Annotated in this window: 54 protein-coding genes (2 of these 54 only partly in view); 26 read left to right on the top strand and 28 right to left on the bottom strand. The window is 59.4% G+C overall.

Annotated features, from left to right (window positions below):
- From AC1DIH_RS16710 to AC1DIH_RS16740, 7 genes are all read right to left on the bottom strand, one after another.
- Positions 1-616 carry the 5' portion of an ABC transporter permease subunit gene (locus AC1DIH_RS16710; RefSeq protein ID WP_019691855.1) on the bottom strand. The gene continues 296 nt to the left of window position 1, outside the view, so only the first 616 of its 912 coding nucleotides appear in the window; its start codon is at positions 614-616; the stop codon falls past the left edge of the window.
- Positions 617-626: 10 nt separating this feature from the next.
- Positions 627-1,637: an ABC transporter permease subunit gene (locus AC1DIH_RS16715; RefSeq protein ID WP_103315790.1), complete on the bottom strand. Its 1,011-nt coding sequence runs from the start codon at positions 1,635-1,637 to the stop codon at positions 627-629.
- 74 nt (positions 1,638-1,711) lie between these two features.
- A complete protein-coding gene (locus AC1DIH_RS16720; protein ID WP_477772513.1) occupies positions 1,712-3,307 on the bottom strand; it encodes an ABC transporter substrate-binding protein in 1,596 nt (531 codons plus the stop codon).
- A gap of 78 nt (positions 3,308-3,385) precedes the next feature.
- Entirely contained in the window at positions 3,386-4,798 is a 1,413-nt protein-coding gene (locus tag AC1DIH_RS16725) for an OprD family porin (protein ID WP_477772514.1), read from the bottom strand.
- Positions 4,799-4,968: 170 nt separating this feature from the next.
- Positions 4,969-6,570: an ABC transporter substrate-binding protein gene (locus AC1DIH_RS16730; protein WP_477772515.1), complete on the bottom strand. Its 1,602-nt coding sequence runs from the start codon at positions 6,568-6,570 to the stop codon at positions 4,969-4,971.
- 302 nt (positions 6,571-6,872) lie between these two features.
- Positions 6,873-8,498: an ABC transporter substrate-binding protein gene (locus tag AC1DIH_RS16735; protein ID WP_477772516.1), complete on the bottom strand. Its 1,626-nt coding sequence runs from the start codon at positions 8,496-8,498 to the stop codon at positions 6,873-6,875.
- 258 nt (positions 8,499-8,756) lie between these two features.
- Positions 8,757-10,361 (bottom strand): ABC transporter substrate-binding protein, encoded by a 1,605-nt coding sequence (locus AC1DIH_RS16740; protein ID WP_477772517.1) that lies wholly within the window; start codon positions 10,359-10,361, stop codon positions 8,757-8,759.
- A 513-nt stretch (positions 10,362-10,874) separates the two neighbouring features.
- On the opposite strand from AC1DIH_RS16740, the gene AC1DIH_RS16745 reads away from it, so the two are divergent.
- Positions 10,875-11,261, top strand: a complete 387-nt coding sequence (locus AC1DIH_RS16745) for a DUF6124 family protein (RefSeq protein ID WP_477772518.1) — start codon at positions 10,875-10,877, stop codon at positions 11,259-11,261.
- Positions 11,262-11,307: 46 nt separating this feature from the next.
- On the opposite strand, the gene AC1DIH_RS16750 is transcribed toward AC1DIH_RS16745, so the two are convergent.
- Entirely contained in the window at positions 11,308-12,024 is a 717-nt protein-coding gene (locus tag AC1DIH_RS16750; RefSeq protein WP_477772519.1) for an SIMPL domain-containing protein, read from the bottom strand.
- A 274-nt stretch (positions 12,025-12,298) separates the two neighbouring features.
- Here AC1DIH_RS16750 and AC1DIH_RS16755 point away from each other — a divergent pair, with 274 nt between their 5' ends.
- The 4 genes from AC1DIH_RS16755 to AC1DIH_RS16770 all read left to right on the top strand — a co-directional run bounded on the left by AC1DIH_RS16755 (position 12,299) and on the right by AC1DIH_RS16770 (position 16,875).
- Positions 12,299-13,561 (top strand): ATP-binding protein, encoded by a 1,263-nt coding sequence (locus AC1DIH_RS16755; RefSeq protein WP_477772520.1) that lies wholly within the window; start codon positions 12,299-12,301, stop codon positions 13,559-13,561.
- Complete coding sequence (locus AC1DIH_RS16760; protein WP_019691866.1) at positions 13,554-14,114, top strand: response regulator transcription factor; 561 nt, start codon at positions 13,554-13,556, stop codon at positions 14,112-14,114. Before AC1DIH_RS16755 ends, AC1DIH_RS16760 begins: the two co-directional genes overlap by 8 nt.
- Positions 14,115-14,210: 96 nt before the next feature.
- A complete protein-coding gene (locus AC1DIH_RS16765; RefSeq protein WP_477772521.1) occupies positions 14,211-15,938 on the top strand; it encodes an ABC transporter ATP-binding protein/permease in 1,728 nt (575 codons plus the stop codon).
- A 190-nt stretch (positions 15,939-16,128) separates the two neighbouring features.
- Positions 16,129-16,875 (top strand): FadR/GntR family transcriptional regulator, encoded by a 747-nt coding sequence (locus tag AC1DIH_RS16770; protein ID WP_054598177.1) that lies wholly within the window; start codon positions 16,129-16,131, stop codon positions 16,873-16,875.
- Between the two features lie 25 nt (positions 16,876-16,900).
- Here the strand turns inward: AC1DIH_RS16770 and AC1DIH_RS16775 are convergent, their stop codons facing one another.
- The 3 genes from AC1DIH_RS16775 to AC1DIH_RS16785 form a co-directional block, all read right to left on the bottom strand.
- Positions 16,901-17,278 (bottom strand): hypothetical protein, encoded by a 378-nt coding sequence (locus tag AC1DIH_RS16775; RefSeq protein ID WP_477772522.1) that lies wholly within the window; start codon positions 17,276-17,278, stop codon positions 16,901-16,903.
- A 131-nt stretch (positions 17,279-17,409) separates the two neighbouring features.
- Complete coding sequence (locus AC1DIH_RS16780; RefSeq protein WP_477772523.1) at positions 17,410-17,601, bottom strand: hypothetical protein; 192 nt, start codon at positions 17,599-17,601, stop codon at positions 17,410-17,412.
- Between the two features lie 14 nt (positions 17,602-17,615).
- Positions 17,616-19,235, bottom strand: a complete 1,620-nt coding sequence (locus tag AC1DIH_RS16785) for a phospholipase (protein WP_477772524.1) — start codon at positions 19,233-19,235, stop codon at positions 17,616-17,618.
- Between the two features lie 236 nt (positions 19,236-19,471).
- On the opposite strand from AC1DIH_RS16785, the gene kdgD reads away from it, so the two are divergent.
- From kdgD to AC1DIH_RS16810, 5 genes are all read left to right on the top strand, one after another.
- Positions 19,472-20,383: a 5-dehydro-4-deoxyglucarate dehydratase gene (kdgD, locus tag AC1DIH_RS16790; protein WP_019691870.1), complete on the top strand. Its 912-nt coding sequence runs from the start codon at positions 19,472-19,474 to the stop codon at positions 20,381-20,383.
- A gap of 74 nt (positions 20,384-20,457) precedes the next feature.
- Positions 20,458-21,903, top strand: coding sequence for an aldehyde dehydrogenase family protein (locus AC1DIH_RS16795; RefSeq protein ID WP_477772525.1), 1,446 nt, complete (start codon positions 20,458-20,460; stop codon positions 21,901-21,903).
- A gap of 95 nt (positions 21,904-21,998) precedes the next feature.
- A complete protein-coding gene (locus tag AC1DIH_RS16800) occupies positions 21,999-23,360 on the top strand; it encodes an MFS transporter (RefSeq protein ID WP_477772526.1) in 1,362 nt (453 codons plus the stop codon).
- Positions 23,361-23,371: 11 nt separating this feature from the next.
- Positions 23,372-24,925: a galactarate dehydratase gene (gene garD / locus AC1DIH_RS16805; protein ID WP_477772527.1), complete on the top strand. Its 1,554-nt coding sequence runs from the start codon at positions 23,372-23,374 to the stop codon at positions 24,923-24,925.
- Between the two features lie 156 nt (positions 24,926-25,081).
- A complete protein-coding gene (locus tag AC1DIH_RS16810; RefSeq protein ID WP_477772528.1) occupies positions 25,082-26,023 on the top strand; it encodes an AEC family transporter in 942 nt (313 codons plus the stop codon).
- A 156-nt stretch (positions 26,024-26,179) separates the two neighbouring features.
- Here AC1DIH_RS16810 and AC1DIH_RS16815 read toward each other — a convergent pair whose 3' ends face one another.
- The 6 genes from AC1DIH_RS16815 to gatC all read right to left on the bottom strand — a co-directional run bounded on the left by AC1DIH_RS16815 (position 26,180) and on the right by gatC (position 31,424).
- Positions 26,180-26,572 (bottom strand): carboxymuconolactone decarboxylase family protein, encoded by a 393-nt coding sequence (locus AC1DIH_RS16815; protein ID WP_477772529.1) that lies wholly within the window; start codon positions 26,570-26,572, stop codon positions 26,180-26,182.
- A complete protein-coding gene (locus AC1DIH_RS16820; protein WP_477772530.1) occupies positions 26,569-27,639 on the bottom strand; it encodes a calcium/sodium antiporter in 1,071 nt (356 codons plus the stop codon). The genes AC1DIH_RS16815 and AC1DIH_RS16820 overlap by 4 nt, the downstream gene beginning before the upstream one ends.
- A gap of 50 nt (positions 27,640-27,689) precedes the next feature.
- The gene (locus tag AC1DIH_RS16825) at positions 27,690-28,064 is read right to left on the bottom strand and encodes a septal ring lytic transglycosylase RlpA family protein (RefSeq protein ID WP_477772531.1); all 375 of its coding nucleotides are present in this window, start codon (positions 28,062-28,064) and stop codon (positions 27,690-27,692) included.
- 148 nt (positions 28,065-28,212) lie between these two features.
- The gene (gene gatB / locus AC1DIH_RS16830) at positions 28,213-29,658 is read right to left on the bottom strand and encodes an Asp-tRNA(Asn)/Glu-tRNA(Gln) amidotransferase subunit GatB (RefSeq protein WP_477767676.1); all 1,446 of its coding nucleotides are present in this window, start codon (positions 29,656-29,658) and stop codon (positions 28,213-28,215) included.
- Positions 29,659-29,668: 10 nt separating this feature from the next.
- The gene (gene gatA, locus AC1DIH_RS16835) at positions 29,669-31,120 is read right to left on the bottom strand and encodes an Asp-tRNA(Asn)/Glu-tRNA(Gln) amidotransferase subunit GatA (RefSeq protein WP_477772532.1); all 1,452 of its coding nucleotides are present in this window, start codon (positions 31,118-31,120) and stop codon (positions 29,669-29,671) included.
- 16 nt (positions 31,121-31,136) lie between these two features.
- Complete coding sequence (gatC, locus tag AC1DIH_RS16840; protein WP_477772533.1) at positions 31,137-31,424, bottom strand: Asp-tRNA(Asn)/Glu-tRNA(Gln) amidotransferase subunit GatC; 288 nt, start codon at positions 31,422-31,424, stop codon at positions 31,137-31,139.
- Positions 31,425-31,634: 210 nt separating this feature from the next.
- Between gatC and mreB the strand changes: the two genes are divergently transcribed.
- From mreB to tldD, 8 genes are all read left to right on the top strand, one after another.
- On the top strand, positions 31,635-32,672 hold the full coding sequence (gene mreB / locus AC1DIH_RS16845; protein WP_002555108.1) for a rod shape-determining protein MreB: 1,038 nt from the start codon (positions 31,635-31,637) through the stop codon (positions 32,670-32,672).
- Positions 32,673-32,815: 143 nt separating this feature from the next.
- Complete coding sequence (gene mreC, locus AC1DIH_RS16850; protein ID WP_477772630.1) at positions 32,816-33,937, top strand: rod shape-determining protein MreC; 1,122 nt, start codon at positions 32,816-32,818, stop codon at positions 33,935-33,937.
- Positions 33,937-34,419 carry a rod shape-determining protein MreD gene (gene mreD, locus AC1DIH_RS16855; RefSeq protein WP_427546838.1) on the top strand — a complete coding sequence of 161 codons (483 nt, stop codon included), beginning with the start codon at positions 33,937-33,939 and terminating at the stop codon, positions 34,417-34,419. The genes mreC and mreD overlap by 1 nt, the downstream gene beginning before the upstream one ends.
- Before the next feature lie 47 nt (positions 34,420-34,466).
- A complete protein-coding gene (locus AC1DIH_RS16860; RefSeq protein WP_477772534.1) occupies positions 34,467-35,084 on the top strand; it encodes a Maf family protein in 618 nt (205 codons plus the stop codon).
- 45 nt (positions 35,085-35,129) lie between these two features.
- Positions 35,130-36,587, top strand: a complete 1,458-nt coding sequence (gene rng, locus AC1DIH_RS16865) for a ribonuclease G (RefSeq protein ID WP_054594003.1) — start codon at positions 35,130-35,132, stop codon at positions 36,585-36,587.
- Between the two features lie 64 nt (positions 36,588-36,651).
- Positions 36,652-40,455: a YhdP family protein gene (locus AC1DIH_RS16870; RefSeq protein WP_477772535.1), complete on the top strand. Its 3,804-nt coding sequence runs from the start codon at positions 36,652-36,654 to the stop codon at positions 40,453-40,455.
- Positions 40,456-40,719: 264 nt separating this feature from the next.
- On the top strand, positions 40,720-41,580 hold the full coding sequence (locus AC1DIH_RS16875) for a carbon-nitrogen hydrolase family protein (protein ID WP_477772536.1): 861 nt from the start codon (positions 40,720-40,722) through the stop codon (positions 41,578-41,580).
- Positions 41,581-41,584: 4 nt separating this feature from the next.
- The gene (tldD, locus tag AC1DIH_RS16880; RefSeq protein ID WP_054594000.1) at positions 41,585-43,027 is read left to right on the top strand and encodes a metalloprotease TldD; all 1,443 of its coding nucleotides are present in this window, start codon (positions 41,585-41,587) and stop codon (positions 43,025-43,027) included.
- A gap of 48 nt (positions 43,028-43,075) precedes the next feature.
- On the opposite strand, the gene yjgA is transcribed toward tldD, so the two are convergent.
- The gene (yjgA, locus tag AC1DIH_RS16885) at positions 43,076-43,600 is read right to left on the bottom strand and encodes a ribosome biogenesis factor YjgA (protein ID WP_054593999.1); all 525 of its coding nucleotides are present in this window, start codon (positions 43,598-43,600) and stop codon (positions 43,076-43,078) included.
- Positions 43,601-43,708: 108 nt separating this feature from the next.
- Here yjgA and pmbA point away from each other — a divergent pair, with 108 nt between their 5' ends.
- Positions 43,709-45,055 (top strand): metalloprotease PmbA, encoded by a 1,347-nt coding sequence (pmbA, locus tag AC1DIH_RS16890; RefSeq protein ID WP_477772537.1) that lies wholly within the window; start codon positions 43,709-43,711, stop codon positions 45,053-45,055.
- A gap of 130 nt (positions 45,056-45,185) precedes the next feature.
- On the opposite strand, the gene AC1DIH_RS16895 is transcribed toward pmbA, so the two are convergent.
- The 10 genes from AC1DIH_RS16895 to AC1DIH_RS16940 form a co-directional block, all read right to left on the bottom strand.
- Positions 45,186-45,458: an HPr family phosphocarrier protein gene (locus tag AC1DIH_RS16895; protein WP_019691890.1), complete on the bottom strand. Its 273-nt coding sequence runs from the start codon at positions 45,456-45,458 to the stop codon at positions 45,186-45,188.
- Between the two features lie 15 nt (positions 45,459-45,473).
- A complete protein-coding gene (gene rapZ / locus AC1DIH_RS16900; RefSeq protein WP_477772538.1) occupies positions 45,474-46,331 on the bottom strand; it encodes an RNase adapter RapZ in 858 nt (285 codons plus the stop codon).
- A gap of 2 nt (positions 46,332-46,333) precedes the next feature.
- Positions 46,334-46,798 carry a PTS IIA-like nitrogen regulatory protein PtsN gene (gene ptsN / locus AC1DIH_RS16905; protein ID WP_054593995.1) on the bottom strand — a complete coding sequence of 155 codons (465 nt, stop codon included), beginning with the start codon at positions 46,796-46,798 and terminating at the stop codon, positions 46,334-46,336.
- Positions 46,799-46,810: 12 nt separating this feature from the next.
- Positions 46,811-47,119 carry a ribosome hibernation-promoting factor, HPF/YfiA family gene (gene hpf, locus AC1DIH_RS16910; protein ID WP_054593994.1) on the bottom strand — a complete coding sequence of 103 codons (309 nt, stop codon included), beginning with the start codon at positions 47,117-47,119 and terminating at the stop codon, positions 46,811-46,813.
- A 109-nt stretch (positions 47,120-47,228) separates the two neighbouring features.
- On the bottom strand, positions 47,229-48,722 hold the full coding sequence (locus tag AC1DIH_RS16915; RefSeq protein WP_477772539.1) for an RNA polymerase factor sigma-54: 1,494 nt from the start codon (positions 48,720-48,722) through the stop codon (positions 47,229-47,231).
- Between the two features lie 181 nt (positions 48,723-48,903).
- A complete protein-coding gene (lptB, locus tag AC1DIH_RS16920) occupies positions 48,904-49,629 on the bottom strand; it encodes an LPS export ABC transporter ATP-binding protein (protein WP_123424278.1) in 726 nt (241 codons plus the stop codon).
- Complete coding sequence (gene lptA / locus AC1DIH_RS16925; RefSeq protein ID WP_019691896.1) at positions 49,629-50,174, bottom strand: lipopolysaccharide transport periplasmic protein LptA; 546 nt, start codon at positions 50,172-50,174, stop codon at positions 49,629-49,631. Before lptA ends, lptB begins: the two co-directional genes overlap by 1 nt.
- The gene (gene lptC, locus AC1DIH_RS16930) at positions 50,161-50,733 is read right to left on the bottom strand and encodes an LPS export ABC transporter periplasmic protein LptC (RefSeq protein WP_477772540.1); all 573 of its coding nucleotides are present in this window, start codon (positions 50,731-50,733) and stop codon (positions 50,161-50,163) included. The genes lptA and lptC overlap by 14 nt, the downstream gene beginning before the upstream one ends.
- A 7-nt stretch (positions 50,734-50,740) precedes the next feature.
- On the bottom strand, positions 50,741-51,265 hold the full coding sequence (locus AC1DIH_RS16935; RefSeq protein ID WP_477772541.1) for a KdsC family phosphatase: 525 nt from the start codon (positions 51,263-51,265) through the stop codon (positions 50,741-50,743).
- Entirely contained in the window at positions 51,265-52,239 is a 975-nt protein-coding gene (locus tag AC1DIH_RS16940; protein WP_477772542.1) for a KpsF/GutQ family sugar-phosphate isomerase, read from the bottom strand. The genes AC1DIH_RS16935 and AC1DIH_RS16940 overlap by 1 nt, the downstream gene beginning before the upstream one ends.
- 276 nt (positions 52,240-52,515) lie before the next feature.
- Here AC1DIH_RS16940 and AC1DIH_RS16945 point away from each other — a divergent pair, with 276 nt between their 5' ends.
- From AC1DIH_RS16945 to murA, 7 genes are all read left to right on the top strand, one after another.
- Positions 52,516-53,325, top strand: coding sequence for an ATP-binding cassette domain-containing protein (locus AC1DIH_RS16945; protein ID WP_145015817.1), 810 nt, complete (start codon positions 52,516-52,518; stop codon positions 53,323-53,325).
- Positions 53,325-54,122, top strand: a complete 798-nt coding sequence (mlaE, locus tag AC1DIH_RS16950; RefSeq protein ID WP_347927984.1) for a lipid asymmetry maintenance ABC transporter permease subunit MlaE — start codon at positions 53,325-53,327, stop codon at positions 54,120-54,122. The genes AC1DIH_RS16945 and mlaE overlap by 1 nt, the downstream gene beginning before the upstream one ends.
- Positions 54,122-54,589: an outer membrane lipid asymmetry maintenance protein MlaD gene (gene mlaD / locus AC1DIH_RS16955; RefSeq protein ID WP_019691901.1), complete on the top strand. Its 468-nt coding sequence runs from the start codon at positions 54,122-54,124 to the stop codon at positions 54,587-54,589. The genes mlaE and mlaD overlap by 1 nt, the downstream gene beginning before the upstream one ends.
- 11 nt (positions 54,590-54,600) lie before the next feature.
- Positions 54,601-55,260, top strand: coding sequence for an MlaC/ttg2D family ABC transporter substrate-binding protein (locus tag AC1DIH_RS16960; protein ID WP_477772543.1), 660 nt, complete (start codon positions 54,601-54,603; stop codon positions 55,258-55,260).
- Entirely contained in the window at positions 55,257-55,562 is a 306-nt protein-coding gene (locus tag AC1DIH_RS16965) for an STAS domain-containing protein (RefSeq protein ID WP_477772544.1), read from the top strand. The genes AC1DIH_RS16960 and AC1DIH_RS16965 overlap by 4 nt, the downstream gene beginning before the upstream one ends.
- Before the next feature lie 114 nt (positions 55,563-55,676).
- On the top strand, positions 55,677-55,928 hold the full coding sequence (locus tag AC1DIH_RS16970) for a BolA family protein (protein WP_019691904.1): 252 nt from the start codon (positions 55,677-55,679) through the stop codon (positions 55,926-55,928).
- Between the two features lie 22 nt (positions 55,929-55,950).
- On the top strand, positions 55,951-56,819 hold the 5' portion of the coding sequence (murA, locus tag AC1DIH_RS16975; RefSeq protein ID WP_427530124.1) for a UDP-N-acetylglucosamine 1-carboxyvinyltransferase. Its footprint extends 397 nt past the window's final position; only the first 869 of its 1,266 coding nucleotides appear in the window; its start codon is at positions 55,951-55,953; the stop codon falls past the right edge of the window.

Here is a 56,819-nt window from a genome sequence, read left to right on the forward strand (position 1 = left end):
GTGGCAGACCGGCACCGGCCAGGCGCGCGGCGGTCACGTAGTCGCGGTTCAGTTCACCCATGACCGCAGCGCGGGTCAGACGAACGTAGGCCGGCAGGGACACCACGGCGATAGCGATCACGGTGTTGATCAGGCCAGGGCCGAGGATGGCGACGATCGCCACAGCCAGCAGCAAGGACGGCAGGGCCAGCATGATGTCCATCAGACGCATGATGGTCGGGCCCAGCAGGCGCGGGAAGAACCCGGCGAACAGACCCAGCAGGATCCCCGGAATCAGCGACATGACCACCGACGACAAGCCGATCATCAAGGACAGGCGCGAACCGTGGATCAGGCGCGACAGCAGGTCGCGTCCCAGCTCATCGGTACCGAGCAGGAATTGCATCTGCCCATTTGCCAGCCAGGCCGGTGGGGTCAGCAGGAAGTCGCGGAACTGCTCGCTCGGGTTATGCGGAGCAACCCATGGGGCGAAAATCGCGCAAAAAATAACCAGCAGCATGAACAACAGGCCGGCGACGGCGCCCTTGTTCTTGGAGAACGCTTGCCAGAACTCTTTGTACGGCGACGGATATAGCAGGCTTTGGTCGACTGCTACGGCGGTAGTTGGAGTACTCATACGTAGGGTCTCAGCGCTGGTGACGGATGCGTGGGTTTGCGAAGCCATAAAGAATATCCACTACAAAGTTGACCAGAATCACCAGGCAGGCGATTAACAGAATTCCGTTTTGCACCACGGGGTAGTCCCGGGCGCCAATGGCTTCGATCAGCCATTTGCCGATACCGGGCCACGAGAAGATGGTTTCGGTCAGAACCGCACCGGCCAGCAATGTGCCGACTTGCAGGCCGACCACGGTCAGGACCGGGATCAAGGCGTTGCGCAGGCCGTGAACGAACACCACGCGCGACGGCGACAGGCCTTTGGCCCGGGCGGTGCGGATGTAGTCTTCACGCAGGACTTCGAGCATCGAGGAACGGGTCATCCGGGCGATCACCGCCAGCGGGATGGTGCCGAGCACGATGGCCGGAAGAATCAGGTGGTGCAGGGCGTCGAAGAATGCGCCTGTGTCATTGGCCAGCAGGGTGTCGATGAGCATGAAGCCGGTTCTTGGCTCGATGTCGTACAGCAGGTCGATCCGCCCGGACACCGGGGTCACGCCCAGGGAGACCGAGAAGAACATGATGAGAATCAGGCCCCACCAGAAAATCGGCATCGAATACCCGGCAAGGGAGATGCCCATCACCCCATGGTCGAACAGGGACCCTCGCTTCAGCGCCGCGATCACCCCGGCCAACAGGCCGAGAACGCCGGCGAACAGCAGGGCTGCCATGGACAGTTCCAGGGTAGCGGGGAACAGCGAGGTGAATTCAGTCCATACGCTTTCACGGGTCCGCAGGGATTCACCCAGGTCGCCGTGGGCCAGTTTGCCGATGTAGTCCAGGTACTGGGCATACAGCGGTTTGTTCAGACCAAGGCGTTCCATTGCCTGAGCATGCATTTCGGGATCGACCCGACGTTCGCCCATCATGACTTCCACGGGGTCGCCGGGAATCATGCGAATCAACGCGAAAGTCAGCAAGGTGATGCCGAAGAACGTGGGGATCAATAATCCCAATCGGCGGGCAATAAAACTAAACATCTTCTGGTGTACCTCATCAGCCGGTTAGGCGTTCCCGGCAGCGTTGGGGTCAACGTTGCCGGGCGTTTTCTTATCTACTTCACTTCGGTAGTAGCGAAGTTGTTTGTGGTCAGGGGGCTCTGGTGGAAGCCCTCGACGTTTTTACGCATGGCGGTAAATATTTTCGGGTAAGCCATTGGAATCCATGGCTGCTCCTTGTCGAAAACCGTCTGGGACTGCTCATAGAGTTTTTTCCGTTCCCCAGAGTCGGTGCCGGCGCGAGCCTTGTCGATCAGGTCCTGGAACGTTTTGTTGCACCAGCGGGCGTAGTTCTCGCCGTTTTTTGCAGCCTCGCAACTCAGGTTCGGAGTCAGGAAGTTGTCCGGATCTCCGTTATCTCCCGCCCAGCCAGCCGAGACCATGTCGTGTTCCCCGTTCTTGGCGCGTTTGAGCATCTCGCCCCATTCCATCACGCGGATATCGACCTTTATACCGATCCTGGCCAGGTCCGACTGCATCATTTGTGCACCGAGCATCGGGTTCGGATTGGTCGGTCCGCCGCCGTTGCGCGTGAACAGGGTGAACACCGTACCTTCCGGCACACCGGCTTCCTTGAGCAGTGCACGCGCCTTGTCGAGGTCCCGTGGAGGGTTCGTCAATGTGTCGTTGAAGCCTAGCAGGGTCGGTGGATACGGGCCGGTGCCGACCACTGCGTTGCCTTTACCGTACAAGGCATCAGTGTAGGCCTCCTTGTCGAAAGCGATATTGATTGCATGGCGAACCCGTGCATCGCTCATGTATTTGCGTGTGGTGTTCAGAGCGGTGTAGCTGGTGGTCATGGCCGCTATTTCATCGACCTTCAGGTTCTGGTCAGCCTTGATGCTCTGGATATCATCCGGTTTCGGATACAGCGCGATCTGGCACTCGTTGGCCTTGAGCTTTTGCAGGCGCACGTTGTTGTCGGTGGCGATGGCCAGAATCAGCGCGTCAGCCGGTGGCTTGCCGCGGAAGTACTCCGGGTTGGCCTTGAAGCGAACCTGGGCATCCTTGGCGTAACGCTGGAAGATGAACGGGCCGGTACCGACCGGTTTGTTGTTCAGGTCGCCGGTCTTGCCGGCCTTGAGCAACTGGTCGGCGTACTCGGCGGAGTAGATCGAGGAGAAGGCCATGGCGATGTCCGCCAGGAACGGCGCTTCACGGCGGGTCAGGGTGAATTTGACCGTATTGTCGTCGACCTTCTCGACACTCTTGAGCAGCTCTTTGAAGCCCATGCTTTCAAAGTACGGGAAGCCCACGCTCGACTTGGTGTGCCACGGGTGGTTCGGGTCCAGCTGACGCTGGAAACTCCAGACCACGTCGTCGGCATTCATGTTGCGGGTCGGCTTGAAGTAATCGGTGGTGTGAAACTTGACGCCTTTGCGCAAGTGGAACGTGTAGGTCAGACCGTCCTCGCTGATGTCCCAGGAGTCGGCCAGTGCCGGAATCACTTCAGTGGTGCCGGGCTTGAAGTCGGCCAGACGGTTGAAGATGGTCTCGGCCACCGCATCGGCTGTGACTGCAGTCGTGTACTGGACCATATCGAAGCCTTCCGGGCTGGCTTCGGTACAGACCACCAAGGGTTTGGCCGAGGCGCCGATAGCGACACTCAGCAACGTGGCGGCGATGGCCGCTCGTAAAGGAAGCATTTTCATCAAGAGCCCTCTGCAATCGGTTAAAGGACAAAAACCGAACGGCCGATTCTTCACTGAATCAGCCGTTCGGCAGGTGCATTACAAAATGTTGAACGGGATGGTGGTCACGAGACGGAACTCGTTGAGGCTGCCGTCAGCCTGGTTTTCGGAGGCGCGGTGCGCGGTGTAGGTCGCGCGAATGGTGGTGGCTTTCAGCGGGCCACTTTGTACGGCGTAGGAAGTACCGATGCCGTATTCATAGTGGTGCTCGCCATCCATGTTTTTCACGTCATAGGCGGTGCCGGTGTAGTGCGTACCGTCGATGCCCCAGCCGCGAGCCTGGTAGATATTGAACTTCAGGCCTGGCACGCCGTATTCAGCCATGTTCAGGCCATAGGCGATCTGGAAGGACTTCTCGTTCGGGCCGTTGAAGTCCGAGAGCAAGGAGTTGGCCAGGTAGATGCCGTTGGTTTCGTGCAGGTAGTCAAAGTATTCGTCACCGGCAATTTGCTGCCAGGAGAACGTCAGGCTGTGGGCTTGGTGGGTCAGGCCGAACGACACGGAGTAGGCATCGTTGTTGATGTTGCCCATTTCCTTTTTGCCGGTGTCGAGGGTTTTGTAGTAGTTCAGGCCGGTGGTCAGGCCCAGCACCGAGCTATCGCCCAGTTCGTGGGTGGCGCCGAAGTAGTACTGGTTCCAGAAGTCTTCGACGTTCGCGACGTACAGGCTGGTCTTCAGGCTTTTGAACGGCTGATAGTTGAGACCCGCGGTGTTCACGCGATCGGTTTCGGCTTTGTTATTGGTGTACTCGGAGCGGAATTTCGACAGGCTCTCTTCGGTCCGCGGGGACACGCGGTCGAAGGAACCCGCATCGAACGACAGATTGTTCAGCTCTTCGCTGTGCAGGCTCACGCCCTCAAAGCTCGAAGGCAACGCACGGTTGCCGATGGTGTCGACAATCGGGGTGCTGAAGTTCTGGCGGCCGGCGGTCAGGGTCGTGTTGGATACGCGGAACTTGACGTTGGCCAAGCCCAGTTTGCTCCACTGGCCTTGGGCATCGCCGCCTTCTTTGGTCAGGGTACGGTTGTTGCCTGCACCTGGACGAGAGCCCGGTGCACCGCCGTTGTTGGATGCCAGATCCTTGTGATCACGATCCAGTGCAATGGCGTTGTAGGCAGCCACTTCAGTGCTGACACCGATGGTGCCCTGAGTGAAGCCGGAGTTGTACTTGACGATAGTGCCCTGAACCCAGTTGATACGGCGGTCGGTTGGCGTCGCCACACCGTCTTTGAGGTAGGTGAACTTGCCGCCACGTTTCAGTTGTTCGTTGGCGTACCAGTTACGGGTACTGCCGTCGATTTTCTGACCTTCGACAAAGCCGGTTGCGGCGGCTTGTGCGCTGCTGGTGTTGACCGTAACCGGGGTGAACTCCTGGCTTTGGGTTTCAGCATAGGCCGTGGCCGTGACGCTGCTGATGGCCAAGGCCAATAACGCGGTGCTGCTCAGTCTCATGGGTGAAGCTCCTTTCTTTCTTTTTTTAATGCCGGTCTTTTTTGGTGATCCGGCTATTTGGTTTTGAACTCATTCACGTATCGCAAACGTTTGCATCTGGCTTGTTCACCGAATTCAGGCAACACCTTTGCGTGAGGGCGAAAATCACCCTCAGGTTTTTGGCTAATCAGTTATTGGTCGATGCTGACACCCGAGAAGACGTTACGGCCGAAGGGGCTGACCTTGAATCCTTCGACTTTGGCGCTCAACGGCTGGTTGACCGTCGAGTGGGCGACAGGCGTGATTGGCACTTGCTGCTTGAGCAATTGCTGAGCCTGTTTGTAGAGCACCGTGCGTTGCTCACGGTCGGTGACAATCTTGGCTTGCTTGATCAGCTTGTCGTATTGCGGGTCACACCACATGGAGTAGTTGTTACCGCCAATCGCGTCGCAGCTGTAGAGGGTGCCCAGCCAGTTGTCCGGGTCCCCGTTGTCGCCGGTCCAGCCGATCAGGCTGATGTCGTGTTCGCCATTCTTGGTGCGCTTGATGTACTCGCCCCATTCGTAGCTGACGATCTTCACTTTCAGGCCGATTTTCGCCCAGTCCGACTGCAGCATTTCAGCCATCAGCTTGGCGTTCGGGTTGTAGGGACGTTGTACCGGCATGGCCCAGAGCGTGATCTCGGTGCCTTCCTTGACCCCGGCAGCCTTGAGCAATTCCTTGGCTTTTTCCGGGTTGTAGGCGGCGTCCTTGATCGTTTCGTCGTAGGACCACTGGGTCGGTGGCATGGCGTTGACCGCCAGTTGGCCGGCGCCCTGGTACACCGCCTTGAGAATTCCCTGCTTGTTCACCGCCATGTCCAATGCCTGGCGTACTTCGAGCTGGTCGAAGGGTTTGTGCTGCACGTTGTAGGCGATGTAGCCAAGGTTGAAACCGGGCTTCTCGATCAGTTGCAGCTTGGGGTCGTTTTTCAGCGCGTCGACATCGGCCGGACGTGGGTGCAGGGTGATCTGGCACTCGTTTTTCCTGAGCTTCTGCACGCGCACCGACGCATCGGTGTTGATGGCGAAAATCAGCTGGTCGAGCTTGACCCGGCTCGGGTCCCAGTACTGCTTGTTGCCGGTGTAACGGATGTTGGAGTCTTTCTGGTAGCTCTTGAACACGAACGGCCCGGTGCCGACCGGCTTCTGGTTGATGTCGCTCGGCTTGCCGGACGCGAGCAACTGGTCGGCGTATTCGGCGGAAAGAATCGCGGCGAAACTCATGGCGATGTTCTGAATGAACGCGGCGTCTACCGAGTTCAGGGTCATGACCACGGTCAACGGCCCGGTCTTCTCGACCTTGGCGATGTTCTTGTTCAGGCTCATCCCGTTGAAGTACGGAAACTCGGTCGGGTAAGCCTTGCGGAATGGGTGCTCGGTATCGAGCATGCGATTGAAGGTGAACAGCACATCGTCGGCGTTGAAGTCGCGGCTCGGTGTGAAGTACTGGGTGGTGTGAAATTTCACCCCTTCGCGCAGGTGGAACGTGTACTTGAGACCATCCTCGGAAATATCCCAACGTGTGGCCAGGCCCGGCACGACATTGGTGGAGCCTTTTTCGAACTCGGCCAGCCGGTTGTACAACGGTTCGGCTGCATYGTTGTCGGTCGCAGTGGTGTACTGCGCGGTATCGAAGCCCGCCGGGCTGCCCTCGGAGCAAAACACCAGGCTGTTATTGGCGGCCTGGCTGATTGACGTGGCGGCCAACAGACCGGTGCCCAGTAATGCGGATAAAACCAAGGTATGGCGCATAACGCTCCCTCTCTTTTTAGGTGTTAAACAGTGAGTCGTCGTCCCGTCCTGGGACGTGCAGACATCACTGATCCAAAGCCATGGGGTCAGCAGTTGCCAGCCGCAGCGAAAAAACGGCCGAACCCCGACGGTATGAGTCGAAGGTCAGGCGGTAAATGCGTAAGGCCTGAAAAACAGGTAGGAAAAGGCGACACGTCCTAAGCCCGCTGCAGTGGTCCGCAGTGGTTTGGGAAGTAGGCGAATTCCAGCTGTCTTGGCAGATAAGGCAACGGCGACGTCAGGGACGTCACCGTTGCAAAACCTTATTTGCTGACGCTGACTCCGTAGAAGGAGTTCAAGCCAAACGGGCTGATCTTGAAGTCCTGCACGTTGTCGCGCATGGGTTGGAACACCGTCGAGTGAGCGATAGGTGTCATTGGAACGGCGTCTTTGAGGACGTGTTGCGCCTGTTTGTACAGTTCGGTGCGCTTGGCCTGATCGGTGGTGCGCTTGGCTTCTTTCACGATGCCGTCAAACTTCTTGTCACACCATTTGGAGAAGTTGTTGCCCTGCAGCGAATCGCAGCCGAACAGTACGTTCAGCCAGTTGTCCGGGTCACCGTTGTCGCCGCTCCAGCCAATCAGCATCGCGCCGTTTTCGCCGCCTTTGGAGCGCTTGATGTACTCGCCCCACTCATAGGTCACGATCTTGGCCTTGATACCGATCTTGGCCCAGTCGGACTGCAGCATTTCAGCCATCAGCTTGGCGTTCGGGTTGTAAGGACGCTGCACCGGCATCGCCCACAGGTTGATCTCGGTGCCTTCCTTGATGCCGGCTTCCTTGAGCAGTTCTTTGGCTTTCTCAGGGTTGTATGGCGCGTCCTTGATGGTGGTGTCGTAGGACCACTGGGTTGGCGGCATGGCGTTGACTGCCAGTTGACCTGCACCCTGGTAAACCGAGTCGATGATCTGCTGCTTGTTGACGGCCATGTCCAGTGCCTGACGCACTTTCAGTTGAGCCATCGGGTTCGGCTGATCGCTGCCCTTGATCTTGTCCATCACGTTGTAGGCGATGTAACCCAGGTTGAAACCAGCCTGTTGAGGCACCTTCAGGGTCTTGTCCTCTTTCAGCGCCTTCAGGTCAGCCGGGCGTGGGAACAGGGTGATCTGGCACTCGTTCTTTTTCAGCTTCTGAATACGCACCGACGGGTCGGTGGTTATGGCGAAGATCAGGTTGTCGATCTTGACGTCGTCAGGCTTCCAGTAGTCCTTGTTCCCGGTGTAGCGGATGTTGGAGTCTTTCTGGTAGCTCTTGAACACGAACGGACCAGTGCCGACCGGCTTCTGGTTGATGTCGGCGGCTTTGCCTTCCTTGAGCAGCTGGGCAGCGTACTCGGCGGACTGGACTGAAGCGAAGCTCATGGCCATGTTCTGGATGAACGCGGCATCGACTTCCTTGAGGGTGAACTTGACGGTGTGATCGTCGACTTTATCGATCTTGGTGATGTTGGTGTCCATCCCCATGTCGGTGAAGTACGGGAATTCGGTCGGGTACGCCTTACGGAACGGGTCATCCTTGTTAATCATGCGATTGAAGGTGAACAGCACGTCGTCGGCGTTGAACTCACGAGTTGGCTTGAAGTACGGGGTGGTGTGGAACTTGACGCCTTCACGCAGGTGGAAGGTGTAAGTCAGGCCATCCGGGGAAATGTCCCAGCTGGTGGCCAGGCCAGGAACAACGGCGGTGCCGCCACGTTCGAACTGGCTCAAACGGTTGAACATGGTCTCTGCAGAGGCGTCGAAGTCGGTTCCGGTGGTGTACTGACCAGGATCAAAACCGGCCGGGCTCCCTTCGGAGCAGAACACCAGGTTAGTCGCTGCATGGGCGAAAGGTGCGCTAGCTAACAAGCTGGCGCCGACTAAAAACGGAATGACCGCGTGTTTAAGCATGGTGGCCTCATGATTTGTTGTCATTTTTGGAATTAGAGGACGACCTCGTGAGTCGACCTGCGGATACTTATGCAGGGCCCATACCCAATGCAAGATGCCAGGCGGCTACAAGCCTTAAACAGTGGAACGAACGTACCTTAATGTCGCATATGTATAAAAGTTGACGCATTTGACCGTTTGCGGTCGTTTTTCTCGGTGCAAACGACGCACCATAGAGGTGCGGCCGGGGTGCCCGGCGCACCCGGCCAGAGCGCGGTGTTACTTATTTATACCCACCCCGTAGAACGGTGTGAGGCCGAACGGGCTGATCTTGAAGTCGGAAACTTCCTTGCGCAGAGGCTGAAACACCGTCGAGTTGGCAATCGGTGTGATAGGCACTTGTTGCTTAAGGATTTTTTGGGCCTGTTGATAGAGCTTGACCCGCTCGTCACGGTCGGTGGAGAGCTTGGCCTGCTGAACCAGCTTGTCGTACGCCGGGTCGCACCACTTGGCGTAGTTGCTGCCTTTCACTGCGGCGCAGCTATAGAGCACGCCGAGCCAGTTGTCCGGGTCACCGTTGTCGCCGGTCCAGCCGTAGATCATCGCGTCGTGCTCGCCGTTCTTGGCGCGCTTGATGTACTCGCCCCATTCATAGCTGACGATATTGGCCGTGATACCGACCTTGGCCCAGTCCTGCTGGATCATCTGCGCCGACATCCGCGCGTTCGGGTTGGACGCACGCTGCACAGTCATTGCCCATAAGTTGATAGTGGTACCGGGTGCAACCCCTGCTTCTTTTAGTAGCGCCTTTGCCTTGGTCGGGTCGTAGGGCGCGTCCTTGATGTTCGGGTCATACGACCATTGCGCTGGCGGCAGGGCGTTCTGCGCCAGTTGCCCGGCGCTTTGATAGACGGCCTTGATGATCGCCGGCTTATCGATGGCCATGTCCAGCGCCTGGCGAACCTTGAGCTGGTCCAGTGGCGGGTGGGATACGTTGTAGGCCAGGAAGCCAAGGTTGAAACCGGCTTGTTTGAGCACCCGCAGGTTCGGGTCCTGCTCCATCACCTCGATGTCGGCCGGGCGCGGGTAACCGCTGACCTGGCACTCGCCGGTCTTGAGCTTTTGCAGGCGCACGGCGGCGTCCGGGGTGATCGAGAAAATCAGGTTGTCGAGTTTCACGTCCTCGGGTTTCCAGTAGGCGCGGTTGGCGCTGTAGCGGATCTGCGAGTCCTTCTGATAACGCTTGAACACAAAGGGCCCAGTGCCGACCGGCTTCTGGTTGAGGTCAGCGGCTTTGCCCTCCTTGAGCAACTGCGCGGCGTACTCGGCGGACTGGATCGAGGCGAAGCTCATCGCCAGGTTCTGCACAAACGCGGCGTCGATGTTGTTCAGGCTGAAGCGCACCGTATGCTCGTCGAGCTTATCGACATTTTTGATCGTGGTGTTCAGGTCCATGTCGGTGAAATACGGCGACTCGGTGGGGTAGGCCTTGCGAAACGGGTTTTCAGGGTCGAGCAAGCGCTGGAAGGTGAACAGCACATCGTCCGCATTGAAATCGCGGCTCGGCGTGAAGTAGTCGGTGGTATGAAACTTCACCCCGTCACGCAGGTGGAAGGTGTAGGTCAGGCCGTCTTTGGCGACCTCCCAACTCGTCGCCAAGCCTGGCTCGACCTCGGTGCCACCGCGTTTGAATTGGGTAAGACGGTTGAAGACTGTTTCAGCCGAGGCATCGAAATCCGTGCCGCTGGTGTACTGGCTCGGGTCGAACCCGGCAGGGCTGGCTTCGGAGCAGTAGACCAGGGTAGTCGCGGCTTGGGCGAATGGGGTGATGGTGGCGAGGGTGAGGGCAAGCAGAAGCGGTTTGACGGTGGCTGTTCTATCCATGGAGTCCCCGAGGGTTTGGCGGCGGCTTTTTCTGGAGAGTAGCGTTCTTGGCGGGGGGCGCGGAAATATCCGTTTGTTAGGGTGACCCCTCTGTTTGGGCATACACAGGCCTCTGTCAAACGGACCCGCCATCCATCACTTACCGACATTAACGGTAACGATGCAGTCCGCTCCTACAAAAAGCGCTGTCAGCCGAAGGCATGAGGATGAATGTTCCGACGAGTTGTGGCGGTTGTGTTGGGTTTGGGGCTGCGCCTAACCTTTTGCTGTCGCTGCAAATCAGCGATCAGGTGTGGAAACCTGGAATCTCAGTAGGCGTCTAGCCTCACCACCGCAATCGTTGCCGATGTATTCTCTCGTCGGCAAGAAAAGCGTCATGGCGGCTGTGCGTGGGCAGACTTCGGTCTGACCGGGGTCCTACTGTCCCGTTTTCCACCCCACGTATAGCCGCCACCTATTTGCCGTGTGGAAATGGCAAAAGATGGCTCCCATTTGCGAGTAAGGAGCATCTGCATGGACAAGTTAATCCCCGATCCCCCCGCACCCGACGACGTTTCACCGTACGAATCCCTCGACTCCAAAAAGCTCCACGATGCTGCCCACCGGGCACTGGATGACTACCTGAAACCGACACTCGCCAAACTGCGCTTCAGCAATTTGCGTTCTGACCGGTTATTTAGCGTCGCCCCTGATGTGGGTACTGAAAGCCTGTTGGCCAACGCCTCGGAAGACCTGGCGTCGGTGAAAGTCATGGCCGCCGACCTGGCGTTCGAGATCGAAGGTTCGCGGCGCCATGTGGCGCTGGCGATTTGTCGACTGGTGGATGGGGTGCAGTTGCTGGTGGACAGGGCGCTGGATGATTTTGATGTGCCGGCGCCAGCGGAGTACCAGGTCAAGTAGGGCGCGGTGGGTCAGTCAGCGGAAGGCTGGCTGACCCACCTCAATTTCAAGGCATTAACACTTCAATCGAGCCATCGGCGGTCATGTTGACCTGGCTGGTGCCGGCTTCGACATCCGGGGTCACCGGTGCCGAGTCCATGCCTGCAGCTTTCATCATCATTGGCGCGCGTAGGTAAGGCTGTGGATAACCGTTACTGTTGAGGTTCAGGTTGACGATTTTGTAACCCTTGCCGCCCAGTGCATCGGTGGCCAGTTGGGCGCGGGCCTTGAAGGCGGTGACGGCTTCCTTGAGCAGCGCATCTTCGTTGGCCTTGCGGGTCGGGGTGGCGATGGCGAAGTCCATGCCGCCCATTTTCAGGTCGGTCAGCAGTTCGCCGGTGAGCTTGGACAGCGCTGCGAAGTTCGAGCTTTCCAGGCGCAGTTCGGCGCGTTCACGCCAGCCGGTGATTTTCTGGCCCTTGGTGTCGTAGATAGGGTAGCTGTGACGGCTGCCCTGACGCAGGGTGATGTCCTTGACCTGTTTGGCCTGGGCCAGCGCCTTGTTCATGGTGGTGCTGACATCGGCGGCGAGTTTCGCCGGGTCGGTGTTTTGTTCTTCGGTGTAGAGGGTCACGATCATCAGGTCGCGAGCCACTTCCTGACTGACTTCGGCACGCAGGGCAATCTGGTTGTAGTGAAGTTCGTCGGCGGCCAACGCTGGCAGGCTGGCGAGGGTGCCGGCACTGAGGGCGAGGAGGGCGGCGCTGCGGCGCAATGTGTTCATGAAAGCTCCTTGGATGATGCGCAGGGGTTATGGTCCGAGCCTGCGTGAAACCATCAGACTGTAGCTTTAAATACCTGGTTCACCCAGTTACAACTTCTATACAGATCGAGGTCGCGTCACTATCTGTAGCCGCAGGCTTCGCCAGCGGCTACAGGGATTGTGGTGTGATGTGAACTGTCTTTGCCGTGTGGCGCTTTGCCGCACTTTTGCCTGTCGGGGCCCTCGCTTGGTTATACTCGACGCGATCCGCCTGGAGCGCTCATCAGGAGAGCTCATGCTCGCCCCCGTACAACTGCTTTCCGCGACTCGTCAGAACCTCTGGCGACTGACGTTCATCCGCACCCTGGTGCTGGCCGCTCAGGCCGGTTCGGTGGGGCTCGCCTACTGGTTCAACCTGCTGCCGCTGCCTTGGTTTCAACTGGCGGCGACCCTCGGTTGCTCGATGCTGCTGTGTGCCTTTACCGCGATCCGCTTGCGCACTTCATGGCCGGTGACCGAGCTCGAATACGCCGTGCAACTGGCCTGCGACCTGTTTATCCACAGTGCGCTGCTGTATTTCTCCGGCGGTTCGACCAACCCGTTCGTTTCCTATTACCTGGTGCCGCTGACCATCGCCGCCGTCACGCTGCCGTGGCGCTATTCGGTGATTCTCTCGGGCATCGCGCTGGCGATGTACACCTTGTTGCTGGCGCAGTTTTACCCGCTGGAAACGTTCCCGATGTACCGGGAAAAGATGCAGATCTACGGCATGTGGCTGAGTTTCGCCCTGGCCGCTGCGGTGATCACCTTCTTCGCGGCGCGGATGGCCGAAGAGTTGCGCCGCCAGGAAGAACTGCGGGCGATTCGTCGTGAAGAGGGCCTGCGCGACCAGCAACTGCTGGCTGTTGCGACCCAGGCCGCTGGCGCCGCTCACGAATTGGGTACGCCGCTGGCGACCATGAGCGTGCTGCTCAAGGAAATGCAGCAGGATCATAATGACCCGCTGCTGCAAGATGATTTGAGAGTGCTGCAGGATCAGGTAAAGCTTTGCAAGGAGACCTTGCAGCAACTGGTTCGCGCCGCCGAAGCCAATCGTCGGCTGGCGGTGGAGATGCAGGGCGTCAGCGTCTGGCTCGATGAAGCCCTCAACCGCTGGCACCTGATGCGTCCCGAAGCGACCTACCGCTTGCGGCGTCTGGGGATTGGCGATGAACCGCGTCTGGCGCCGCCGCCGGACCTGACCCAGGCCTTGCTGAATTTGCTGAACAACGCCGCCGATGCCTGCCCCGAAGGGCTGGAAGTGACGCTGAACTGGGATTCCGTCGAGCTGACCATCAGCATTCGCGACCATGGCCCCGGTGTGCCGCTGGCGATTGCCGAACAGATCGGCAAACCGTTTTTTACCACCAAGGGCAAAGGTTTCGGCCTGGGCCTGTTTTTGAGCAAGGCGAGCGTGACACGCGCTGGCGGCTCAGTGAAACTCTACAGTCATGAGGAAGGCGGTACGCTCACCGAGCTGCGCCTGCCCCGTGTCGCCCGAGGAGACGAACATGAGTGACGAGATCCAAGTCGAAGGCGAAGACCTGCCGCATTTGTTGCTGGTAGACGACGACGCAACGTTCACCCGCGTGATGGCCCGTGCCATGAACCGTCGCGGTTTTCGCGTCAGCACCGCAGGTTCCGCCGAAGAGGGCCTGATCATCGCCCAGCAGGATCTGCCGGACTATGCCGCGCTGGACCTGAAAATGGACGGCGATTCGGGCCTGGTGCTGCTGCCCAAGCTGCTCGAACTCGACCCGGAAATGCGCGTGGTGATCCTCACCGGTTACTCGAGCATTGCCACCGCCGTCGAGGCGATCAAACGCGGTGCCTGCAACTACCTGTGCAAGCCGGCCGACGCCGATGACGTGCTGGCCGCCTTGCTCTCGGAGCATGCCGACCTTGATACCCTGGTGCCGGAAAACCCGATGTCGGTGGACCGCCTGCAATGGGAGCACATCCAGCGTGTGCTGACCGAGCATGAAGGCAACATCTCCGCCACTGCCCGCGCCCTGGGCATGCACCGGCGCACCCTGCAGCGCAAACTGCAGAAGCGTCCCGTTCGTCGCTGAACCGGCGCTGAACGGTTATCGCCAGACCTCGCGACAACCCGAGCCGATCATCTATGATCGGTTCGTGCCTGTTCTTTTCTTTATCGAGTCTGAACCATGAATCAGAACGCTGAATATTCCGCGGTCAACGACAGTGTGCGCGGGCAGTTTTTTCGCCGTGTCTGGCAGATGATCACGCCGTACTGGCGCAGTGAAGAGAAGGGCACGGCCTGGGCACTGCTGATCGCGGTGATCGTGCTGTCGCTGATCAGCGTGGGGATCTCGGTGTGGTTCAACACCTGGTACAAGGACTTCTACAACGCCCTGCAAAAGAAGGACGAAGCGGCGTTCTGGCAGTTGATCCTGTATTTCAGCGCGATTGCCGCGGTGGCGATTGTCGGTGCGGTGTACCGGCTCTACCTGACCCAGATGCTGACCATTCGCTGGCGGGCCTGGCTCACCGAGAAGCACTTCGCCCGTTGGCTCGGCGACAAGAACTACTATCAGCTGGAGCAGGGCGGTTACACCGATAACCCGGACCAGCGGATTTCCGAAGACCTTAACAACTTCACGTCCAACACCCTGGCTTTGGGGCTGGGCCTGATCCGCAATATCGTCAACCTGGTGTCGTTCTCGATCATCCTGTGGGGGGTGTCGGGCAGTATCGAGGTGTTTGGCTTTACCATTCCCGGCTACATGTTCTGGTGCGTGCTGGTCTATGCGGCGGTTGGCAGCTGGCTGACGCATTTGATCGGTCGTCGCTTGATCGGTCTTAACAACCAACAACAACGCTTCGAAGCCGACCTGCGTTTTTCCATGGTCCGGGTGCGTGAAAACGCCGAGAGTATCGCGCTGTACAACGGCGAACCGAACGAACATCAGCGCTTGAGCACACGGTTTGGCAGGGTCTGGCACAACTTCTGGGACATCATGAAAGTGTCCAAGCGCCTGACCTTCTTTACCTCCGGTTACGGCCAGATCGCGATTATCTTCCCGTTCATGGTCGCCGCGCCGCGCTACTTTGCCGGCAAGATCGAACTCGGTGAACTGATGCAAATCAGCTCGGCCTTCGGCAACGTGCAGGAGAGTTTCAGCTGGTTCATCAGTGCGTACCAGGAACTCGCCTCGTGGCGCGCCACCTGCGACCGTTTGCTGAGTTTCCGTCAGGCCATGAGCGAAAACGAAGAGCGCCAGCCGGCCATCGACGTGCAGAATCAGGGCTCGGAACTGAAAATCCACAACCTGGGTCTGGACCTGGCCGACGGTCGTCACTTGCTGACCAATGCCGACATGACGGTAGAGGCGGGCGAGCGCGTCATGCTCAGCGGTCGTTCCGGCAGTGGCAAATCCACCTTGCTGCGGGCGATGGGGCACCTTTGGCCGGCGGGTCACGGCAACATCCGACTGCCGGCTGCGCGCTATCTGTTCCTCCCGCAAAAGCCGTATCTGCCGATTGGCAGCCTGCGTGACGCCCTGAGTTATCCACAGGCCGGCGACACCTACACGCACGAGCACTACGCGCGCGTGCTGGAAACCTGCCGTTTGCCGCATCTGGTTTCCCGTCTCGACGAAGCCAATCACTGGCAGCGAATGCTCTCACCGGGTGAGCAGCAACGTCTGGCGTTTGCCCGAGCGCTGCTCTACGCACCGCAATGGCTGTACATGGACGAAGCGACTTCGGCGATGGACGAAGAGGATGAAGCGTCGCTGTATCAGGCACTGATCGATCACTTGCCAGGCCTGAGCATCGTCAGCGTCGGCCATCGCAGCAGCCTGAAACGTTTCCATCCACGGCATGTGCGCATCGACAGCGGCCATCTGCTGGAGCAGACCGTTACCGCGTAAACACCATAAACCCTTGTGGGAGCGAGCCTGCTCGCGATGACGGTCTGACATCCAGCATCAAGGTGTCTGACACTCCGCTATCGCGAGCAGGCTCGCTCCCACAAGGGGTATGGTGTTCTCAGACGGTGATCGTACAACTGCGCTGCGCTATGATGCGTTCACCACCGTTTGCCTGAGACTGATGTTCACCATGGAAAACCCGATCGACGCCCCCCGTCTTCCGCGCAAGCGCCGCAGCCTCGCGCAGGAACTGGTTACGGTACTGTCCGAGCAGATTCGCGATGGCATGCTCAAGCGTGGCGACAAGTTGCCCACCGAGTCGGCGATCATGGAAGCCCATGGCGTCAGCCGCACCGTGGTGCGTGAAGCGATATCGCGTTTGCAGGCGGCGGGGCAGGTTGAGACCCGTCATGGTATCGGCACGTTTGTGCTCGACACGCCGAGCCCAAGCGGCTTTCGCATCGATCCGGCGACCGTGGTGACCTTGCGCGATGTGCTGGCGATCCTGGAGTTGCGCATCAGCCTGGAAGTGGAATCCGCAGGCTTGGCAGCACAACGCCGCAGCCCCGAACAGTTGGCCTTGATGCGCGCGGCTCTGGATGCCCTGAACGAAAGCGCCGCCCACGCCGGCGATGCGGTGGCATCGGACTTCCAGTTCCATTTGCAGATTGCCCTGGCCACCGGCAACCGCTACTTCACCGACATCATGACCCACCTGGGCACCAGCATCATTCCGCGTACCCGGCTCAATTCTGCGCGGCTGGCCCACGATGACCAGCAGCACTACATGAATCGCCTGGCACGTGAACACGAAGAAATCTATGACGCCATCGCCCGCCAGGATTCGGACGCAGCCCGCGCGGCCATGCGCCTGCACCTGACCAACAGCCGCGAACGACTGCGCCATGCCCATGAAGAGGCAGAGGCGCAGCGTTGATAGCGGGGCCGAGCAGGGTGAGCGCTTAGTCTTCGATACGAAGCCGTATGGGGGCCGAGCTCGGAGCAAGGCTGGACTCGTCCGAGAATTTGTAACGCAGTTCGATTGTTCCGTTCTTGTGCCTTTCCAGCTCTGCTTTAGGCACTTCCAGTTCAAGGCCCGTCACTTTTATCGGTTCGCCGCAGACGTCGTCCCAGACTCCGGTGGGCTCTTCAGGGCCGGCCCAGTCAGGGTTATCAACATCCGCCCCGAGGATCAGATAAACGTCCCAATTTGCAGGTATCACGTCTGAGTCAGGAATCCGGACCTTCAGGGCGCCACTCAGGCTCGATAAGGTGACCGTCGCTTCCTCTGCAAGCGTACCGGCAGGGAATTGGGTAAGCACCGGGATCGAAAAACTCATGATAAATCACCACTCCATGTGTAGCCGTCCGTGACCATTCATGGTCGGCGACACACTGTAGAGCGCGCGTTCATCACGTGTTGGAAACGATCATGAGCAAGCGTTACAAGGCTGGTGCAGTGGCGGTGGGCTTAACCTGTCTTGAGGATCGAACGATCCACCCTCACCGCCAGTTTCCCGGCTCCGGGCTTGGCATCAAACGCCACGTGGCCCTTGTCGTCCACAATCGCCCGCGCAACCGGCACGCCATTGGCCAGCAGTTCCAGCGGTGCGCCGTTGAGGGATTGGCCCGAGGCCAGTTCGAGTGTCAGGTTGATAGTCATCAGTGATTTCCTTATCAGGCGTTGCGGTCTATGAAGGTGGTGGTGTGCGCGTCGATCGAGCCGATCAGCTCCGGCGAGCCGCCGCGAAACTGGCGGAAAATGTTGCGTGAGGCGCCGTTGCCCGGCACGTTCAGCGTTGGCTGAAAGCGTTCGCTCAACTCCGCGTAATTCGACCACGGGCCGATGTAGGACTCATTCAAGCCATTGGTGTAGCTGAAGGCGTAACGCACGGCATTGCCGGGCAACCAGTTGGGTTCGCCAGGCGTTTGGCTCTGCCAGCCGTCAGCCTGGATCGTCGGTGCTGTGGCTGGGGAGCCCAGGTAGCCGGCCGGTTTGTTCGGCGTGTAGTCCTTGAGCAGCAAGTAAGTGCTCCAGCCCCACCAGTTGTCGATCTTGCTGCTGTCGTTAAGGTTGTTGACATCGCTGCGCCGCAGCACCTTGTTGCCGTCCAGAACAAATAACCCGGAGAAGTTGCCCGCCGGTTCTTTCACAGTGTTGAGGTCGGGCAGGTACTTCAGCGCAACGTAGCTGGACGGCGCGGGCAGTGAACCGCTGAGGAACGTATCGAAGACTTCGTCAGCCGAGCGCTGGACCGCGAGTTTGACCTGTTTGCGGTTGGCGCTGTCGACCGAGTCGAAGTAGCGTTTGTCGCCGTAGGCATGCCACTGATCACCGTTGGCGTTATTCATGTTGAGGCCGTACTTGCTGTCTTCGTCGTGCATGAAACGGGTGATCAGCGAACCCAGGTCACTCGGCGTAACCGCCGCTGCCAGTTGTTTGCGCGGGATTCGCAGATGGCCTGCGGAGAACAGGTCGGTCAGGTAATGGTCGGCAAATGCGTTCATCGCGTAGGCCAGTTCCAATTGCTTTTCATCGCCACTGTTGTGCGCCAGAACAGCCTGTTGCAGGGCGGCGGTGTGCCCGGCGATGTACGCCAGCAACGCCCATTCGCCAAAGTGGTCGGCATTGTTCGCCGCCAGTTTCAGATAGCGCCCCAAGGGAAACAGTGCCGAGACGAAACTGCCGCCGCCGGTGATCTTGTTCCACTCTTCGGACAACGTATCACCGAGGGCGTCGTAGGCCTCGTGAGGTTGTTTGCCGTCCCTGATCGCCTGATTGGCGGCGGCGATTTCCTTCTGCATTACGCCGAGAATCAACCCGGCCTCCGCTCGCGACGCTGGCAGTACGGCCAGCGAGTTGAACGCAGCGGTAAAACGCTGGATGCGATCAACCGGGGTCGCGCCATCGCAGATTGGCTGGTCGGGAATGCCGTAGAAATCACCGCCTAGCGAAACGATCTGACCGTAGCTCAGTGCCAGGCCATTGGGCAGGTGCAATGGCACTTGCCAGGCCGCAATGGCCGGCGCGTCCTTGACGAAGCGCAGCAGGGTGGCATCGCCGATGGCGGTGTGTTCACCGCCTTCGAAGCGCAGTGCAGGCTCGGTGTTCAGCAATTTTCCAGTCAGACCTGGTGTGTGATGTTTGGGCCTGTGTTGACTGTGAGTCAGCAGCATCAGGTGATCGCCGTCACCGGAAATGGCAATGCCGTGTTCTGTGAACAGGTGATCCAGATCGGCAATGATCCGGTCGTCATGATTGAGGTTTTCCTGCGATTGGGTGTGTAGACCTGACATTTCTAGCTCCTTGATATGTCGTAGGTTGTGTCTCGAATAGCTGTATGTATATACAGTTGTTGTCGAGCATAGCTGCAAACTTTCCCACGTCAAGGAAGTGATTTTTCCTACCCGGATTTTCCATCTGGCGATGAAATGCAGTTGACGGTCGTATTTTAAGTTGTACGATGACATACAACTTCGGCGAGAGCTGAGCGGGTTTTCTCATCACAACGTGCGTCCAGGGTGTTCGAATAATGAATCCACAAGAACTGAAGTCCATCCTCTCCTCCGGTTTGCTGTCCTTCCCGGTTACCGATTTCAATGCTCAGGGCGATTTCCATCGCGCGGGCTACATCAAACGTCTCGAATGGCTGGCCCCGTATGGCGCTTCGGCCTTGTTCGCCGCAGGCGGCACCGGTGAGTTCTTCTCCCTGGCGGCCAGCGAATACTCGGAAATCATCAAGACTGCGGTCGACACCTGCGCCAGCAGCGTGCCGATTCTGGCCGGTGTCGGTGGTTCCACCCGTCAGGCCATCGAATACGCTCAAGAAGCCGAGCGTCTGGGCGCCAAAGGCTTGCTGCTGCTGCCGCACTACTTGACTGAAGCCAGTCAGGACGGCGTTGCCGCCCACGTTGAAGCCGTGTGCAAATCGGTGAAGATCGGTGTGGTGGTTTACAACCGCAATGTCTGCCGCCTGACCGCGCCGCTGCTGGAACGCCTGGCTGAACGCTGCCCGAACCTGATCGGCTACAAGGATGGCCTGGGCGATATCGAGTTGATGGTGTCGATTCGTCGCCGTCTCGGTGATCGCTTCAGCTACCTGGGTGGTCTGCCGACTGCCGAAGTCTATGCCGCGGCTTATAAAGCGCTGGGTGTACCGGTCTATTCCTCGGCGGTGTTCAACTTCCTGCCGAAAATGGCGATGGATTTCTACCACGCCATCGCCCGCGACGATCACGCTACCGTCGGCAAACTGATCGATGATTTCTTCCTGCCTTACCTGGACATCCGTAACCGCAAGGCCGGTTACGCGGTAAGCATCGTCAAGGCGGGCGCGAAAATCGCTGGCTACGATGCCGGTCCCGTACGGACCCCGCTGACTGACCTGACGCCAGAAGAGTTCGAAATGCTCGCGGCGTTGATGGACAAGCAAGGCGCGCAATAACCCGCTGAATCAACCGGGGCCGCTGAGCGATCGGCGGCTTTTTGTGTAAGGGCTTCTGTTAAGGGGAAAGTGCTGTGGCAGACGTAAAACGATTCGACAACTTCATCGGCGGCCAATGGGTCGCAGGTGCCGAGTACTCGACCAATATCAACCCGTCCGAGTTGTCCGATGTCATTGGCGAATACGCCAAGGCGGACCTGGCTCAGGTGAACGCGGCCATCGACGCCGCTCGTGCTGCTTTCCCGGCCTGGTCGACCTCAGGCATTCAGGCGCGCAGTGATGCGCTGGATAAAGTCGGCAGCGAAATCCTCGCGCGTCGCGAAGAACTCGGCACCTTGCTGGCGCGGGAGGAGGGCAAGACCCTGCCTGAAGCCATCGGCGAGGTGTCTCGCGCCGGCAACATCTTCAAGTTCTTCGCGGGTGAATGCCTGCGCTTGTCCGGCGATTACCTGCCGTCGGTGCGTCCTGGCGTCAACGTCGAAGTCACCCGCGAAGCCCTTGGCGTGGTTGGCTTGATCACCCCGTGGAACTTCCCGATTGCGATCCCCGCGTGGAAAATCGCCCCGGCCTTGGCCTACGGCAACTGCGTGGTGCTCAAGCCGGCAGAGCTGGTGCCCGGTTGCGCCTGGGCCCTGGCCGAAATCATTTCCCGTGCCGGTTTCCCGGCCGGGGTGTTCAACCTGGTGATGGGCAGCGGTCGAGTGGTCGGCGACGCCATGGTCAACAGCCCGAAAGTCGACGGCATCAGCTTCACCGGCTCGGTGGGTGTAGGCCGGCAGATCGCGGTTAGCTGCGTGTCGCGTCAGGCCAAGGTGCAGTTGGAAATGGGCGGCAAGAACCCGCAGATCATTCTCGACGACGCCGATCTCAAGCAAGCCGTCGAGCTGTCGGTGCAGAGTGCATTTTATTCCACCGGCCAGCGTTGCACGGCCTCGAGCCGCTTGATCGTCACTGCCGGGATTCACGACAAATTCGTCGAGGCCATGGCTGAGCGGATGAAGTCGATCAAGGTCGGGCATGCCCTGAAAAGCGGCACCGACATCGGCCCGGTGGTTTCCCAGGCACAACTGGAACAGGACCTGAAGTACATCGACATCGGCCAGTCCGAAGGTGCGCGACTGGTCAGTGGCGGTGGCCTGGTGACTTGCGACACCGAAGGCTATTACCTTGCGCCAACGCTGTTTGCCGACAGTGAGGCGGCGATGCGTATCAGCCGCGAAGAGATCTTCGGCCCGGTGGCGAACATCGTTCGGGTGGCCGATTACGACGCGGCGCTGGCAATGGCCAACGACACCGAATTCGGCTTGTCGGCGGGTATCGCCACCACCTCGTTGAAGTATGCCAACCACTTCAAGCGCCACTCCCAGGCCGGGATGGTGATGGTCAATCTGCCGACTGCCGGTGTGGATTACCACGTGCCTTTTGGTGGCCGAAAAGGTTCATCCTATGGATCGCGGGAGCAAGGTCGCTACGCGCAGGAGTTCTACACCGTGGTGAAGACGTCCTATATCGGTTCGTAACACGCAACACCGGCCTCTGTGGGAGCTCGCTCCCACAGAAAGCAAAAAACAAAACGATTACCCGCAAAAAAAATAATTAGTGGGAGTACATCTACATGCAAGCGACCAAGCCGACCCACGTCCGCTATTTAATCCTGCTCATGCTGTTTCTGGTGACCACGATCAACTACGCCGACCGTGCCACCATCGCCATTGCCGGCTCCAGCCTGCAAAAGGACCTGGGCATCGACGCCGTCACCCTCGGCTACATTTTCTCCGCATTTGGTTGGGCCTACGTCGCCGGTCAGATCCCTGGCGGCTGGCTGCTCGACCGCTTCGGTTCGAAAAAAGTCTATGCCCTGAGCATCTTCACCTGGTCGCTGTTCACCGTGCTGCAAGGCTATGTCGGTGAGTTCGGTGTCTCCACCGCCATCGTTGCGCTGTTCATGTTGCGCTTTCTGGTGGGCCTGGCCGAAGCACCATCATTCCCCGGTAATGCACGCATCGTTGCGGCCTGGTTTCCAACCGCCGAACGCGGCACTGCCTCGGCGATCTTCAACTCGGCGCAATACTTCGCCACGGTGATCTTCGCGCCGTTGATGGGCTGGATCGTCTACACCTTCGGCTGGCAGCACGTGTTTATGGTGATGGGCGGGATCGGCATCGTGTTCTCGCTGATCTGGTTGAAAATTATCCACAGCCCGCGCCAGCACCCGATGATCAATGACGCCGAGTTCAAGCACATCGCCGACAACGGCGGCCTGGTCGACATGGATCAGGACCAGGGCAAACGCAGTGACGGGCCGAAGTGGGATTACGTGCGCCAACTGCTGAGCAACCGCATGATGCTTGGTGTGTACCTGGGCCAGTACTGCATCAATGGCATCACCTATTTCTTCCTGACCTGGTTCCCGGTGTACCTGGTGCAGGAACGCGGCATGACCATTCTCAAGGCCGGTTTCATTGCCTCGCTGCCGGCCATCTGCGGGTTTATCGGTGGGGTGCTGGGCGGACTCATTTCCGACTACTTGCTGCGCAAGGGCCACTCGCTGACCTTCGCCCGCAAGGCGCCGATCATCGGTGGGCTGTTGCTGTCGACCAGTATCGTGGCCTGCAACTACGTGGACATCGAATGGATCGTCGTGGGCTTCATGGCCCTGGCCTTCTTCGGCAAAGGCGTGGGCGCATTGGGTTGGGCGGTGGTTTCCGACACATCGCCAAAACAGATCGCAGGCTTGAGTGGCGGGCTGTTCAACATGTTCGGCAATATCGCGTCGATCACTACACCGATCGTGATTGGTTACATCATCAGTACCACCGGCTCTTTCAAATGGGCGCTGGTGTTTGTCGGCTGCAATGCGCTGATCGCGGTGTTCAGCTATCTGGTGATCGTCGGTCCGATCAAGCGCGTGGTACTCAAAGAGCCACCCGCCAATGGCTCCGAACTGACTAACAAATTGTCTCAAGCGCATTCCTGAGGAGCGGCGTCATGCAGTTGATTGAACATTCCGATTCGCCGCGCTACATCCGGCTGCACGAGCGCGACAACGTGGTGATCGTGGTCAATGACCAGGGCGTACCGGCCGGCACTGAATTCCCGGACGGCTTGGTGACGTTGGAGTTCGTGCCGCAGAGCCACAAAGTAACGCTGGAGGATATCCCCGAAGGCGGCCAGGTGATCCGTTATGGCCAGACCATCGGTTACGCCTTGCAGCCGATCCCGCGTGGCAGCTGGGTCAAGGAAGATCAACTGCGCATGCCCACCGCGCCGCCGCTGGACAGCCTGCCGCTGTCCACCGAGGTGCCGGCCGCACAAGCGCCACTGGAAGGTTTCACCTTCGAGGGTTATCGCAATGCCGACGGCACCGTCGGTACGCGCAACATTCTCGGGATCACCACCACCGTGCAATGCGTGACCGGGGTGCTCGACCATGCGGTCAAGCGCATCAAGGATGAGTTGCTGCCCAAGTACCCGCACGTCGATGACGTGATCGCGTTGACCCACAGTTACGGCTGCGGCGTGGCGATTACCGCCACCGACGCCTACATCCCGATCCGCACCGTACGCAACCTGGCGCGTAACCCGAACCTGGGCGGCGAAGCGTTGGTGATCAGTCTGGGCTGCGAGAAATTGCAGGCCGGGCAGGTGATGCACGAGAACGACAGCTCGGTGGACCTCAGCGAGCCGTGGTTGTATCGCTTGCAGGATTCCAGTCACGGTTTCGGCGAGATGATCGAACAGATCATGGCGTTGGCTGAAATCCGTTTGAAGAAACTCGATCAGCGCCGCCGCGTAACCGTACCGGCATCCGAGCTGATCCTCGGCATGCAGTGCGGCGGCAGTGACGCGTTTTCCGGGATCACCGCCAACCCGGCCTTGGGTTATGCCTCGGACTTGTTGCTCAGGGCTGGGGCGACGGTGATGTTTTCCGAAGTCACTGAAGTGCGCGACGCGATCTATCTGCTGACTTCGCGGGCACAAACCAAGGAAGTCGCCCAGGAACTGGTGCGCGAAATGGATTGGTACGACCGCTACCTGGCCAAGGGCGAAGCGGATCGCAGTGCCAACACCACGCCGGGTAACAAGAAAGGCGGGTTGTCGAACATTGTCGAAAAATCCCTGGGCTCGATCGTCAAATCCGGCAACAGCGCGATCAACGGCGTGCTCGGCCCTGGCGAACGCTTCAAGCGCAAAGGGCTGATTTTTTGTGCGACACCGGCCAGTGATTTTGTCTGCGGCACCTTGCAACTGGCGGCCGGGATGAACCTGCACGTATTCACCACCGGGCGCGGCACGCCTTATGGCCTGGCGATGGCGCCGGTGGTCAAGGTCTCGACCCGAACCGAACTGGCCCAGCGTTGGCCGGACCTGATTGACATCGATGCCGGACGGATTGCCACTGGACGCGCTTCCATCGAAGAGTTGGGCTGGGAGTTGTTTCACTTCTATCTGGACGTGGCCAGCGGCAGGAAACACACCTGGGCGGAGCGGCACAAACTGCACAACGACATTACCTTGTTCAACCCGGCGCCTATCACGTAGGACCGCGTTATCGTTCATCGCGAGCAGGCTCGCTCCCACAAGGATGGCGCTGAACCTGTGGGGGCGAGCCTGCTCGCGATGGAGGTCTACCAGACGCCAGCGTCCTCGGTGGCTTATCATTAGCCCCCTAACGACGCCCCTCAAGGTTCACCCGGCATGCTGGCAATCTTTCTCGAAACGCTGACCATCACCGCGCCAGTCTTTGCCATGCTGTTTTTGGGCGTTCTGCTCAAGCGCATCAACTGGATCAACGACGACTTTATCCACACCGCTTCGGCGTTGGTGTTCAACGTCACCATGCCGGCGCTGCTGTTTCTCGGGATTGTGCACGCCGACCTGCACGCGGCCTTGAAACCGGCGCTGCTGATCTACTTTGCACTGGCGACCCTGGCGTGTTTCGCCATTGCCTGGGGCTGGGCGATCTGGCGTTGCCCGCGAGAGGATCGCGGGATCTACACCCAAGGCGCGTTTCGCGGCAACAACGGGGTCATCGGCCTGGCGTTGGCGGCGAGCATGTACGGCGCCTACGGGATTTCCCTCGGGGCGATTCTTGCCGCGCTGGTGATCCTGTTTTACAACACGCTGTCGACCATCGTGCTGGCGGTGTACAGCCCGGTGATCAAGTCCGATCCCTGGAGCATCTGCAAAAGCGTGCTCAGCAATCCGCTGATCATCAGTGTGATATCTGCCGCACCGTTCGCTTATTTCAAGATCGGCCTGCCAGGCTGGCTGGAAACGTCCGGCAACTACCTGGCGCAGATGACCTTGCCGCTGGCGTTGATCTGCATTGGCGGCACGCTGTCGCTGGCGGCGTTACGCAAGAGTGGTGACCTGGCGTTGAGTTCAAGTCTGGTGAAGATGGTCGGCTTGCCGATCCTGGCCACGCTGGGGGCCTGGCTCTGGGGTTTTCGCGGTCCCGAGTTGGGGATTTTGTTCCTGTACTTCGGCAGCCCGACGGCCGCCGCCAGTTTTGTCATGGCCCGGGCGGCCAATGGCAACCATGAACTGGCGGCGGCGATCATCGTCATCACCACGTTGATGGCGGCGGTCACCACCAACCTCGGGATCTTTGTGTTGCAGTGGGGCGGGTGGATCTAATGCCGAGGTTTTTGGTGTTCTTCAGGGCCAATCGCGAGCAGGCTCGCTCCCACAGTGGATTTTCGGCGCGCACAGATAGTGTGTTCGACGCAGATCAAATGTGGGAGCGAGCCTGCTCGCGATAGCCATTTTGCAGGCGCCCAGGATGCCAGCGTCTTACTCAGGCTTCTGGTAACTGTCGATCACTTCCTGCGCCGCCCGAAACGCTTCCATCGCTGCTGGCACACCAGCGTAGACCGCGCAATGCAGCAGCGTTTCGCGGATCTCGTCGACCGTGCAGCCGTTGTTCAGCGCGCCACGCACGTGGCCTTTGAGTTCTTGCGGGCACTTGAGCGAGGTCAGGGCCGCGAGGGTGATCAGGCTGCGGGTCTTCAATTCCAGGCCACCGCGGTTCCATACCGCGCCCCAGGCGTGTTCGTTGACGAACTCCTGAAACGGTCGGGTCAGCTCGGTGGCATTGCCCATGGAGCGGTCGACGAAGGCGTCGCCCATGACCTGGCGGCGTACCTCAATGCCGGTCGGTTTGCTGGAGTCGGGTTTGTCGGTCATGGCGATTCCCTCTTGTGGTGTTGGCGGCGCCAGGCGCGCAGTGACGTAAACAGCAAAAACACCACCAGCGCCGGCAGGACGAAAAACAGCATCAGGTGTTCAAGCTTGCCGGCCAGTGGCATGCCGGTGGTAAACGACACGACATGCAGCCCATACGCCAGGTACAAGGCCAGGAACAGCAGGCCTTCGGCGCGGGTGATTCGATAGCCGGAATAGAACATCGGCAAACACAGCACGCTGACCGCCAGCAGCACCGGCAAGTCGAAATCCAGTGCATTGGGCGATACCGACAGCGGCGTCGGCGCGACCAGGGCGGTGACGCCCAGCACGCCCAGCAGGTTGAACAGGTTGCTGCCGATCACGTTGCCCACGGCGATGTCGCGCTGACCACGCAAGGCAGCGATCAGCGAGGTGGCGAGTTCCGGCAGCGACGTGCTGACGGCAATGATGGTCAAACCGATGATGCGTTCTGACAGGCCGAGTTCGGTCGCCACCTCGACCGCTGCACTGAGCAGTAGATGCCCGGCCAACACCAGCAACGCCAGCCCCGTGAGCATCAGCAACACGCTGCTCAACCACGGCGCGCCGGATGCGTTGGCGCTGTCCGCCGGGGTGGTCTGCGGGTGCACCGAGTGCCGCGACTGGCGCAGCAACAACCCGAGGTAAAGCACCAGCGCGGCTAACAGGATGGTGCCGTCGAGCGGCGTCAGTCGTTCATTCCAGGCGAGGGCGAACACCAGCAGGCTGGCGCCGATCATCACCGGGATATCCAGGCGCACCAACTGCCGGGAGACCCGCAACGGGATGATCAGCGCCGAGAGTCCGAGGGTGACCAGGATGTTGAAGATGTTGCTGCCAATCACGCTACCGACGGCGATGTCGGTGTTTTGCATCAGGGTCGCTTGCAGGCTGACCGCCATTTGCGGCGCGCTGCTGCCGAGGGCGACGACGCTCAGGCCGATGATCAACGGACGCACCTTCAAGCGTGCGGCCAGGCGCACGGCGGCGCGGACCAGTAACTCGGCGCCGGCGATCAGCAGGACCAGGCCACCGAACAGTTGCAGCACGCTGAGCAGTGGTAAATCGGCAAGTCCGAAAATAACCTGGGCTCCGTCAGTCAGTTGTCGAGCGATTGCACGCGAACCCGCGCGGTGCCACTGCCCAGCATGCCCAACCGCTGGGCCGCTTCACGAGACAGATCGATCAGGCGCCCACGGGTATGTGGCCCGCGATCGTTGATACGCACGACACAGGATTTATCGTTATTGAGGTTGGTGACCTTCACCCGGGTGCCAAAGGGTAGCTGGCGATGGGCAGCGGTCAGGGAATTGGCGTTGAAACGCTCGCCACTGGCGGTGCGTTTACCTTGGTGTTTGGCACCGTAGTACGAGGCCACGCCGGTCTTGTCGTAACCGCGTGGATCAATGACATCGGTGCTGGCGCAACCGGCCAGCAGAGAGAGCAGGGCGCACGCGCCAAGTAGACGTTTCATTAACGGTACCCCTGTAACAAATGTGGGAGCGAGCCTGCTCGCGATGGCGGAATGTCTGTCACATCGATGGTGGATGTGCCGCCGTCATCGCGAGCAGGCTCGCTCCCACAGGAGGGTGAGCCAGGCTTTAAATCTGGCTCCATTCCGGTCAGCCCTCGAGCTTGCTTTTCAGCAGTTCGTTGACCTGTTGCGGGTTGGCTTTGCCTTTGGAGGCTTTCATCGCCTGGCCCACGAAGAAGCCGAACATCTTGCCGCGTTTGGCTTCGTCAGCCGCGCGGTACTGTTCAACCTGTTCGGCGTTGGCTGCGAGCATTTCGTCGAGTACGGCCGAGATTGCGCCGCTGTCGGTGACCTGCTTCAAGCCGCGCTTGTCGATGATCTCGTCCGCGCTGCCTTCACCGTTGGCCATGGCTTCGAACACAGTCTTGGCGATTTTGCCGGAGATGGTGTTGTCCTTGATGCGCAACAGCATGCCGCCCAACTGCTCGGCCGAGACCGGTGCTTCGTCGATTTCCAGGCCTTGCTTGTTCAGCAGGCTGCCCAGTTCGACCATGACCCAGTTGGCCGCCAGTTTGGCGTCGCCGGCGATGCTCACGACTTTTTCGAAGTAGTCGGCTTGCTCGCGGCTCGAGGCCAATACGCTGGCATCGTAGACCGACAGGCCGAACTGCTCCTGGAAGCGCTCGCGTTTTTGCGGTGGCAGTTCCGGCAGGGTGGCGCGGATGTCATTGAGGAACGAGTCCTCGATGACCACCGGCAACAGGTCCGGATCGGGGAAGTAACGGTAGTCGTTGGCTTCCTCTTTGCTGCGCATGGCGCGGGTTTCGTCTTTGTTCGGGTCGTACAGGCGCGTCTGCTGGATCACTTTGCCGCCGTCTTCGATCAGTTCGATCTGGCGACGTACTTCGGTGTTGATCGCCTTCTCGATGAAACGGAACGAGTTGACGTTCTTGATCTCGCAGCGCGTGCCGAACTCGACCTGGCCTTTTGGACGGACCGACACGTTGCAGTCGCAACGCAGCGAACCTTCGGCCATGTTGCCGTCGCAGATGCCCAGATAACGCACCAGCGCGTGGATCGACTTGACGTAGGCCACGGCTTCCTTGGCGCTGCGCATGTCCGGTTCGGAAACGATCTCGAGCAACGGCGTGCCGGCACGGTTCAGGTCGATGCCGGTGGCGCCGTTGAATTCTTCGTGCAGGCTTTTACCGGCGTCTTCTTCCAGGTGCGCGCGGGTGATGCCGACGCGTTTGACCGTGCCGTCTTCCAGCGGGATGTCCAGGTGGCCCTTGCCGACGATCGGCAATTCCATCTGGCTGATCTGGTAGCCCTTCGGCAGGTCCGGATAGAAGTAGTTCTTGCGGGCGAACACGTTGTGCTGGCCGATTTCGGCGTCAATCGCCAGGCCGAACATCACCGCCATGCGCACCGCTTCCTGGTTCAGCACCGGCAGTACGCCGGGCATGCCCAGGTCTACCAGGCTGGCCTGGGTATTGGGCTCAGAGCCAAATGTAGTGGCGCTGCCGGAGAAAATCTTCGATTGGGTGGCGAGCTGGGTATGAATCTCCAGCCCGATCACGACTTCCCATTGCATGTGTTTCTCCTCAGAAGCCTGTCGGGGTGCGGGTGTGCCAGTCGGTGTTCAACTGGTACTGGTGCGCAACGTTGAGCAAGCGGCCTTCCTGGAAATACGGGGCGAGCAATTGCACGCCAACCGGCAGACCATCGACGAAACCGGCTGGCATCGACAGGCCCGGCAGGCCCGCGAGGTTGGCGGTGATGGTGTAGACGTCTTCCAGGTACGCAGCGACCGGGTCGCTGTTCTTGGCGCCGAGTTTCCAGGCCGGGTTCGGCGTGGTTGGGCCGAGGATGATGTCGACTTCATTAAAGGCTGCCATGAAATCGTTTTTCACCAGGCGGCGGATTTTTTGCGCCTTCAGGTAGTAGGCATCGTAGTAGCCGGCCGACAGCGCGTAGGCACCGACCATGATCCGGCGCTGCACTTCCGGGCCGAAACCTTCGCCGCGCGAACGCTTGTAGAGGTCGGTCAGGTCTTTCGGGTTTTCGCAGCGATAGCCGAAACGCACGCCGTCGAAACGCGACAGGTTGGAGGAGGCTTCGGCCGGGGCGATCACGTAGTACGCAGGAATCGCGTGCTGCATGTTCGGCAGGCTGATTTCCTTGACCACCGCGCCGAGCTTTTCCAGCTCCTTGATGCTGTTCTGAACCAGTTCGGCGATACGCGGGTCGAGACCTGCCCCGAAGTACTCCTTCGGTACGCCGATGCGCAGGCCTTGCAGCGAGCCGTTGAGGCCGGCGCTGTAGTCCGGCACGGGTTCGTCGATGCTGGTGGAGTCTTTCGGGTCGAAACCGGCCATCCCTTGCAGCAGGATCGCGCAGTCTTCAGCGGTGCGCGCCAACGGGCCACCCTGATCGAGGCTGGACGCGTAAGCGATCATGCCCCAGCGCGAAACACGACCGTACGTCGGTTTCAGGCCGGTGAGGTTGGTGAAGGCGGCCGGCTGTCGGATAGAACCGCCGGTGTCGGTGGCCGTCGCTGCTGGCAACAGACGAGCGGCAACGGCCGCCGCTGAACCACCGGACGAACCGCCGGGTACGTGCTCCAGGTTCCACGGGTTTTTCACCGCGCCGTAGTAGCTCGACTCGTTGGCCGAACCCATGGCGAATTCGTCCATGTTGGTCTTGCCCAGGGTCACGGCCCCGGCAGCGGCCAGCTTGGCGACCACGGTGGCGTCATACGGGGCCTTGAAGTTGTCGAGCATCTTCGAGCCGCAGCTGGTGCGGATGCCCAGGGTGCAGAACAGGTCTTTATGAGCGATCGGCGCGCCGAGCAGGGCGCCGCTCTCACCGTTGGCCCGGCGCACGTCAGCGGCTTTCGCCTGCTGGAGCGCCAGGTCTTCGGTGAGGCTGATGAAGCTGTTGAGCTGAGGGTCGAGCTGGGCGATACGCGCCAGCAGCACTTTGGTCAGCTCTTCGGAAGAAAACTTTTTGTCGGCGAGTCCGCGGGCGATCTCGGCCAGAGTCAATTGATGCATTGCAGGCTCTTTCCCTTTAGTCGATGACTTTCGGAACCAGATACAGGCCGTTTTCGACCGCTGGTGCGATGGACTGATAGGCCTCGCGGTGATTGGACTCGGTCACGACGTCTGCACGCAGGCGCTGACTGGCTTCCAGTGGGTGGGCCAGAGGCTCGATACCGTCGGTATCGACAGCCTGCATTTCGTCGACCAGCCCGAGAATGCTGTTCAGGGCCGAAGTGATGTGTGGAAGATCGGCATCATCAAGGCCAAGGCAGGCCAGATGAGCGATTTTTTCCACGTCGGAGCGTTCAAGCGCCATGGGATTCTCCAGTGGAAAACAGAACGGACGCTGTCCGTGTGTTAGATTGTCGGAACACTACCGCATTTCTACGGTCATAAGGCCGCGATTGAGGGGGTTGGTGCACAGAAAAGCGGCCAATTTAACATATTGGCGCCTTGCCCAAAATCCCTGTCGTTGTTAGAGTTTGCCGCACTTTTTTACCCACGCGTTGCCTAGGGTCCCTTTCCCATGTTCAAGAAACTGCGTGGCATGTTTTCCAGCGATCTTTCCATTGACCTGGGCACTGCCAACACCCTTATTTACGTGCGCGAGCGCGGTATCGTCCTGAATGAACCATCGGTTGTGGCCATTCGGACCCACGGTAATCAGAAAAGTGTCGTTGCTGTCGGCACCGAGGCCAAGCGCATGCTCGGCCGTACACCGGGCAACATTGCTGCCATTCGTCCGATGAAGGACGGCGTTATTGCCGACTTCAGCGTCTGCGAAAAGATGCTGCAGTATTTTATCAACAAGGTTCACGAAAACAGCTTTTTGCAGCCTAGCCCTCGTGTGCTGATCTGCGTTCCATGCAAATCCACTCAGGTCGAGCGTCGTGCCATCCGTGAATCGGCGCTGGGTGCCGGTGCCCGTGAAGTGTTCCTGATCGAAGAGCCAATGGCCGCTGCGATCGGTGCCGGCCTGCCGGTTGAAGAAGCGCGCGGTTCGATGGTCGTCGATATCGGTGGTGGTACCACTGAAATCGCGCTGATCTCCCTGAACGGTGTGGTTTACGCCGAATCCGTACGGGTTGGCGGCGACCGCTTCGACGAAGCGATCATCACTTACGTGCGTCGCAACTACGGCAGCCTGATCGGCGAGTCCACCGCCGAGCGCATCAAACAGGAAATCGGCACGGCCTACCCGGGCGGTGAAGTTCGCGAAGTCGACGTTCGCGGCCGTAACCTGGCTGAAGGCGTTCCACGTGCATTCACCCTGAACTCCAATGAAGTGCTGGAGGCTCTGCAAGAGTCCCTGGCAACCATCGTTCAGGCCGTGAAAAGCGCGCTGGAGCAATCCCCGCCGGAATTGGCGTCGGATATCGCCGAGCGTGGCCTGGTACTGACTGGAGGTGGCGCCTTGCTGCGTGACCTCGACAAGTTGCTGGCCCAGGAAACCGGTCTGCCGGTGATCGTTGCTGAAGATCCGCTGACCTGCGTTGCCCGCGGCGGTGGCCGTGCATTGGAAATGATGGATAAACACACCATGGACCTGCTCTCCAGCGAATAATTTCGCCGGAGGCTTCTATGCTGTTCCGCGCGCAGGCAGCACTTTGCAGTGCTGCCTGTTGGCGTTTATCTTCTGTCAGTCTGCATCCAGGCCGGTTTGATGGCGTATGAATAAAGAGAACATTTGCCTGGGAGGAGCGGCTTATTAAACCGCTTTTCGCCAAAGGCCCCTCAATGGGCGTGCGCTTTCTGGTGCTGGCCGTGCTATCGGTCGCGCTGATGGTGGTCGATGCCCGCTTTGAAGTGCTCAAGCCTGCGCGCAGTCAGATGTCGCTGGTCTTGATGGATGCCTATTGGATCACCGACCTGCCGGAGCGGTTGTGGCAGGGTGTGAGCAGTCAATTTGGCAGCCGTACCGAACTGGTCGCCGAAAACGAAAAACTCAAGACTGAAAACCTGCTGCTGCAGGGGCGCATGCAAAAGCTTGCGGCCTTGACCGAGCAGAACGTTCGGCTGCGCGAGTTGCTCAACTCGTCGGCCCTGGTTAACGAGAAGGTCGAAGTGGCCGAGTTGATCGGCGTCGATCCCAACCCTTTCACCCATCGCATCATCATCAACAAAGGTGAGCGCGACGGCGTAGTACTCGGCCAGCCGGTGCTCGATGCCCGTGGTCTGATGGGGCAGGTAGTCGAGTTGATGCCCTACACCTCGCGGGTGTTGCTGCTGACTGACACCACCCACAGCATTCCCGTGCAAGTGAACCGTAACGGTTTGCGGGCGATTGCCAGCGGCACCGGTAACCCGGAACGCCTGGAATTGCGTCACGTGGCGGACACGGCTGACATTAAGGAAGGCGACTTGCTGGTGAGTTCCGGTCTCGGCCAGCGTTTCCCGGCCGGTTACCCGGTGGCGACCGTCAAGGAAGTGATCCACGATTCCGGCCAGCCGTTCGCCATCGTGCGTGCAGTGCCGACCGCAGCGCTCAACCGCAGTCGTTACATGTTGCTGGTGTTCAGCGATAGCCGCACCCCGGAAGAGCGCGCCAACGAAGCTGCCCAGGCCCAGGACGCAGATCAGCATCCCGGCGGTGCGGCATTTGTGCCAGCCACCGTACCAAAACCTGCCGCCACTATTGCCCCGGCGCCCGCTGCCACGGCAGTTGCGCCAGCAACGGCAACACCCGCGGCGGCCAAGCCTGCGAGCAAACCTTCGACCCCGGCCAAGCCTGCTGCGCGTTCCGCGGCAGTCAAACCGGCAGCGGTCGCCAAGCCGGCGGCCAAACCGCCTGCCGCGGCGCCTGAAGCCACCACTCAGGGGAGAGAATAATGGCCAGTACCCGCTCCCGTAATGGCTGGATGATCTGGCTGACATTTGTCATCGGCTTGTTGCTCAGCATCGTACCGTTCCCGCATGTCGAAATATTACGTCCGATGTTCCTCGCGCTACCGTTGGCGTATTGGGCATTGGAAGTGCCGCAGAAAGTCGGGATGCTCACGGCCTGGTGTCTGGGCATGGCGCAAGACGTGCTGTTCGGAACCTTGCTGGGGCACAATGCGCTGATTCTGACCCTGATCACCTTTTTGATCATGACGCTGCGGCCGCGTTTACGGATGTTTCCGATGTGGCAGCAAAGCCTGGTGATCCTGGTGATCCTGGGGCTCGCGCAACTGCTGCAATTGTGGCTCAGCGCCTTGACCGGTAACCGTCAGACGCTGGCCGTACTTTTGCCTGCACTGATCAGCGCCTTGCTCTGGCCCTGGGTCAGCTTCGGATTGCGTGGGTTGAGCCGCCGCTACAAAATCCATTAATTTATTCGGTCAGGCATTAGCCCGCACCTCGACAGGGAGATGTCTTGATGAATCCGCTATACCTCGCCTCGGGCTCGCCGCGTCGGCGTGAACTGCTCACGCAGATCGGCGTGCCGTTCACCGCCATCAGCGCGGACATCGATGAAACCCCACTGACTAACGAGTCCCCTGCGGCCTATGTCGAGCGCCTGGCGCGCAGCAAGGCCGAGGCCGGTTGTGCGTTGCTGGCGCTCAACCAGCCGGGTGCGCCCGTTTGTGTGTTGGGTGCCGATACGGCCGTGGTGCTCGATGGGCAGATACTGGGCAAACCGCTCGACGAGGCCGAAGGGCTGAGCATGTTGATGAACCTGTCGGGGCGTGAACATGAAGTGCTGACCGCCATCGCTGTGCTTGATGGCCAGTATTGCGAATCACGCGTGGTGCGCAGTCTGGTGCGTTTTCGCTTCATCAGTCATAAAGAGGCAGCGGCCTACTGGGCCAGCGGCGAGCCACAGGACAAGGCTGGCGGCTATGGCATTCAGGGTCTTGGTGCGGTGTTTGTCGCGGCACTCAACGGCAGTTATTCCGCCGTGGTTGGCCTGCCGCTGTGCGAAACCGCGGAACTGCTCGGCCATTTCGGCATACCCTGTTGGCAAAACCTTGTCGCGCGCCAAGCGCCGTACTGATTTGATGCGGCCATAATCGTGAATATGCCTGAACGAGACCCTGCCATGAGTGAAGAGATTCTGATCAACATCACGCCGATGGAATCGCGCGTGGCGGTGGTCGAAAACGGTGTCCTGCAAGAGGTTCATGTCGAGCGCACCCAGCGTCGCGGGATTGTCGGCAACATTTATAAAGGCAAGGTCGTTCGCGTTCTGCCAGGCATGCAGGCGGCATTCGTCGATATCGGCCTGGATCGGGCAGCCTTTATCCACGCCTCGGAAATCTCCCTGCGTGAAGGCCCGGCGGTGGAGAGCATCAGCGCACTGGTGCATGAAGGCCAGAGCCTGGTGGTGCAGGTCACCAAGGATCCGATCGGCTCCAAGGGCGCGCGCCTGACGACCCAATTGTCGATTCCCTCGCGCTATCTGGTGTACATGCCGCGCACGGCTCACGTCGGTATCTCGCTGAAAATCGAGGACGAAACCGAGCGTGAACGCCTCAAGCAAGTGGTCACCGATTGTGTCGCGAAGGAAGGCATCAAGGAGGCCGGCGGTTTTATTCTGCGCACCGCGGCTGAAGGCGCCGGTGCCGATGAGATCCTGATGGACATTCGCTACTTGCGCCGCCTCTGGGATCAGATTGGCACGCAGATCAAGACTGTCAGTGCACCGAACGTAATCTACGAAGACCTCGGCCTTGCCCTGCGGACCTTGCGCGATCTGGTCAGCCCGAAGATCGAGAAAATCCGTATCGACTCGCGGGAAACCTTCCAGAAAACCACCCAGTTCGTTGCCGAGCTGATGCCGGAAATCGCCGACCGTCTGGAGCACTATCCGGGCGAACGGCCGATTTTCGATCTGTATGGCGTCGAGGATGAAATTCAAAAGGCCCTGGAGCGCAAAGTGCCGCTCAAGTCCGGCGGCTATCTGGTGGTCGATCCGGCAGAAGCCATGAGCACCATCGATGTGAACACCGGCGCTTTTGTCGGGCACCGCAATCTTGAAGAAACCATCTTCAAAACCAACCTGGAAGCGGCCACCGCGATTGCCCGGCAACTGCGCCTGCGCAATCTCGGCGGGATCATCATCATCGACTTCATCGATATGGAAGATGAGGAGCATCAGCGCCAGGTGCTGCGTACGCTTGAGAAACAGCTGGAGCGCGATCACGCCAAGACCAACATCATCGGCATCACCGAGTTGGGCCTGGTGCAGATGACGCGCAAGCGCACGCGCGAAAGTCTCGAGCAGGTGCTCTGCGAACCGTGCAGCAGTTGCCAGGGTCGTGGCAAGCTCAAGACCCCGGAAACCGTGTGTTATGAAATCTTCCGGGAGATCCTGCGTGAAGCTCGCGCCTATCAGGCTGAAGGCTATCGTGTACTGGCTAACCAGAAGGTGGTTGACCGTTTGCTTGACGAAGAGTCGGGTAATGTCGCGGAACTTGAAGGTTTTATCGGGCGAACCATTCGTTTTCAGGTTGAAACCATGTACTCCCAGGAACAATACGACGTGGTGCTGCTCTGATCCGCTGTGTTATTAACGGCCGGCTTCAGCTTGCTGCACTTTTTCGCCATGGGAGCCAACCGACATGGATCGTCTGATCCGCATTTTGACCATATTGACCCGCTGGGGGCTGGGGCTTTGTGCGTTATTGCTGGTGCTGGCGGCGCTGTACAGCAGCCTCGGTCGCGAGCTGATTCCGCTGGTGGCCGAGTATCGCGCGGATGTTGAAGCCAAGGCTCGTGAAGCGCTGGGCATGCCCTTGCACATCGGCAGCCTGGAAGGCCGCTGGAGTGGCATGGCGCCGATTTTGCTGGCGCATGACGTGGTGGTCGGTGAGGGGGCCAATGCCTTGCACCTGGATCAGGTACGGGTGGTGCCGAATGTCTGGACCAGCTTGCTGGCGCGTGCGGTGCGGATCGAACACCTGGAACTCAACGGCCTGAAGATCAGCCTCAAGCAAGGCCCGCAGGGGCAATGGACGCTTGAAGGCTTGCCGGTGCGGGAGAATCAGCCGCTGGACCCCGAGCAGTTGCTCAACCGCATGCAGATCGTGGAGCAGCTGTCGGTACTCGACAGCCAGGTCACCTTGCTACCGGTCGACCACGTGCCGCTGACCCTGACCTATGTCGGCCTGAATCTTAAAACCGCTATCAGCCAGCAGCGCCTCGACGTCCGGTTGACTTTGCCTGACGGCCAGCCGCTGGCCATGAGCCTGAGCAGCCGGACTCAAGCCAGTCAGTGGAAAGAGGCTGAAATCGATGCCTACCTGAGCTTGCCGCAAAGTGATTGGTCGAAATGGTTGCCCGAGAGCCTGACCGGGAAATGGAATTTCTCCGAGATCAAGGCCGGTGGCGAGCTCTGGGTTAACTGGAGCAAGGGGGCCCTGCAGCGTGCTGCGCTTCGTCTCAATGCACCGCAACTCAACGGTGCCTACGCCGAGCGCAAGCCGATCCAGATCAACAATCTGGCGCTCAATGGGTATTTCCAGCGCAATACCGAAGGTTTCCAGGTGTCGTTCGACTCCCTGGCCATGAGMCTGGAGGGCATCCGCTGGGAAACCCGTCTGCAACTTCAGCAGACCGCGACCACTGACACGACCTCCGAGCTCTGGCACCTGCAAGCCGACCGTTTCGACCTCACGCCGATAACACCCTTGCTCAATGCCTTGGGACCACTGCCCAAAGACTTTGCCACGGTGGTCGAACGGCTGAAGGTCACCGGTGCGTTGCGCAATGTGTTGATCGACATCCGGCCCGAAGCGACCGATGACAGCAAATTCAGCTTTGYCGCCAATCTGGAGCGTGTCGGGTTTGATGCTTATCAYGGTGCTCCGGCGGCGCGTAACGTTTCCGGGAGCATCAGCGGTGACCTCGGCAAGGGTGAGCTGCGCATGGACAGCAAGGATTTTTCCCTGCACCTGGACCCGATCTTTGCCAAGCCATGGCAGTACATCCAGGCGAATGCCCGGCTGACCTGGAAACTCGATCAACAAGGTTTCACCCTGATCGCGCCGTACCTGAAGGTGCTGGGCGAAGAAGGCAAGATTGCCGGCGACTTCCTGATTCGCCTGCATTTCGATCACACCCAGGAAGACTACATGGACCTGCGGGTCGGTCTGCTGGAAGGTGATGGACGCTACACCGCCAAGTACCTGCCCAAGGTCTTGAGCCCTGCGCTCGACGAATGGCTGCGTACGGCAATTCTCAAAGGCGCGGTGGATGAAGGTTTCTTCCAGTATCAGGGTTCGCTGAACCACGATGCGGTCGCCGCGGCGCGCAGCATCAGCCTGTTCTTCAAAGTGCATGACGCCGAACTGGCCTTCCAGCCGGGTTGGCCGCATGTCGGCAAGGTCAGCGGCGATGTGTTCATCGAGGACAGTGGGGTGCGCATTCTGGCCAGCAAGGGCCAGTTGCTCGACACTCAGGTTCACGATATTTACGTCAACATCCCCCATGCGCCTGCCGGACAGAACCCGCACCTGTTCCTCGATGGGACGTTCGACGGTGGTCTGGGAGATGGCCTGAAGATTCTTCAGGACGCACCGATCGGTACCGGTTCGACCTTCGCCGGTTGGCAGGGCGAGGGTGATCTGCAGGGTAGCCTGAAACTGGATATCCCCTTGGCCAAGGGCGAAGAACCGAAGATTGTGGTCGACTTCAAAACCGCCAGGTCGCGTCTGAAGCTGAGTGATCCTGTGCTTGAGCTGACGCAGCTCAAAGGTGATTTCCGCTTTGACAGTGCCAAGGGGCTCAGCGGCCAGAACATTACGGCACAGGCCTTTGAGCGACCGATCAGTGCGCAGATCTATGCCGATGGCAGTCCCGGCAACTTCAATACCCGGGTCACCGCCAGTGGCAAGGTGGCGGTGAAAAAACTCACCGATTGGCTGAACGTCACTCAGCCGTTGCCGGTTTCCGGGACGATCCCTTATCAGTTGCAGCTCAACCTCGACGGCCCCGACAGCCAGTTGAGGGTCAGCTCCAGCCTCAAGGGCGTAGCCGTCGATTTGCCGGCACCGTTCGGCATGTCCGCCGCGCAAGGCCGCGACACGGTGTTCCGCATGACCCTGCAAGGGCCGGAGCGGCGCTACTGGCTCGACTATGGTGATCTGGCAGACTTCACTTACGCGGCGCCCAGCGGCAATTTTGCCGCTGGCCGTGGCGAGTTGTTCCTGGGTAACGGCAGTGCGCAGTTGCCGGGCGATAAAGGCTTGCGCATACGGGGCGTGCTGTCGGAGCTGGATGTCGAACCATGGAAAGCCCTGATTGATCGGTACGCCGGGCAGGATCCGGGCGGCAATGCCAAGCAACTGCTCAGTGGCGCAGACTTCAAGGTCGACAAGCTAACGGGGTTTGGTACCACGCTGGATCAGGCCCGCCTGCAACTGGATCGCAAGCCGACGGCCTGGGCGTTGCAACTCGATAGCCAGCAGGCCAAAGGCACTGTAGGAATTCCCGACGCCAAGTCTGCACCGGTTGCGATCAACCTGCAATACGTGCGGTTGCCGGCGCCTGATCCGAAGGTGCAGGCCGACGAGAATGCACCGGATCCGCTGGCGTCGGTCGACCCAACGAAAATTCCTGCACTGGATATCAAGATTGACGAGCTGTATCAGGGCACTGACCTGGTCGGCGCCTGGTCGCTGAAGGTCCGCCCGGTCGTCAAGGGCATTGCCTTCAACAGCATGAATCTGGGCCTCAAGGGCATGCGGTTGCAGGGTGCGGGTGGCTGGGAAGGCGTGGCGGGTGCCAGCAGCAGTTGGTACAAGGGACGCATCGAGGGCAAGAACCTGGGCGATGTGCTCAAGGGCTGGGGGTTCGCACCGACAGTGACCAGCGAAGAGTTCCATATGGACATCGACGGCCGTTGGCCTGGCTCGCCGGCCTGGGTCGGACCGAAGCGTTACTCCGGTAGCCTGGATGCGACGCTACGCAAAGGTCAGTTCGTCGAAGTCGAAGGTGGCGCGCAGGCGTTGCGGGTGTTTGGCCTGCTCAACTTCAACTCGATCGGCCGTCGCTTGCGCCTGGACTTCTCCGACCTGTTCGGTAAAGGCCTGAGTTACGACCGGGTCAAGGGCCTGCTGGTAGCCAGCGATGGGGTGTATGTCACTCGTGAGCCGATCATCATGACCGGCCCGTCGAGCAACCTGGAGCTCAACGGTACGCTGGACCTGGTGGGTGACAGGGTCGATGCGAATCTGTTGGTGACCTTGCCATTGACCAATAACCTGCCAATTGCCGCACTGATCGTCGGTGCGCCAGCGGTAGGCGGTGCGCTGTTTCTGATCGACAAACTGATCGGTGATCGCGTGGCGCGCTTTGCCAGCGTCAAATACACCATCAAAGGTCCGTGGAAAGAGCCGAAAATCACTTACGACAAACCTTTTTGACACTCTTTTTCAGAACGCACTCTCCAAGCCTATGGAGTAGCATGGTTATAGGCTTTTTTGTGTCGTTGCGTACGCTCCCTGTAGCAGCTGGCGAAGCCTGCGTTCGGCTGCGCAGCAGTCGTAAATTCGGAATGCACGGTTTACCTGAAAAACCGCGGTGTTTGATATTACGACTGCTCTGCAGCCGAACGCAGGCTACGCCAGCTGCTACGGGTATTTGCAAGGCAGATGCAAAGCGATTAGAGATCAAATAAGGAAAGGGCCATGTCTCTTGCGGTGATTCAAATGGTCAGCCAGAGCGATGTGCCGGCCAACCTGATCCAGGCTCGGCACCTGCTCGAGCAAGCGGCGGCGGGCGGTGCGCGACTGGCGGTATTGCCGGAAAACTTTGCGGCCATGGGCCGTCGCGACATCGCCGACATCGGTCGCGCCGAAGCCTTGGGCGAAGGCCCGATCCTGCCCTGGTTGAAACAGACCGCTAGTGACCTCAAGTTATGGATAGTGGCCGGCACCTTGCCGTTACCGCCGGTGGATCAACCGCAGGCGAAGTCCAATGCCTGCTCGTTACTGATCGATGAGCACGGTGAAGCGGTGGCGCGCTATGACAAGCTGCATTTGTTCGATGTCGATGTGGCGGACAATCGCGGACGCTACCGTGAATCCGATGACTATGCTCATGGCAGTAAGGTAGTGGTTGCCGATACGCCGGTCGGTCGGGTTGGCCTGACGGTTTGCTACGACTTGCGCTTTCCAGAGCTGTACAGCGAATTGCGCGCCGCCGGGGCAGAGTTGATTACTGCACCGTCAGCGTTTACGGCGGTAACGGGCGCGGCCCATTGGGAAGTGTTGATTCGAGCGCGGGCCATCGAAACCCAGTGTTACGTGTTGGCGGCCGCCCAGGGTGGCACTCATCCGGGGCCGCGTGAAACCTTTGGCCATGCGGCAATTGTTGACCCGTGGGGGCGCGTGCTGGCGGAACAGGATCAAGGCGAGGCCGTGCTGCTGGCCGAACGCGATAGCAGCGAACAGGCGTCCATCCGGGCGCGGATGCCGGTGTCGAGTCACCGGCGCTTTTTCTCGCAGGGCGCGCAGCGACCTGCCTCAGAACGTGGAATTAAGGCGTAAACCTATGAGCGAGTTGTTGTCCTCAGTCAGTGAACATCTGCTTGCGCCGGGCGGCGTGACGATCGAGAACCTGCAAAGCGTGTTGGGTGACCTGGCCGGCCCGGGCATCGATGCGGCCGACCTGTATTTCCAGGGACAGATCTCCGAGTCCTGGGCGCTCGAAGACGGTATCGTCAAGGAAGGCAGCTTCAACCTCGATCAGGGTGTCGGCGTGCGTGCGCAATCGGGTGAAAAAACCGGTTTTGCCTACAGCAATGCGATCACCCTCGAAGCCCTGGGCCTGGCGGCCCGTGCCGCGCGTTCTATCTCCCGTGCCGGGCAAAACGGTACGGTGCAGGCGTTCAGTACCCAGGACGTTGCCCGATTGTATGGGCCCGATAACCCGCTGGAAGTAATGACCCGCGCCGAGAAAGTCGAGCTGCTCAAGCGTATCGACGTGGCCACTCGCGCGCTCGATCCGCGTATCCAGCAAGTCACCGTGAGCATGGCCGGGGTCTGGGAGCGGATTCTGGTGGCCTCCACCGACGGTGGTCTGGCGGCGGATATACGACCGCTGGTGCGCTTCAATGTCAGTGTGATCGTCGAGCAGAACGGTCGTCGCGAACGCGGTGGCCATGGCGGCGGCGGGCGTACCGATTACCGCTATTTCCTCGCTGAAGACCGTGCCATGAGCTACGCCCGTGAGGCATTGCGCCAGGCGCTGGTGAATCTCGAAGCCATTCCGGCACCGGCCGGTACCTTGCCGGTGGTTCTGGGGTCGGGCTGGTCCGGCGTGTTGCTGCACGAAGCGGTCGGTCATGGTCTGGAAGGTGACTTCAACCGCAAAGGCAGTTCGGCCTACAGCGGCCGCATGGGTGAAATGGTTGCCTCCAAACTCTGCACCATCGTCGATGACGGCACACTGGCCGGTCGCCGTGGCTCGCTGAGTATCGACGACGAAGGCACCCCGACCGAGTGCACCACACTGATCGAAAACGGCGTGCTCAAGGGCTACATGCAGGACAAACTCAATGCTCGCCTGATGGGCTTGGCGCGCACGGGCAACGGTCGTCGCGAGTCTTATGCGCACCTGCCGATGCCGCGCATGACCAACACGTACATGCTGGGTGGCGAAAGCGATCCGGCAGAAATCATTGCTTCGGTGAAGAAGGGCATCTACTGCGCCAACCTGGGCGGTGGTCAGGTCGACATCACCAGCGGCAAGTTCGTGTTCTCCACCAGCGAGGCGTACCTGATCGAGGACGGCAAGATTACCGCGCCGGTCAAAGGTGCAACGTTGATCGGTAACGGTCCGGAGGCCATGAGCCGGGTGTCGATGGTCGGTAACGATCTGGCGCTGGACAGCGGGGTAGGGACGTGCGGCAAGGATGGTCAGTCGGTGCCGGTGGGTGTCGGCCAGCCAACCTTGAAAATCGACGCGATCACCGTGGGTGGCACGGGCGCGTAAGGGATGGAGCCTGGGGTGCGCGGCATGGCCGAACACCCCGGTCGAAGACTAACGCAAACCGCGTTGAGTCTCGTCCAGCTCACGGATGTACTTGAAGATTTTTCGGCTGGAAGCAGGAGGCTTGCTTTGGGCAAGCTCATGCTGGGCCTGACGGATCATGGAGCGCAGTTGCTGGCGATCCGCGTCCGGGTAGTCGACGACGAACTTTTCCAGTACGGCATCGTCGCCTGCGATCAAGCGATCGCGCCAGCGTTCCAGACCGTGGAAACGTTCGTTGTACTGGCGAGTGGAGGCATCGAGTTGGTCAAGCAGCACCAAAATGGCGCTGGTGTCCTGATCGCGCATCAGCTTGCCGATGAACTGCAGGTGCCGTTTACGCGCGATATTCGCGGTGTGCTTGGGCGCATCGGCCAGGGCCCGGCGCAAAGCGTCGGTCAACGGCAGTTTTGCCAGCAAGTCAGGCTTGAGTGTTGTAAGGCGCTCGCCAAGGTCAACCAGAGCATGCAGCTCGCGTTTGACCTGGGATTTGCTTTTTTCTCCCCCGTCGAGGGAGTCGTCGTAAGAATCAACCATGGTGGCAGTCCGCAAAGAAACGCCGCCATGATAACCAGTCGGGGGCCGCTTGTCCGGCCCGGTCGCTCGATGACCTTAACCGAAAGCAGAATTTGAGTGGAGAACAGCATGAGTGCAGTTGAAAGCGTCGGCCCACAAGCGTTGCCGGCACTGCAAGAGCAAGTCGAGCATATCATCGCCGAAGCCAGGCGCCAGGGTGCCAGCGCCTGCGAAGTGGCTGTGTCTCTGGAGCAAGGCCTGTCGACCACGGTGCGTCAGCGGGAAGTTGAAACCGTTGAGTTCAACCGTGACCAGGGTTTTGGCATCACCTTGTATGTGGGCCAGCGCAAAGGCTCGGCCAGCACCTCGGCCAGTGGTCCCGAGGCCATTCGTGAAACCGTCGCCGCCGCCTTGGCCATCGCCAGGCACACCTCCGAAGATGAACACTCGGGCCTGGCCGACGCCGCGCTGATGGCCAAGGACTTGCCGGACTTCGACCTGTTCCACGAATGGGACATCAGCCCTGAGCAAGCGATCGAGCGGGCGCTGGCCTGTGAAGCGGCAGCGTTTGCCACCGACAGCCGGATCAAGAACGCCGATGGCACCACCTTGAGCACTCACCAGGGCTGCCGCGTCTATGGCAACAGCCATGGCTTTATCGGGGGTTATGCGTCGACGCGTCACAGCCTGAGCTGCGTGATGATCGCCGAAGCCGACGGCCAGATGCAGCGCGACTATTGGTATGACGTCAATCGCCAGGGCAACTTGCTGGCCGATCCGGTGAGCATTGGCCAGCGTGCGGCGCAACGGGCAGCCAGTCGCTTGGGCGCGCGTCCGGTGCCGACCTGCGAAGTGCCGGTGCTGTTTTCCGCGGAACTGGCGGGCGGTTTGTTCGGCAGTTTCCTCGGCGCAATTTCGGGCGGCAATCTGTACCGCAAGTCGTCGTTCCTCGAAGGTGCGCTGGGCCAGAAACTGTTTCCTGAATGGCTGACTATCGATGAGCGTCCACACCTGATGCGCGCCTTGGGCAGTTCGGCATTCGATGGCGATGGTCTGGCGACGTACGCCAAGCCGTTCGTCGAGAAGGGTGAGTTGGTGTCTTACGTGCTGGGTACGTATTCCGGACGCAAACTCGGCATGCCAAGCACTGCCAACGCCGGTGGCGTGCACAATCTGTTCGTTACCCACGGTGATGAAGACCAGGCGGCGCTGTTGCGGCGCATGGGGCGTGGCTTGCTGGTGACCGAATTGATGGGGCAAGGTTTGAACATGGTCACCGGTGACTACTCCCGTGGCGCGGCGGGTTTCTGGGTCGAAAACGGTGAAATCCAGTTCGCGGTCCAGGAGGTGACTATCGCCGGCAACATGCGCGATATGTTCAAGCAGATCATTGCCGTGGGTAATGACCTGGAACTGCGCAGCAACATTCGCACGGGCTCGGTGTTGATCGAGCGGATGACCGTAGCGGGCAGCTAAGCGCTGCTGCCATACGAAAAAAAGCGCGCCCCCCATTGGGTGACGCGCTTTTTTATTGCCTGACGCGAATCCTGTGGTGAGGGAGCAAGCTCCCTCACTACACAAGCCTGCTCGCCAAAAGGTTGGGCGCTTACTCGCCTTCGTCGAAGAAGTTGTTGATCAGCGCCACCAATGCGTCCATCGCTTCCTGCTCCTGTTCACCTTCAGTGCTCAGGTGGATCTTGGTGCCTTTGCCAGCAGCGAGCATCATCATGGCCATGATGCTTTTGCCGTCGACCATGGATTGCGGGGTGCGTCCGGCCCTGATCTGGCACGGGAACTGACCTGCGACGCCAACGAATTTGGCTGAAGCGCGGGCATGCAGACCCAGTTTGTTGATGATTTCAATTTCCAGAGCAGGCATCGCGGTGTGAATCCTTTAGCTAAGGTCGCGGTGGCGAACCTGGACGTTCTTCAGGGATTGTTGCAGGACCTGGCCCAGACGTTCGGTCAGGTAGACGGAGCGGTGATGCCCGCCGGTGCAGCCAATGGCGATGGTGACGTAAGCGCGGTTGCTGGCAGCAAAGCGCGGCAGCCATTTGAGCAGGTAAGTGGAGATGTCCTGGAACATCTCTTCGACATCCGGCTGAGCCGCCAGATATTCGGCAACCGGCTGGTCCAGCCCGGATTGCGCGCGCAGTTCCTGCTTCCAGTACGGGTTCGGCAAGCAACGTACGTCGAACACCAGATCGGCATCCACCGGCATGCCGCGCTTGAAACCGAAGGATTCCACCAGAAACGCAGTGCCCGGCTCTGGCTGGTTCAAGAGGCGCAGCTTGATGGTATCGCGCAGCTGATACAGGTTCAGATTGGTGGTATTGACCTTGAGGTCTGCCAAGTCGGCAATCGGTCCGAGCAGGTTGGTCTCGTCTTCGATGGCTTCGGCCAGCGAGCGGTTGGCGTTGCTCAGCGGGTGGCGACGACGGGTTTCCGAGAAGCGCTTGAGCAAGGTTTCTTCGTCGGCGTCCAGATACAGCACATCGCATTGAATGTGCCGGCTGCGCACCTCTTCCAGGAGTTCCGGGAAACGTGACAGGTGGCTCGGCAGGTTGCGCGCATCGATGGAAACCGCAACCAGCGGTTGCGCCAGTTCGGTGTGAATCAGTGCGCGCTCGGCCAGTTCCGGTAACAGGCCGGCCGGCAGGTTGTCGATGCAGTAGTAACCGTTGTCCTCCAGTACATCGAGGGCGGTACTTTTACCCGAGCCAGAACGGCCGCTGACGATGATCAAGCGCATGATTAGTGACCGTTCTGCTCGTCGAGGACAACCTGGTACAAGGCTTCATTACTTTTTGCGCTGCGCAGGCGATCGCGGACTTCTTTACGATCGAGCATGCTGGCGATCTGGCGGAGCAGTTCCAGGTGCGCATCGGTAGCGGCTTGCGGGACCAGCAGAACGAATAGCAGGTCGACCGGAGCACCGTCGATGGCGTCGAAATCTATAGGAGCGTCCAGGTGCATCAAGGCACTGATGGGCGACTCGCAACCTTTGAGGCGGCAGTGGGGGATGGCGATGCCGTTGCCAAAACCGGTGGAACCGAGTTTTTCACGGGCGACCAGACTCTCAAAGACATCCTGCATGGCCAGACCCGGCACTTCGCGGGCGATCAGGTTGGCAATTTGTTCGAGGGCTTTCTTTTTACTGCCGCCCGGCACGTTCACCAAGGAACGGCCGGGGGTCAGGATGTTTTCAAGTCGGATCATGGGTTGGGAGTGTTAACGACCGGTCGCGCCCTGAAGGAGGCTCTGGGTCTTTTCCTTATGCTTTTTGAGTTGTTTATCCAGCTTGTCGGTCAGGGCGTCGATCGCGGCATACATGTCGTTATGCTCAGCGTTGGCGACCACTTCTCCACCGGGGATATGCAGCGTGGCTTCGATTTTCTGCAGCAGCTTCTCGACGGTCAACGTGACCTGCACATTGGTGATCTTGTCGAAATGCCTTTCTAATCGGTCGAGTTTTTCGCCGATGTAGATGCGCAGGGGTTCGGTCACTTCCAGTTGGTGTCCACTGATGTTGACTTGCATACAGCTTCTCCTTCGTTGCCAGTGCATAAGGCGGCAGGCTGGCTTGCCTGCCACTAGAGCGTGTCCGAAAAGTTTTCGAACACACCCTGGAACGCTATGGCGCAGCCCGTCACATCAACCGCTTGCGTTCGCTCGAAGGCGCGATCCCCAGGGACTCGCGGTACTTGGCGACGGTGCGGCGGGCCACCTGAATGCCTTGTGCCTCCAGTAAACCAGCGATCTTGCTGTCACTCAACGGCTTTTTCTGATTTTCCGCGGCAACCAGTTTTTTGATGATCGCGCGGATCGCTGTGGACGAGCATTCACCGCCCTCAGAGGTGCTGACATGGCTTGAGAAAAAATATTTCAGTTCATAAATACCGCGTGGGGTATGCATGAATTTTTGCGTGGTCACTCGTGAAATCGTCGACTCGTGCATGCCGACCGCTTCAGCAATGTCATGCAGGACCAACGGCTTCATGGCCTCATCGCCGTACTCAAGGAAGCCGCGTTGGTGCTCGACGATCTGGGTAGCGACTTTCATCAGGGTTTCGTTGCGGCTTTGCAGGCTCTTGATGAACCAGCGCGCTTCCTGCAACTGATTGCGCATGAAGGTGTTGTCGGCGCTGGTGTCGGCGCGGCGGACAAAGCCGGCGTACTGCGGGTTGACGCGCAGACGCGGAACCGACTCCTGGTTCAGCTCCACCAGCCAGCGCTCGTTGTCTTTGCGCACGATGACGTCGGGAACCACGTACTCGGCTTCGCTGGACTCGATTTGCGAGCCCGGACGCGGATTCAGGCTTTGCACCAGTTCGATGACCTGGCGCAGCTCATCTTCCTTGAGCTTCATGCGGCGCATCAGTTGGCTGTAGTCGCGGCTGCCCAGCAGGTCGATGTAATCGATGACGAGGCGCTTGGCCTCGGCCAGCCAAGGGGTCTTGGCGGGCAATTGACGCAGTTGCAGCGACAGGCATTCGCTGAGGTTGCGTGCGCCGATACCGGCCGGCTCGAATTGCTGGATGCGATGCAGGACGGCTTCGATCTCGTCGAGTTCGATGTCCAGTTCCGGATCGAAAGCCTCGAGGATTTCTTCGAGGGTTTCGTCCAGATAGCCCTGATTGTTGATGCAGTCGATCAGGGTTACCGCGATCAGTCGATCGGTGTCGGACATTGGCGCCAGGTTCAATTGCCAGAGCAGATGGCTCTGCAGGCTTTCGCCGGCGGAAGTGCGAGTGGTGAAATCCCATTCGTCGTCATCGTTGCTCGGCAGGCTGCTGGCGCTGGTCTGGTAAACGTCTTCCCAGGCGGTGTCGACCGGCAGCTCGTTAGGGATGCGCTCGTTCCAGTCGCCTTCCTCGAGGTTATCGACCGTAGGCGCGGTTTCCTGGTAGGAGGGTTCCTGGATGTCTGCGTTGGGTTTTTGCTCGATGTTGTCCGCCATCGGGTCGGCGTTATCGAAGTCGTCGCCTTCTTCCTGGCGTTCGAGCATTGGATTGGACTCCAGTGCCTCCTGGATTTCCTGTTGCAGGTCCAGGGTCGACAATTGGAGCAGGCGGATGGCCTGTTGCAGCTGCGGTGTCATCGTCAGCTGCTGGCCCATTCTCAAGACTAGCGATGGTTTCATGGCAGGGGCTTAACACCTTATTCGCCGGCGCACATGCGCCATCCACTACAGGGCGCCGGAGCGCCAAACATAAGCAAATTATATGCCTGAAACTGAAGTCTTTGCCTAGAGCGCTGTAACAATAAATACGTATGGTTTTATTGGGGCAAGCGCTCCGGCGACTGACCGGACACCTCAGTGCTTACAGGCGGAACTCATGGCCCAGATACACTTCCTTGACCAGGTCGTTGGCCAGGATGGTTTCGGCGTCGCCTTCGGCAATCAGTTGGCCGTCGTTGACGATGTAGGCGGTTTCACAGATGTCCAGGGTTTCACGAACGTTGTGGTCCGTGATCAGCACGCCGATACCCTTGGCCTTGAGGTGATGAATGATCTGCTTGATGTCGCCTACCGAAATCGGGTCCACGCCGGCGAAAGGTTCGTCGAGCAGGATGAATTTCGGCGCCGTGGCCAGGGCACGAGCGATTTCCACGCGGCGACGTTCGCCACCGGAAAGGCTCATGCCGAGGTTGTCGCGGATGTGGTTGATGTGGAATTCCTGCAGCAGGCTTTCCAGCTCTTTGCGACGACCGGCCTTGTCGAGCTCCTTGCGGGTCTCGAGGATGGCCATGATGTTGTCGGCGACCGAAAGTTTGCGGAAGATCGACGCTTCTTGCGGCAGATAGCCGATACCCGCTTGTGCACGACCGTGCATTGGCTGGTGGCTGACGTCCAGATCGTCGATCAGTACGCGCCCCTGATCGGCCTGGACCAGGCCCACGATCATGTAGAAGCAGGTTGTCTTGCCGGCACCGTTCGGGCCAAGCAGGCCGACGATCTGGCCGCTGTCGATCGACAGGCTGACGTCACGCACGACCTGGCGGCTCTTGTAGCTTTTGGCCAGATGCTGGGCTTTCAGAGTTGCCATTACTGGGCCTTCTGCTCGTCGGTTTTCTTTTTCGGCTGGATAACCATATCGACCCGTGGGCGCGGCGCAGTCACCGAAGCACCGGTAGCGCGGCCTGCGTTAGCAACCTGCTTGACGGTGTCGTAGACGATTTTCTCGCCTTCGGTGGTGTTGCCTTCGTTGATCACCTTGGCGCGGTCGATCAGTACGATGCGGTTTTGCGCGGCATGGTACTGGATAGTCACCCCGTAGCCCTGGACGGGTTTCGTATCGGTCGGCTTTTGCAACTGCTCGAAATACGCCAGGTTGCCCACCGAGGTCACGACATCGATGTCGCCGGCCTTGGTGCGGGTGATGGTCACGGTGTTGCCTTTGATGATCATCGAGCCCTGGGTAATGATCACGTCACCTTTGTAGGTGGCCACGCCATTCTTGTCGTCCAGCTGAGCGTCGTCAGCCTGAATGCGAATGGGTTGCTGGCTATCGTTCGGCAGAGCCCAGGCGCTCACGCTTCCCAGTGCTGCGCCCAGACTGAGCAAAATAGGGAGAGTTTTAACGAGCCTCATACTGTCCTCTTACGTTCGATAGCAGGTGTATCCTGCTGTCTTTCAAATACGCTTTCATTCCGTTACCCGTCGATACACCACCAGCGCCGTCGATTCTAACGGCTTGCTGGGTCTGCGCATATTGCTCTTGCGGGAATACCGTCATACGACTACTGGTAATCAGCATCGGGCGGTTCTGCTCGTCCGTGCGCGCGATACGTACCGAGTCGATCAATTCAACCTCGGTGCCGCCTGAATTGACCTCGCCACGCTCGCTCTGGACGTGCCAAGGGTACGCGGTGCCCCGATACATGTTCAGGTCGGGGTTGGTCAGCAGGGTGATGTCGGTCGCTTTGACGTGCTCGACCTTGTCGGAGGTCAGGTCATACTGCAATTTGCCATCGGGCAGGTACTGCACGCTGTGTGCGTTGATGGCGTAGTAGTCGATCTGGCTCTCGTCGACGTGCGCTACCGGCTTGTCGAGAAAGCGTTCCGGGCTGATATTCCAGTAGCCAACGGCCGCGAGCAACGCGGCAATGACCCCGAAAAACACTATGTTGCGAATCTTCTTGCTCAGCATAAGTGGCTCACAGGTACGCGGCATTAGCCGCTTCAAGGTTGCCCTGGGCGCGCAGGATCAGCTCGCAGAACTCGCGAGCGGCACCTTCGCCGCCACGGGCCTGAGTGATGCCGTGAGCGTTTTCGCGTACGAAACTGGCGGCATTGGCCACTGCCATGCCCAGGCCAACGCGGCGAATCACCGGCAGGTCCGGCAGGTCGTCACCCAGGTAGGCAACCTGTTCGTAGCTTAGGCCCAGTTGCGCCAGAAGCTCGTCGAGCACCACCAGTTTGTCCTCGCGGCCCTGATACAGATGAGGAATGCCAAGGTTTTTGGCGCGCAGCTCGACCACCGGGGTCTTGCGTCCGCTGATGATGGCGGTCGTCACGCCGGAGGCCATCAGCATTTTGATGCCCTGGCCGTCGAGCGTGTTGAAGGTCTTGAATTCGCTGCCGTCTTCGAGAAAGTACAGGCGACCGTCGGTCAGCACGCCATCGACGTCGAAAACCGCAAGCTTGATGTTTTTGCCGCGTTGCAGCAGGTCCGCGCTCATTACATTACTCCCGCACGCAGCAAATCGTGCATGTTCAGGGCGCCCACCGGACGGTCCTCGTTGTCGACCACCACCAGTGCGTTGATTTTGTGGTCTTCCATGATTTTCAGGGCTTCGGCGGCGAGCATTTCGGCGCGGGCAGTCCTGCCATGAGGGGTCATGACGTCGTCGATGGTGGCTTGATGGATGTCGATGGTCCGGTCCAGTGTGCGGCGCAGGTCGCCGTCCGTGAAAATGCCGGCGAGTTTGCCGTCAGCTTCCAGTACCACGGTCATGCCCAGGCCCTTGCGGGTCATTTCCATCAGTGCGTCTTTGAGCGGCGTACCGCGCACGACTTGCGGCAACTCCTGGCCCGCGTGCATGACATTTTCGACTTTCAGCAACAAACGGCGACCCAGAGCACCGCCCGGGTGTGAAAACGCGAAATCTTCGGCAGTGAAGCCGCGGGCTTCCAGCAAGGCAACGGCCAGTGCGTCACCCATTACCAGCGCCGCCGTGGTGGAGGAGGTCGGTGCCAGGTTCAGCGGGCAGGCTTCGTGCTCGACATGAACATTGAGGTTCACTTCGGCAGCCTTGGCCAGTGGCGAATCAGGATTGCCGGTCAGGCTGATCAGCTTGATGCCCAGACGCTTGATCAGCGGCAGCAGCGTGATGATTTCGTTGGTGGAACCGGAGTTCGACAGCGCGAGGATGATGTCATCGCGAGTGATCATGCCCATGTCGCCGTGACTGGCTTCGGCCGGGTGTACGAAAAAAGCCGTGGTGCCGGTGCTGGCGAGGGTGGCGGCAATCTTGTTGCCGATGTGCCCGGATTTGCCCATGCCGACCACGACTACGCGGCCTTTGCTGGCCAGAATCATCTCGCAAGCGCGTACGAAATCTGCGTCGATGTGGGGCAGCAAGCCTTCTACGGCTTCAAGCTCGAGGCGGATAGTGCGTTGTGCTGATTGAATCAGGTCGCTGGATTGGCTCATGTCAGAAATCGTATAACCTGAGAAAAGGCGGCGATTATAGCGGTAATGAGCAAATCCCTCACGTTAGTTCGTCGTGCTTTATTCAGGCGACTCCCGCAAACGCTGAAACTTGGGTCTTTTTGCCTGTCTTGATGCTGAACACTGCGGGCTTCGGCCTTGGGCGCTTTGTATTAGCAGTGATATAGTTCGTCGCCAGTTCGGCCTGCCCAGGTTGTTGTGTGCTCTCGGCAGGGAGCCCGGCGTCCGAGTAAGAGGCTTGCATCGCAAGGAGTTTAGATGAGTGCCGATAACGCCTACGCGGTCGAGCTGAAGGGAGTGTCCTTCAAGCGCGGCGCGCGCAGCATTTTCAATAATGTCGATATTCGTATTCCGCGCGGCAAGGTTACCGGCATCATGGGACCTTCCGGTTGCGGAAAAACCACACTGCTGCGCCTGATGGGCGCGCAGTTGCGCCCTTCAGGTGGCGAAGTGTGGGTCAACGGGCAAAATTTGCCCACGCTGTCTCGTAGCGACCTGTTCGATGCGCGCAAGCATATGGGCGTGCTGTTTCAGAGCGGCGCGCTGTTCACGGACCTTGATGTTTTCGAAAACATCGCCTTTCCGTTGCGTGTTCATACCCAGCTTCCGGATGAAATGATCCGTGACATCGTCTTGCTCAAATTGCAGGCGGTAGGGTTGCGCGGTGCCATCGACCTGATGCCCGATGAGTTGTCCGGCGGCATGAAGCGCCGTGTCGCGCTGGCACGGGCGATTGCCCTCGATCCGCAAATCCTGATGTACGACGAGCCTTTTGTGGGGCAGGACCCAATCGCCATGGGCGTTCTGGTGCGCCTGATCCGCCTGCTTAACGACGCCTTGGGTATCACCAGTATCGTGGTCTCCCATGATCTGGCCGAAACCGCGAGCATTGCCGACTACCTGTACGTCGTAGGTGATGGGCAGGTGTTGGGGCAGGGGACTCCCGATGAACTGATGAACTCCGATAATCCGCGGATTCACCAATTCATGAAGGGGGATCCAGACGGGCCGGTACCGTTCCACTTTCCAGCGACGGATTACCGCGCAGATCTTCTGGGGAAGCGCTGATGCGCAAGATTTCACTAATAGAGAGAGTTCGTCGATTCGGCCAGGCCGGCATCGACAGCATAGCGGTGCTCGGCCGTTCATCACTGTTCCTGTTTCACGCCCTGCTGGGGCGTGGTGGCGTCAGCGGCGGATTTGGCTTGCTGGTCAAGCAGTTGCACTCGGTCGGCGTGATGTCCCTGGTGATCATCGTGGTCTCCGGGATATTCATCGGGATGGTGCTGGCGCTGCAAGGCTTCAACATTTTGTCCAGCTACGGTTCGGAGCAGGCGGTCGGGCAGATGGTTGCGCTGACGCTGTTGCGTGAACTCGGGCCGGTGGTGACTGCGTTGTTGTTCGCCGGGCGTGCCGGTTCTGCATTGACCGCCGAGATCGGCAACATGAAGTCCACCGAGCAGTTGTCCAGTCTGGAAATGATTGGCGTCGACCCGCTCAAGTACATCATTGCCCCTCGTCTGTGGGCCGGCTTCATCTCCCTTCCAGTGCTGGCGATGATTTTCAGCGTGGTCGGTATCTGGGGCGGTTCCTGGGTGGCTGTCGACTGGTTGGGTGTGTATGAAGGTTCCTACTGGTCGAACATGCAAAACAGCGTGACGTTCGACGGCGACGTGTTCAATGGCATCATTAAAAGCATTGTATTTGCCTTCGTCGTGACCTGGATCGCCGTATTCCAAGGCTATGACTGTGAACCCACTTCCGAAGGGATCAGTCGTGCCACCACCAAAACCGTGGTGTATGCCTCATTGGCCATCCTCGGCCTGGACTTTATTTTGACTGCCTTGATGTTTGGAGATTTCTGATGCAAAACCGCACCCTGGAAATCGGTGTCGGCCTTTTCTTGCTGGCTGGCATCCTGGCTTTAGTGTTGCTTGCCCTGCGGGTCAGTGGACTGTCCCCTGTTTCGAGCACCGACAGCTATAAACTGTATGCGTATTTCGACAATATCGCCGGTTTGACGGTCAGATCAAAAGTGACCATGGCCGGTGTGACCATCGGCAAGGTCACGGCAATCGATCTGGATCGCGACAGCTTCACCGGACGAGTGACCATGCAGCTGGAAAAGCGCGTAGATAATCTGCCGACTGACTCCACTGCATCTATCCTCACGGCGGGCCTGTTGGGCGAGAAATACATCGGTATCAGCGTGGGTGGGGAACAGTCCCTGCTCAAGGATGGCGGGACCATCCATGACACGCAGTCGTCGCTGGTGCTTGAAGACCTGATCGGTAAATTCCTGCTCAATACCGTTAGCAAAGACGCCAAATAAGGAGTTTTTTCATGATCTCAACCTTGCGACGTGGCCTGTTGGTATTACTGGCGGTCTTGCCGTTCATGGGTAACGCCATGGCTGCACAGTCCGCGCACGATATCGTGCAGGACACCACCAATCGGTTGCTCGCCGATCTGTCGGCCAATAAAGCGAAGTACAAGCAGGATCCGAAAGGCTTTTACGATGCCTTGAACACCATCGTCGGGCCCGTGGTGGATGCCGAGGGCATCTCCAAGAGCATCATGACGGTCAAGTACTCGCGCAATGCCACACCTGCGCAAATGAAAACCTTTGAAGAAAACTTCAAGCGCGGCCTCTTCCAGTTCTATGGCAATGCCTTGCTCGAGTACAACAATCAGGGCATTACCGTTGACGCGGCCAAGGATGAGTCGGGAGACCGTACCAGCGTTGGCATGACGGTCAAAGGCAGCAATGGCGCGATCTACCCTGTGTCCTACACACTCGAAAAGATCAATGGCGAGTGGAAGCTGCGTAATGTGATCATCAACGGCATCAACATCGGCAAGCTGTTCCGTGATCAGTTCAGCGACGCGATGCAGCGCAATGGCAATAACCTGGACGCGACCATCAACGGTTGGGCCGGTGAAGTCGCCAAAGCCAAGGAAAAGACCGACGCAGAAACGACTCAGAAGAAGCCCGCCCAATGAGTGAGTCGGCTGTCAGCATGGGCGAGGCCGGTGAGCTGATGCTCCGCGGCGTACTCGATTACCGTACCGGGCCGGCCTTGCGCAAGCAGGGTCAGGCCTTGATCAAGTCGAGCACGGCGCCGGCCCTGGTAGTTGATTGCTCGGGTGTGCAAAAGTCCAGCAGCGTCGGTTTGTCGTTGTTGCTGTGTTTCATGCGTGACGCGCAAGCGGCGGGCAAGGCGCTGAGCATTCGTGCATTGCCTGACGACATGCGTGAAATCGCTCAGGTCAGCGAATTGACCGAGCTGTTGGCACACCCCTAACTATCATCTATAAAGAAGCCCCCCGTCAGAGTCCTGCTATGCGGGGTTCGCAGGCGCGGGGCTTTTTTGTATGATGTCCGACCCGCGCGCACAGGGCGCCGATTGAGGTTGAGCATGCAGGCCAACGAAGTGAAGAGCTTTCTTGAAGGAAAGCTGTCCGAGACTCTTTTATCAGTACAGGTAGAAGTTGAGGGCGAAGGCTGCAACTTTCAGCTGAACGTGATTAGCGATGAACTGGCGGCATTGAGCCCGGTCAAGCGTCAGCAGCAGATCTATGCCCATTTGAACCCATGGATCACCGATGGCAGCATCCATGCGGTCACTATGAAATTTTTCAGCAGCGCGGCCTGGGCCGAGCGCACCTGAGCCCAAGGGCGTCGAGATTCTTATGGATAAACTGATTATTACCGGCGGTGTTCGTCTTGATGGCGAAATCCGCATTTCCGGGGCAAAGAACTCTGCCCTGCCGATTCTGGCGGCAACGCTGCTGTGCGATGGCCCGGTGACGGTCGCCAACCTGCCGCACCTGCACGACATCACCACCATGATCGAGCTGTTCGGTCGCATGGGCATTGAGCCGGTGATCGACGAGAAACTCAGCGTCGAAATCGACCCGCGGACCATCAAGACCCTGATCGCTCCGTACGAACTGGTTAAAACCATGCGTGCGTCGATTCTGGTTCTGGGCCCGATGGTCGCGCGTTTTGGTGAAGCTGAAGTCGCACTGCCTGGCGGTTGCGCCATCGGTTCGCGTCCGGTCGACCTGCACATCCGTGGCCTTGAAGCCATGGGTGCAGTCATTGACGTGGAAGGCGGCTACATCAAGGCCAAGGCGCCAGAAGGCGGCCTGCGCGGTGCAAACTTCTTCTTCGATACCGTCAGTGTGACCGGTACCGAGAACATCATGATGGCAGCCGCTCTGGCCAAGGGCCGCAGCGTTCTGGCTAACGCCGCTCGCGAGCCTGAAGTCGTCGACCTGGCGAACTTCCTGAACGCCATGGGCGCGAAGGTTTCCGGTGCCGGCACCGACACCATCACCATCGACGGCGTCGAACGTCTGCACACGACCACTTACAAAGTGATGCCGGACCGTATCGAAACCGGTACTTACCTGGTGGCTGCTGCCGTGACTGGCGGCCGCGTGAAGGTCAAGGACACCGATCCGACCATCCTTGAAGCCGTTCTGGAAAAACTCAAGGAAGCCGGCGCTGAAATCACTACCGGTGAAGACTGGATCGAGCTGAACATGCACGGCAA

The organism is Pseudomonas sp. 05N36 (assembly GCF_056397385.1).

Bases quoted from the DNA above. Each gene is read 5' to 3' on its own strand.
- yjgA (WP_054593999.1), bottom strand. From the start codon at position 43,600: ATGGTTGATTCTTACGACGACTCCCTCGACGGGGGAGAAAAAAGCAAA.
- AC1DIH_RS16775 (WP_477772522.1), bottom strand. From the start codon at position 17,278: ATGAGTTTTTCGATCCCGGTGCTTACCCAATTCCCTGCCGGTACGCTT.
- AC1DIH_RS16740 (WP_477772517.1), bottom strand. From the start codon at position 10,361: ATGGATAGAACAGCCACCGTCAAACCGCTTCTGCTTGCCCTCACCCTC.
- AC1DIH_RS16810 (WP_477772528.1), top strand. From the start codon at position 25,082: ATGCTGGCAATCTTTCTCGAAACGCTGACCATCACCGCGCCAGTCTTT.
- ptsN (WP_054593995.1), bottom strand. From the start codon at position 46,798: ATGATCCGACTTGAAAACATCCTGACCCCCGGCCGTTCCTTGGTGAAC.
- gatC (WP_477772533.1), bottom strand. From the start codon at position 31,424: ATGGCGCTTGAACGCTCCGACGTGGAAAAAATCGCTCATCTGGCCTGC.
- AC1DIH_RS16965 (WP_477772544.1), top strand. From the start codon at position 55,257: ATGAGTGAGTCGGCTGTCAGCATGGGCGAGGCCGGTGAGCTGATGCTC.
- pmbA (WP_477772537.1), top strand. From the start codon at position 43,709: ATGAGTGCAGTTGAAAGCGTCGGCCCACAAGCGTTGCCGGCACTGCAA.
- AC1DIH_RS16760 (WP_019691866.1), top strand. From the start codon at position 13,554: ATGAGTGACGAGATCCAAGTCGAAGGCGAAGACCTGCCGCATTTGTTG.
- AC1DIH_RS16765 (WP_477772521.1), top strand. From the start codon at position 14,211: ATGAATCAGAACGCTGAATATTCCGCGGTCAACGACAGTGTGCGCGGG.
- AC1DIH_RS16770 (WP_054598177.1), top strand. From the start codon at position 16,129: ATGGAAAACCCGATCGACGCCCCCCGTCTTCCGCGCAAGCGCCGCAGC.
- gatB (WP_477767676.1), bottom strand. From the start codon at position 29,658: ATGCAATGGGAAGTCGTGATCGGGCTGGAGATTCATACCCAGCTCGCC.
- AC1DIH_RS16875 (WP_477772536.1), top strand. From the start codon at position 40,720: ATGTCTCTTGCGGTGATTCAAATGGTCAGCCAGAGCGATGTGCCGGCC.
- lptA (WP_019691896.1), bottom strand. From the start codon at position 50,174: ATGAGGCTCGTTAAAACTCTCCCTATTTTGCTCAGTCTGGGCGCAGCA.
- AC1DIH_RS16800 (WP_477772526.1), top strand. From the start codon at position 21,999: ATGCAAGCGACCAAGCCGACCCACGTCCGCTATTTAATCCTGCTCATG.
- AC1DIH_RS16960 (WP_477772543.1), top strand. From the start codon at position 54,601: ATGATCTCAACCTTGCGACGTGGCCTGTTGGTATTACTGGCGGTCTTG.
- AC1DIH_RS16715 (WP_103315790.1), bottom strand. From the start codon at position 1,637: ATGTTTAGTTTTATTGCCCGCCGATTGGGATTATTGATCCCCACGTTC.
- gatA (WP_477772532.1), bottom strand. From the start codon at position 31,120: ATGCATCAATTGACTCTGGCCGAGATCGCCCGCGGACTCGCCGACAAA.
- hpf (WP_054593994.1), bottom strand. From the start codon at position 47,119: ATGCAAGTCAACATCAGTGGACACCAACTGGAAGTGACCGAACCCCTG.
- tldD (WP_054594000.1), top strand. From the start codon at position 41,585: ATGAGCGAGTTGTTGTCCTCAGTCAGTGAACATCTGCTTGCGCCGGGC.
- rapZ (WP_477772538.1), bottom strand. From the start codon at position 46,331: ATGCGCTTGATCATCGTCAGCGGCCGTTCTGGCTCGGGTAAAAGTACC.
- AC1DIH_RS16970 (WP_019691904.1), top strand. From the start codon at position 55,677: ATGCAGGCCAACGAAGTGAAGAGCTTTCTTGAAGGAAAGCTGTCCGAG.
- AC1DIH_RS16745 (WP_477772518.1), top strand. From the start codon at position 10,875: ATGGACAAGTTAATCCCCGATCCCCCCGCACCCGACGACGTTTCACCG.
- mlaE (WP_347927984.1), top strand. From the start codon at position 53,325: ATGCGCAAGATTTCACTAATAGAGAGAGTTCGTCGATTCGGCCAGGCC.
- AC1DIH_RS16815 (WP_477772529.1), bottom strand. From the start codon at position 26,572: ATGACCGACAAACCCGACTCCAGCAAACCGACCGGCATTGAGGTACGC.
- AC1DIH_RS16895 (WP_019691890.1), bottom strand. From the start codon at position 45,458: ATGCCTGCTCTGGAAATTGAAATCATCAACAAACTGGGTCTGCATGCC.
- mreD (WP_427546838.1), top strand. From the start codon at position 33,937: ATGGCCAGTACCCGCTCCCGTAATGGCTGGATGATCTGGCTGACATTT.
- AC1DIH_RS16860 (WP_477772534.1), top strand. From the start codon at position 34,467: ATGAATCCGCTATACCTCGCCTCGGGCTCGCCGCGTCGGCGTGAACTG.
- AC1DIH_RS16945 (WP_145015817.1), top strand. From the start codon at position 52,516: ATGAGTGCCGATAACGCCTACGCGGTCGAGCTGAAGGGAGTGTCCTTC.
- AC1DIH_RS16755 (WP_477772520.1), top strand. From the start codon at position 12,299: ATGCTCGCCCCCGTACAACTGCTTTCCGCGACTCGTCAGAACCTCTGG.
- AC1DIH_RS16780 (WP_477772523.1), bottom strand. From the start codon at position 17,601: ATGACTATCAACCTGACACTCGAACTGGCCTCGGGCCAATCCCTCAAC.
- mreB (WP_002555108.1), top strand. From the start codon at position 31,635: ATGTTCAAGAAACTGCGTGGCATGTTTTCCAGCGATCTTTCCATTGAC.
- AC1DIH_RS16915 (WP_477772539.1), bottom strand. From the start codon at position 48,722: ATGAAACCATCGCTAGTCTTGAGAATGGGCCAGCAGCTGACGATGACA.
- AC1DIH_RS16785 (WP_477772524.1), bottom strand. From the start codon at position 19,235: ATGTCAGGTCTACACACCCAATCGCAGGAAAACCTCAATCATGACGAC.
- lptC (WP_477772540.1), bottom strand. From the start codon at position 50,733: ATGCTGAGCAAGAAGATTCGCAACATAGTGTTTTTCGGGGTCATTGCC.
- AC1DIH_RS16935 (WP_477772541.1), bottom strand. From the start codon at position 51,265: ATGAGCGCGGACCTGCTGCAACGCGGCAAAAACATCAAGCTTGCGGTT.
- AC1DIH_RS16825 (WP_477772531.1), bottom strand. From the start codon at position 28,064: ATGAAACGTCTACTTGGCGCGTGCGCCCTGCTCTCTCTGCTGGCCGGT.
- lptB (WP_123424278.1), bottom strand. From the start codon at position 49,629: ATGGCAACTCTGAAAGCCCAGCATCTGGCCAAAAGCTACAAGAGCCGC.
- AC1DIH_RS16725 (WP_477772514.1), bottom strand. From the start codon at position 4,798: ATGAGACTGAGCAGCACCGCGTTATTGGCCTTGGCCATCAGCAGCGTC.
- AC1DIH_RS16720 (WP_477772513.1), bottom strand. From the start codon at position 3,307: ATGAAAATGCTTCCTTTACGAGCGGCCATCGCCGCCACGTTGCTGAGT.
- kdgD (WP_019691870.1), top strand. From the start codon at position 19,472: ATGAATCCACAAGAACTGAAGTCCATCCTCTCCTCCGGTTTGCTGTCC.
- garD (WP_477772527.1), top strand. From the start codon at position 23,372: ATGCAGTTGATTGAACATTCCGATTCGCCGCGCTACATCCGGCTGCAC.
- mlaD (WP_019691901.1), top strand. From the start codon at position 54,122: ATGCAAAACCGCACCCTGGAAATCGGTGTCGGCCTTTTCTTGCTGGCT.
- AC1DIH_RS16750 (WP_477772519.1), bottom strand. From the start codon at position 12,024: ATGAACACATTGCGCCGCAGCGCCGCCCTCCTCGCCCTCAGTGCCGGC.
- rng (WP_054594003.1), top strand. From the start codon at position 35,130: ATGAGTGAAGAGATTCTGATCAACATCACGCCGATGGAATCGCGCGTG.
- AC1DIH_RS16940 (WP_477772542.1), bottom strand. From the start codon at position 52,239: ATGAGCCAATCCAGCGACCTGATTCAATCAGCACAACGCACTATCCGC.
- AC1DIH_RS16735 (WP_477772516.1), bottom strand. From the start codon at position 8,498: ATGCTTAAACACGCGGTCATTCCGTTTTTAGTCGGCGCCAGCTTGTTA.